The sequence below is a fragment of the Klebsiella sp. TF21-TM genome (genome assembly GCF_019753495.1).
Taxonomy (GTDB): domain Bacteria; phylum Pseudomonadota; class Gammaproteobacteria; order Enterobacterales; family Enterobacteriaceae; genus Klebsiella; species Klebsiella quasipneumoniae.
This window is the reverse complement of record NZ_JAIJYL010000009.1, coordinates 55140-112398: the sequence shown is the minus strand read 5'-3', so window position 1 is coordinate 112398 and position 57259 is coordinate 55140. Positions and strand designations below refer to the sequence as shown.

50 protein-coding genes and 3 tRNA genes (2 of these 53 only partly in view) are annotated in these 57259 nt (G+C 59.0%); 34 read left to right on the top strand and 19 right to left on the bottom strand.

Annotated features, from left to right (window positions below; translation table 11 throughout):
• On the top strand, positions 1-169 hold the 3' portion of the coding sequence (cobT, locus tag K5R89_RS11005) for a nicotinate-nucleotide--dimethylbenzimidazole phosphoribosyltransferase (protein ID WP_064155018.1). Its footprint begins 887 nt before the window's first position; the window shows 169 of its 1056 coding nt (coding positions 888-1056); the start codon falls outside the window, past its left edge; it ends in the stop codon at positions 167-169.
• Positions 170-265: 96 nt separating this feature from the next.
• Here the strand turns inward: cobT and K5R89_RS11000 are convergent.
• The 3 genes from K5R89_RS11000 to K5R89_RS10990 form a co-directional block, all read right to left on the bottom strand.
• A tRNA-Met gene (locus tag K5R89_RS11000) sits at positions 266-342 on the bottom strand.
• A 32-nt stretch (positions 343-374) separates the two neighbouring features.
• Positions 375-451 (bottom strand) — tRNA-Met (locus tag K5R89_RS10995).
• A gap of 33 nt (positions 452-484) precedes the next feature.
• Positions 485-561 (bottom strand) — tRNA-Met (locus K5R89_RS10990).
• Positions 562-771: 210 nt separating this feature from the next.
• On the opposite strand from K5R89_RS10990, the gene mltA reads away from it, so the two are divergent.
• Both mltA and tcdA read left to right on the top strand, forming a co-directional pair.
• Entirely contained in the window at positions 772-1869 is a 1098-nt protein-coding gene (gene mltA / locus K5R89_RS10985; protein ID WP_008806279.1) for a murein transglycosylase A, read from the top strand.
• Between the two features lie 105 nt (positions 1870-1974).
• Positions 1975-2784 carry a tRNA cyclic N6-threonylcarbamoyladenosine(37) synthase TcdA gene (tcdA, locus tag K5R89_RS10980; RefSeq protein WP_049013567.1) on the top strand — a complete coding sequence of 270 codons (810 nt, stop codon included), beginning with the start codon at positions 1975-1977 and terminating at the stop codon, positions 2782-2784.
• Positions 2785-2915: 131 nt separating this feature from the next.
• Here tcdA and csdE read toward each other — a convergent pair whose 3' ends face one another.
• Positions 2916-3353, bottom strand: a complete 438-nt coding sequence (gene csdE, locus K5R89_RS10975) for a cysteine desulfurase sulfur acceptor subunit CsdE (protein ID WP_060591985.1) — start codon at positions 3351-3353, stop codon at positions 2916-2918.
• Entirely contained in the window at positions 3353-4558 is a 1206-nt protein-coding gene (csdA, locus tag K5R89_RS10970; RefSeq protein WP_060591983.1) for a cysteine desulfurase CsdA, read from the bottom strand. The genes csdE and csdA overlap by 1 nt, the downstream gene beginning before the upstream one ends.
• A 197-nt stretch (positions 4559-4755) precedes the next feature.
• Here csdA and K5R89_RS10965 point away from each other — a divergent pair, with 197 nt between their 5' ends.
• The 4 genes from K5R89_RS10965 (at position 4756) to rlmM (ending at position 7757) form a co-directional block, all read left to right on the top strand.
• Entirely contained in the window at positions 4756-4980 is a 225-nt protein-coding gene (locus K5R89_RS10965; RefSeq protein WP_002915549.1) for a YgdI/YgdR family lipoprotein, read from the top strand.
• Between the two features lie 351 nt (positions 4981-5331).
• The gene (gene gcvA, locus K5R89_RS10960) at positions 5332-6249 is read left to right on the top strand and encodes a glycine cleavage system transcriptional regulator GcvA (protein ID WP_002915545.1); all 918 of its coding nucleotides are present in this window, start codon (positions 5332-5334) and stop codon (positions 6247-6249) included.
• Positions 6250-6268: 19 nt separating this feature from the next.
• On the top strand, positions 6269-6664 hold the full coding sequence (locus K5R89_RS10955; RefSeq protein WP_002915543.1) for a DUF423 domain-containing protein: 396 nt from the start codon (positions 6269-6271) through the stop codon (positions 6662-6664).
• Complete coding sequence (gene rlmM, locus K5R89_RS10950) at positions 6657-7757, top strand: 23S rRNA (cytidine(2498)-2'-O)-methyltransferase RlmM (RefSeq protein WP_023290861.1); 1101 nt, start codon at positions 6657-6659, stop codon at positions 7755-7757. Before K5R89_RS10955 ends, rlmM begins: the two co-directional genes overlap by 8 nt.
• 54 nt (positions 7758-7811) lie before the next feature.
• Here the strand turns inward: rlmM and fucR are convergent, their stop codons facing one another.
• The 5 genes from fucR to fucP all read right to left on the bottom strand — a co-directional run bounded on the left by fucR (position 7812) and on the right by fucP (position 13648).
• A complete protein-coding gene (fucR, locus tag K5R89_RS10945) occupies positions 7812-8522 on the bottom strand; it encodes an L-fucose operon activator (RefSeq protein WP_023290860.1) in 711 nt (236 codons plus the stop codon).
• A 58-nt stretch (positions 8523-8580) separates the two neighbouring features.
• A complete protein-coding gene (gene fucU / locus K5R89_RS10940; protein WP_023290859.1) occupies positions 8581-9003 on the bottom strand; it encodes an L-fucose mutarotase in 423 nt (140 codons plus the stop codon).
• A gap of 1 nt (position 9004) precedes the next feature.
• On the bottom strand, positions 9005-10423 hold the full coding sequence (gene fucK / locus K5R89_RS10935; RefSeq protein WP_072413507.1) for an L-fuculokinase: 1419 nt from the start codon (positions 10421-10423) through the stop codon (positions 9005-9007).
• Positions 10424-10529: 106 nt separating this feature from the next.
• Entirely contained in the window at positions 10530-12305 is a 1776-nt protein-coding gene (gene fucI / locus K5R89_RS10930; RefSeq protein ID WP_217259451.1) for an L-fucose isomerase, read from the bottom strand.
• Between the two features lie 32 nt (positions 12306-12337).
• Positions 12338-13648, bottom strand: a complete 1311-nt coding sequence (gene fucP / locus K5R89_RS10925) for an L-fucose:H+ symporter permease (protein ID WP_023290856.1) — start codon at positions 13646-13648, stop codon at positions 12338-12340.
• 566 nt (positions 13649-14214) lie between these two features.
• Between fucP and fucA the strand changes: the two genes are divergently transcribed.
• Both fucA and fucO read left to right on the top strand, forming a co-directional pair.
• Positions 14215-14862, top strand: a complete 648-nt coding sequence (gene fucA / locus K5R89_RS10920; protein WP_023290855.1) for an L-fuculose-phosphate aldolase — start codon at positions 14215-14217, stop codon at positions 14860-14862.
• Positions 14863-14889: 27 nt separating this feature from the next.
• Positions 14890-16038, top strand: a complete 1149-nt coding sequence (fucO, locus tag K5R89_RS10915; RefSeq protein WP_152842260.1) for a lactaldehyde reductase — start codon at positions 14890-14892, stop codon at positions 16036-16038.
• A 46-nt stretch (positions 16039-16084) separates the two neighbouring features.
• On the opposite strand, the gene xni is transcribed toward fucO, so the two are convergent.
• The 5 genes from xni to queF all read right to left on the bottom strand — a co-directional run bounded on the left by xni (position 16085) and on the right by queF (position 22538).
• Positions 16085-16840 (bottom strand): flap endonuclease Xni, encoded by a 756-nt coding sequence (gene xni / locus K5R89_RS10910; protein ID WP_023290853.1) that lies wholly within the window; start codon positions 16838-16840, stop codon positions 16085-16087.
• A 150-nt stretch (positions 16841-16990) separates the two neighbouring features.
• Positions 16991-18358, bottom strand: a complete 1368-nt coding sequence (locus tag K5R89_RS10905; protein ID WP_044524543.1) for an L-serine ammonia-lyase — start codon at positions 18356-18358, stop codon at positions 16991-16993.
• 65 nt (positions 18359-18423) lie between these two features.
• Complete coding sequence (locus K5R89_RS10900) at positions 18424-19713, bottom strand: HAAAP family serine/threonine permease (RefSeq protein WP_023290841.1); 1290 nt, start codon at positions 19711-19713, stop codon at positions 18424-18426.
• A 500-nt stretch (positions 19714-20213) separates the two neighbouring features.
• The gene (ppnN, locus tag K5R89_RS10895) at positions 20214-21581 is read right to left on the bottom strand and encodes a nucleotide 5'-monophosphate nucleosidase PpnN (RefSeq protein WP_023290840.1); all 1368 of its coding nucleotides are present in this window, start codon (positions 21579-21581) and stop codon (positions 20214-20216) included.
• 111 nt (positions 21582-21692) lie between these two features.
• Positions 21693-22538, bottom strand: coding sequence for an NADPH-dependent 7-cyano-7-deazaguanine reductase QueF (queF, locus tag K5R89_RS10890; RefSeq protein WP_023290839.1), 846 nt, complete (start codon positions 22536-22538; stop codon positions 21693-21695).
• Between the two features lie 68 nt (positions 22539-22606).
• Between queF and syd the strand changes: the two genes are divergently transcribed.
• The 8 genes from syd (at position 22607) to K5R89_RS10850 (ending at position 31093) form a co-directional block, all read left to right on the top strand.
• A complete protein-coding gene (gene syd / locus K5R89_RS10885) occupies positions 22607-23152 on the top strand; it encodes a SecY-interacting protein (protein WP_112201270.1) in 546 nt (181 codons plus the stop codon).
• A 632-nt stretch (positions 23153-23784) separates the two neighbouring features.
• Entirely contained in the window at positions 23785-24114 is a 330-nt protein-coding gene (locus K5R89_RS10880) for a YqcC family protein (RefSeq protein WP_023290837.1), read from the top strand.
• Positions 24114-24908: a tRNA pseudouridine(65) synthase TruC gene (truC, locus tag K5R89_RS10875; protein WP_065882020.1), complete on the top strand. Its 795-nt coding sequence runs from the start codon at positions 24114-24116 to the stop codon at positions 24906-24908. Before K5R89_RS10880 ends, truC begins: the two co-directional genes overlap by 1 nt.
• Before the next feature lie 4 nt (positions 24909-24912).
• A complete protein-coding gene (locus K5R89_RS10870) occupies positions 24913-25356 on the top strand; it encodes a flavodoxin (RefSeq protein WP_004205560.1) in 444 nt (147 codons plus the stop codon).
• 470 nt (positions 25357-25826) lie between these two features.
• Positions 25827-27179, top strand: coding sequence for an MFS transporter (locus K5R89_RS10865; RefSeq protein ID WP_044524535.1), 1353 nt, complete (start codon positions 25827-25829; stop codon positions 27177-27179).
• 2 nt (positions 27180-27181) lie between these two features.
• Positions 27182-28522 carry an enolase C-terminal domain-like protein gene (locus K5R89_RS10860; protein ID WP_023290834.1) on the top strand — a complete coding sequence of 447 codons (1341 nt, stop codon included), beginning with the start codon at positions 27182-27184 and terminating at the stop codon, positions 28520-28522.
• Between the two features lie 18 nt (positions 28523-28540).
• A complete protein-coding gene (gudD, locus tag K5R89_RS10855; RefSeq protein ID WP_060591965.1) occupies positions 28541-29881 on the top strand; it encodes a glucarate dehydratase in 1341 nt (446 codons plus the stop codon).
• 72 nt (positions 29882-29953) lie between these two features.
• Complete coding sequence (locus K5R89_RS10850; RefSeq protein WP_217259450.1) at positions 29954-31093, top strand: glycerate kinase; 1140 nt, start codon at positions 29954-29956, stop codon at positions 31091-31093.
• A gap of 330 nt (positions 31094-31423) precedes the next feature.
• Here K5R89_RS10850 and barA read toward each other — a convergent pair whose 3' ends face one another.
• Positions 31424-34174: a two-component sensor histidine kinase BarA gene (barA, locus tag K5R89_RS10845; RefSeq protein ID WP_217259449.1), complete on the bottom strand. Its 2751-nt coding sequence runs from the start codon at positions 34172-34174 to the stop codon at positions 31424-31426.
• A 112-nt stretch (positions 34175-34286) separates the two neighbouring features.
• Here barA and rlmD point away from each other — a divergent pair, with 112 nt between their 5' ends.
• The 5 genes from rlmD to eno all read left to right on the top strand — a co-directional run bounded on the left by rlmD (position 34287) and on the right by eno (position 42151).
• On the top strand, positions 34287-35591 hold the full coding sequence (rlmD, locus tag K5R89_RS10840; RefSeq protein ID WP_048335138.1) for a 23S rRNA (uracil(1939)-C(5))-methyltransferase RlmD: 1305 nt from the start codon (positions 34287-34289) through the stop codon (positions 35589-35591).
• Positions 35592-35712: 121 nt separating this feature from the next.
• Positions 35713-37950, top strand: coding sequence for a GTP diphosphokinase (gene relA / locus K5R89_RS10835; RefSeq protein WP_023290829.1), 2238 nt, complete (start codon positions 35713-35715; stop codon positions 37948-37950).
• Positions 37951-38061: 111 nt separating this feature from the next.
• Positions 38062-38853: a nucleoside triphosphate pyrophosphohydrolase gene (gene mazG / locus K5R89_RS10830; protein ID WP_023290828.1), complete on the top strand. Its 792-nt coding sequence runs from the start codon at positions 38062-38064 to the stop codon at positions 38851-38853.
• 280 nt (positions 38854-39133) lie between these two features.
• Positions 39134-40771: a glutamine hydrolyzing CTP synthase gene (gene pyrG, locus K5R89_RS10825; RefSeq protein ID WP_023290827.1), complete on the top strand. Its 1638-nt coding sequence runs from the start codon at positions 39134-39136 to the stop codon at positions 40769-40771.
• Positions 40772-40852: 81 nt separating this feature from the next.
• Positions 40853-42151, top strand: coding sequence for a phosphopyruvate hydratase (gene eno, locus K5R89_RS10820; RefSeq protein ID WP_002915213.1), 1299 nt, complete (start codon positions 40853-40855; stop codon positions 42149-42151).
• Positions 42152-42214: 63 nt separating this feature from the next.
• Here the strand turns inward: eno and K5R89_RS10815 are convergent, their stop codons facing one another.
• Positions 42215-43324, bottom strand: coding sequence for an SDR family oxidoreductase (locus K5R89_RS10815; RefSeq protein ID WP_023290826.1), 1110 nt, complete (start codon positions 43322-43324; stop codon positions 42215-42217).
• 478 nt (positions 43325-43802) lie between these two features.
• Here K5R89_RS10815 and queE point away from each other — a divergent pair, with 478 nt between their 5' ends.
• Positions 43803-44474, top strand: a complete 672-nt coding sequence (gene queE, locus K5R89_RS10810; protein ID WP_023290825.1) for a 7-carboxy-7-deazaguanine synthase QueE — start codon at positions 43803-43805, stop codon at positions 44472-44474.
• A 40-nt stretch (positions 44475-44514) separates the two neighbouring features.
• On the opposite strand, the gene queD is transcribed toward queE, so the two are convergent.
• A complete protein-coding gene (gene queD, locus K5R89_RS10805) occupies positions 44515-44880 on the bottom strand; it encodes a 6-carboxytetrahydropterin synthase QueD (RefSeq protein ID WP_004174641.1) in 366 nt (121 codons plus the stop codon).
• 316 nt (positions 44881-45196) lie between these two features.
• Between queD and cysJ the strand changes: the two genes are divergently transcribed.
• The 3 genes from cysJ to cysH all read left to right on the top strand — a co-directional run bounded on the left by cysJ (position 45197) and on the right by cysH (position 49541).
• Positions 45197-46996, top strand: coding sequence for an NADPH-dependent assimilatory sulfite reductase flavoprotein subunit (gene cysJ / locus K5R89_RS10800; protein WP_023290824.1), 1800 nt, complete (start codon positions 45197-45199; stop codon positions 46994-46996).
• A complete protein-coding gene (cysI, locus tag K5R89_RS10795; protein WP_217259448.1) occupies positions 46996-48708 on the top strand; it encodes an assimilatory sulfite reductase (NADPH) hemoprotein subunit in 1713 nt (570 codons plus the stop codon). The genes cysJ and cysI overlap by 1 nt, the downstream gene beginning before the upstream one ends.
• Positions 48709-48806: 98 nt before the next feature.
• Complete coding sequence (gene cysH / locus K5R89_RS10790) at positions 48807-49541, top strand: phosphoadenosine phosphosulfate reductase (protein WP_050533561.1); 735 nt, start codon at positions 48807-48809, stop codon at positions 49539-49541.
• A 68-nt stretch (positions 49542-49609) separates the two neighbouring features.
• Here the strand turns inward: cysH and K5R89_RS10785 are convergent, their stop codons facing one another.
• Positions 49610-50656, bottom strand: coding sequence for an aminopeptidase (locus K5R89_RS10785; protein ID WP_117145586.1), 1047 nt, complete (start codon positions 50654-50656; stop codon positions 49610-49612).
• Between the two features lie 246 nt (positions 50657-50902).
• Between K5R89_RS10785 and cysG the strand changes: the two genes are divergently transcribed.
• From cysG to ispF, 8 genes are all read left to right on the top strand, one after another.
• Positions 50903-52309, top strand: coding sequence for a siroheme synthase CysG (cysG, locus tag K5R89_RS10780; RefSeq protein WP_072096587.1), 1407 nt, complete (start codon positions 50903-50905; stop codon positions 52307-52309).
• A gap of 9 nt (positions 52310-52318) precedes the next feature.
• Entirely contained in the window at positions 52319-53227 is a 909-nt protein-coding gene (cysD, locus tag K5R89_RS10775) for a sulfate adenylyltransferase subunit CysD (protein ID WP_002915160.1), read from the top strand.
• A 9-nt stretch (positions 53228-53236) separates the two neighbouring features.
• Positions 53237-54664 carry a sulfate adenylyltransferase subunit CysN gene (cysN, locus tag K5R89_RS10770; RefSeq protein ID WP_023290822.1) on the top strand — a complete coding sequence of 476 codons (1428 nt, stop codon included), beginning with the start codon at positions 53237-53239 and terminating at the stop codon, positions 54662-54664.
• Positions 54664-55269, top strand: a complete 606-nt coding sequence (cysC, locus tag K5R89_RS10765; RefSeq protein WP_002915158.1) for an adenylyl-sulfate kinase — start codon at positions 54664-54666, stop codon at positions 55267-55269. The genes cysN and cysC overlap by 1 nt, the downstream gene beginning before the upstream one ends.
• A gap of 50 nt (positions 55270-55319) precedes the next feature.
• The gene (locus K5R89_RS10760) at positions 55320-55646 is read left to right on the top strand and encodes a DUF3561 family protein (RefSeq protein ID WP_004205590.1); all 327 of its coding nucleotides are present in this window, start codon (positions 55320-55322) and stop codon (positions 55644-55646) included.
• A 140-nt stretch (positions 55647-55786) separates the two neighbouring features.
• Positions 55787-56104: a cell division protein FtsB gene (ftsB, locus tag K5R89_RS10755; protein ID WP_002915156.1), complete on the top strand. Its 318-nt coding sequence runs from the start codon at positions 55787-55789 to the stop codon at positions 56102-56104.
• Positions 56105-56123: 19 nt separating this feature from the next.
• Positions 56124-56834: a 2-C-methyl-D-erythritol 4-phosphate cytidylyltransferase gene (gene ispD, locus K5R89_RS10750; protein WP_017899180.1), complete on the top strand. Its 711-nt coding sequence runs from the start codon at positions 56124-56126 to the stop codon at positions 56832-56834.
• On the top strand, positions 56834-57259 hold the 5' portion of the coding sequence (gene ispF, locus K5R89_RS10745; protein WP_004181093.1) for a 2-C-methyl-D-erythritol 2,4-cyclodiphosphate synthase. Its footprint extends 54 nt past the window's final position; the window shows 426 of its 480 coding nt (coding positions 1-426); it begins with the start codon at positions 56834-56836; the stop codon falls past the right edge of the window. Before ispD ends, ispF begins: the two co-directional genes overlap by 1 nt.

The window sequence follows — 57259 nt, the reverse complement described above, 5'->3', positions numbered from 1 at the left end:
GCGTATCGCGCTGGCGCACCTGGAGCTGGAGCCGTATCTCAACATGGGGATGCGTCTGGGCGAAGGCAGCGGCGCGGCGCTGGCGATGCCGATCGTGGAAGCGGCCTGCGCGATGTATCACGAAATGGGGATGCTGGCGGCGAGCAATATTGTGTTGCCGAAGGGCTGAGAAGGTGGGGGAGCGGCGCTGCGCCGTTCCCGGAATTCTGTAGCGGATTCGCGGAGCGCAGAAACAAAAAAACACCCTGGAGGGTGTTTGTAATGTTGGTTGCGGGGGCCGGATTTGAACCGACGACCTTCGGGTTATGAGCCCGACGAGCTACCAGGCTGCTCCACCCCGCGTCACCGTACTGCTTCACATTGTCAAATTTGATTGGTTGCGGGGGCCGGATTTGAACCGACGACCTTCGGGTTATGAGCCCGACGAGCTACCAGGCTGCTCCACCCCGCGTCACCGTACTGCTTTACTTCATCAAATTTTAATTGGTTGCGGGGGCCAGATTTGAACTGACGACCTTCGGGTTATGAGCCCGACGAGCTACCAGGCTGCTCCACCCCGCGTCCGTGGAAGCGCACTATACTCCGCTAGCGAGATGATGCAACCTTTTTTCGACCAAATCGACATTTTTGTAAGAATTGGCTTATAAAACGCCATGTTGTGGTGTTTTTTTACACAAAACTGTGCCATCGATGAGATCGCGCATTTCAATAGCCCCGGCGCTTTGTTATCTTCAACACGCACTAAGGCTTCGCAGCAAAAGATGAGACACCATGAAAGGACGTTGGGCAAAATATGTAGCGACGGGGGCAATGCTGGCCATGCTCGCCGCCTGTTCCTCAAAACCGACCGACCGCGGTCAGCAATATAGCGATGGCAAGTTCACCCAGCCGTTTTCACTGGTAAACCAGCCGGATGCCGTCGGGGCGCCGATCAATGCCGGCGACTTCTCCGAGCAGGTTAATCAAATTCGTAACGCTTCGCCGCGCCTCTATAACAGCCAAAGCAACGTCTATAACGCGCTGCAGGAGTGGCTGCGCGCCGGCGGCGACACCCGTACGCTGCGCCAGTTTGGCATCGACGCCTGGCAGATGCAGGGCACCGACAACTATGGCAACGTCCAGTTTACCGGCTACTACACGCCGGTGGTGCAGGCGCGCCACACCCGCCAGGGCGAATTCCAGTACCCCATTTACCGGATGCCGCCAAAGCGCGGCAAGCTGCCGTCCCGCGCCAGCATTTATGCCGGCGCGCTGAGCGATAACTATGTGCTGGCGTACAGCAACTCGCTGATGGATAACTTCATCATGGACGTGCAGGGCAGCGGTTATATCGACTTTGGCGATGGTTCGCCGCTCAACTTCTTTAGCTATGCCGGGAAAAACGGCTGGCCCTATCGCAGCATCGGCAAAGTGCTGATCGACCGCGGGGAAGTGAAGAAAGAAGATATGTCGATGCAGGCGATCCGCGAGTGGGGTGAAAAGCACAGCGAAGCGGAAGTGCGTGAGCTGCTGGAGCAGAACCCGTCGTTCGTGTTCTTTAAACCGCAGTCTTTCGCGCCGGTGAAAGGGGCCAGCGCCGTGCCGCTGATTGGCCGCGCCTCGGTGGCCTCCGACCGGTCGATTATTCCGCCGGGAACCACCTTGCTGGCCGAGGTGCCTCTGCTGGATAATAACGGCAAGTTTAACGGCCAATACGAACTGCGACTGATGGTCGCCCTCGATGTCGGCGGGGCCATCAAAGGCCAGCATTTCGATATTTACCAGGGCATTGGCCCGGATGCCGGGCATCGTGCCGGCTGGTATAACCACTATGGCCGCGTATGGGTGCTGAAAAACGCCCCGGGCGCGGGCAACGTCTTTAGCGGCTAGTACTCACGTTCTTTTCCCCGGTCGCGCTGCGCTTACCGGGGCTACGGTAGCCCGGGTAAGGCGCTTGCGCCGCGACCCGGGAATGTCCACTAATTCTGAGGTTATATGTCTGTTGTAATCAGCGATGCCTGGCGCCAGCGTTTTGGCGGTACGGCACGTTTATATGGTGAAAAAGCGCTGCAATGTTTTGCCGACGCTCACGTCTGCGTGGTCGGGATCGGCGGGGTCGGCTCGTGGGCGGCGGAAGCGCTGGCGCGAACCGGCATCGGGGCGATCACCCTTATCGATATGGACGATGTCTGCGTGACCAACACCAACCGCCAGATCCACGCCCTCAGCGGCAACGTCGGGCTGGCGAAAGCCGAAGTGATGGCGGAGCGTATTCGCCTGATCAACCCGGAGTGTCGGGTGACGGTAGTGGATGATTTCGTGACCCCGGAAAACGTGGCGGAATACCTGGGCGCCGGCTTCAGCTACGTCATCGACGCCATCGATAGCGTCCGGCCGAAAGCGGCGTTAATCGCTTACTGTCGTCGCCATAAGGTGCCGCTGGTCACCACCGGCGGCGCGGGCGGACAAATCGATCCGACGCAAATCCAGGTCGCCGATCTGGCGAAAACCATCCAGGATCCGCTGGCGGCCAAACTGCGCGAGCGGCTGAAAAGCCAGTTTGGGGTGGTGAAAAACAGCAAAGGCAAGCTCGGCGTGGACTGCGTCTTCTCTACCGAAGCGCTGGTCTACCCGCAGGCGGACGGCAGCGTCTGCGCGATGAAGAGCACGGCGGAAGGGCCGAAGCGGATGGACTGCGCATCCGGGTTTGGCGCGGCGACGATGGTGACCGCGACCTTCGGGTTCGTCGCGGTATCCCATGCGCTGAAGAAAATGCTGGCGAAGGCGGAGCGGCAGACGGCGTAAATTCCCGGGTCGCGGCGCAGGCGCCTTACCCGGGCTACAAGACAATTCCCCGGAGGCACCTGTCCGGGCGACAAAACCGCACGAACCCGTAGCCCGGGCAAGGCGCGTCAAGCGCCGCCCCCGGGATGAGCTTAAACCTCAACCTCGCGGGCGGCGGCGAGCACCGCTTCGCTCAGGGCGCTGAGCCCCTGGCTGCGCGAGGCGCTCAGCTGGCCGCGCAGCCCCAGCGCATCAAATAGCGCCAGCGGATCCTGCGCCAGCAGATCAGCGGCGCTTTTGCCTTCAATGGCGGTCAACAGCACCGCCAGCATGCCGCGCACAATCCGTCCTTCGCTGTCGCCAAAGAAGTGCAGCCTGCCTTCGGTATCCTCCTCATAGCCCAGCCAGACGCGGTTTTCACACCCGGCAATCTCCCGGGCCTGCGCTTTGAGCTCATCGGTCAGCGTCGGCAGCTTTTTGCCCAATAAAATCAGCTGCCGATATTTATCCTCCCACTGGTTCAGCGGGGCAAAGGTCTGGCGCAGCGTGGCGTCGGTAATGGTCGTGCCGAAGGGATGCAGAGTTGTCATTAATCCACCAGAATTTCCAGAGCGCGATCCACCGCGTGGACCAGCGCCGCAACATCGTCTTGGGTATTGTAGGGGGCGAAAGAGGCCCGCAGCGTGCCGCTGACCCCTAAGGCCGCCAGCAGCGGCTGGGCGCAGTGTTGCCCGGCGCGCAGGGCAATGCCGGACTCCGCCAGCAGCGTCACCAGATCGCTGTGATGAATACCGTCGAACTCAAAGGCGAGCAGGCTTGACTGCTGGCAGCGGAAAGAGCGGAAGCCTGGCCGTTTCGCCAGCGCCTCTTCCGCCAGGCTCGCCAGACTGCGGCTCCAGTTTTCCGCCTGGCCGATATCGCTCTGCGCCAGCCACTCCAGCGCGGCGCTCAGGCCAATCACCCCGGCGACATTGGGCGTACCGGCCTCAAGGCCATAGGGCGCCGGCTGCGGCGTAAAGCCGTCAAAGCTGACCTCGGCGATCATCTTCCCGCCGCCGAGCCAGGGCGACATCGCCGCCAGCAGTTCGCTTTTACCGTACAGGGCGCCGATCCCGGTCGGGCCATACAGCTTATGGCCGGAAAAGGCGTAAAAATCGATATCCAGCGCCTGCACGTCCGCGGGGAAATGCACCGCCCCCTGGGCGCCATCGACCATCACCACCATTCCGGCGGCGTGAGCAAGGCGGATGGCCTGCGCCAGGTCCGGGCAGCCGCCGGTGACGTTGGACATCTGCCCGATGGCCAGCACCCGGCTGCGCGGGGTGATGAGCGCGCCGAGGCTGGCGATATCCGGCAGCCGGTCGGCGCCAAGCGGCAGCTTGACCACTCTGGCGCCGGTCTGCCCGGCCACCATCAGCCAGGGCACGAGGTTGGCATGATGCTCGGCTTCGCTGACGATAATTTCATCGCCAGGCTGCAGGCGCGGCCGGACGTAGCTCTGCGCCACCATATTGATGGCCTCCGTGGTCCCCCGCGTCCAGACGATATCTTTGCCGGAGGGGGCGTTCAGCCACGCCGCCACGCGCTCGCGGGACGCCTCATAGCGCTCGGTCAGCCGCTGGGCGGCGGCGAATTGACTGCGGTGGACGTTGCCGGCGCTCAGGCGATAAAACTGGTCGCTGGCGTCGATCACCGCCAGCGGTTTGAGCGCCGTCGCCGCGCTGTCGAGATAGACGCCGGCGTCGGCCAGAGCCGGAAACTGCGCGCGAAAGTGCGCAGGGTTGAATGCGTTCATGGAATTCCTCGTATCAATACCGCGATCGTCGCGCAATTTGCCGGGCGTGACAAGGCCTCTGCGTCCTGTGGAATTGTCCGAATGTGACTCCACATGGGGCAAAGAGGGTTATGCTGAAAAGTGTTGGGTTTGTGTTTTAACCTATTACTTAACGAGTCACGAATAGTATAAATAGCCGTAAGGAGAGAAAAATGAAAATGACTAAGGCCGCTGCGATTATCTCTGCCTGTATGCTGACTCTGGGCCTGAGCGCCTGTTCCTCTAACTATGTGATGCATACCAATGATGGGCGGACCATCGTCACCGACGGGAAACCGCAAACCGATAATGATACTGGCATGATCTCGTATAAGGACGCGTGGGGCAACAAACAGCAGATCAATCGCTCTGACGTGAAACAGCTGGGTGAGCTGGACGAGTAAGGCAGTAAAAAGGCAAAAAAAAGCACCGCGCGTTGCGGTGCTACATTAAATCACTATGGACAGACAGGGTAAATGTACAGGAAGTGAAAAGGGGTAGCCTTGCTACCAGGGTCTGCAAAGACAGACCAATTGCAAACACAACAACACAACATCACAACCGTAAGCCAAAAGCTTGATGGAACACGCATTCCAAAAAAAGCTTCTCGTTCCGGCTCAGGAAGTGCCGCCACTATAGGTATTTGCTGGTAGAACCTCAACGGACAATTTATAATGGCTCAGATAAAAAAAACTAATAGGTTAACCGTTGTTTCCTATTTGTTAAATTGAGTTAACATCTAAGCCAGAATAACCATGTCGAAGCGATTACCTCCTCTGAATGCATTACGTGTTTTTGATGCAGCCGCACGCCATCTCAGCTTCACTCGGGCAGCCGATGAGCTTTTTGTGACGCAGGCCGCAGTCAGCCACCAAATCAAGTCTCTCGAGGATTTTCTGGGCCTTAAGCTGTTCCGTCGGCGCAATCGTTCGCTGCTGTTAACGGAAGAAGGGCAAAGCTATTTTCAGGATATTAAAGAGATTTTTTCGCAACTGACGGAAGCGACGCGTAAACTGCAGGCGCGAAGCGCCAAAGGGGCCTTAACGGTCAGTTTATTGCCAAGTTTCGCCATCCAGTGGCTGGTGCCGAGACTCACAAGCTTTAACTCAGCTTATCCGGGAATCGACGTCAGGATCCAGGCGGTGGACCGTCAGGAGGATAAGCTGGCGGACGATGTCGACGTGGCGATTTTTTACGGTCGCGGCAACTGGCCGGGCCTGCGTGTGGAAAAACTGTACGCCGAGTATCTGCTGCCGGTCTGTTCCCCGCTGCTGCTCACCGGCGACAAGGCATTGAAAACGCCTGCCGATCTGGCGCAACATACGCTGCTTCACGATGCGTCCCGCCGCGACTGGCAAACTTATACCCGCCAGCTGGGTCTAAGCCATATTAATGTGCAGCAGGGACCGATTTTCAGCCATAGCGCGATGGTGCTGCAGGCGGCCATTCATGGGCAGGGCGTGGCGCTGGCCAACAACGTCATGGCGCAGTCCGAAATTGAAGCCGGTCGCCTGGTGTGTCCGTTTAATGATGTTCTGGTCAGTAAGAATGCGTTTTACCTTGTTTGCCATGACAGTCAGGCAGAACTGGGTAAAATAGCCGCTTTCCGGCAGTGGATTCTGGCGAAAGCGGCAAGTGAACAAGAAAAATTCCGCTTTCGTTATGAACAATAATTACTTGTAGGGTAACAACATGACCAGCCGTTTTATGCTGATATTCGCCGCGATTAGCGGCTTTATCTTTGTGGCTCTGGGTGCCTTCGGCGCGCATGTCTTAAGTCAATCGCTCGGCGCGGCGGAGATGGCCTGGATCCATACCGGCCTGGAGTATCAGGCCTTCCATACCCTGGCGATTTTTGGTCTGGCGGTGGCGATGCAGCGTCGGATCAGTATCTGGTTCTACTGGAGCAGCGTGTTTCTGGCGTTAGGGACCGTGCTGTTCAGCGGCAGCCTCTACTGCCTGGCGCTCTCTCATTTACGCCTGTGGGCGTTCGTGACCCCGGTGGGCGGCGTGAGCTTCCTCGCCGGCTGGGTTTTAATGTTAATTGGTGCAATTCGTCTGAAACGTAAGGGCGTTGTTCATGAATAAGGTTGTCCTCTATTGTCGCCCTGGGTTTGAGAAAGAGTGCGCAGCAGAAATTACCGATAAGGCAGCCCGCCTTGAGGTGTTTGGTTTTGCCCGGGTCAAAGAAGACTCTGGTTATGTGATTTTTGAAGGCTATCAGCAGGATGATGGCGAGAAGCTGGTGCGCGATCTGCCGTTCAGCTCGTTGATCTTCGCCCGCCAGATGTTTGTGGTCGGCGAACTGCTGCGCGACCTGCCGCCGGAGGATCGCATCACGCCGATCGTCGGCATGCTTCAGGGCGTGGTGGAGAAGGGCGGCGATCTGCGCGTCGAGGTGGCGGACACTAACGAAAGCAAAGAGCTGATGAAGTTCTGCCGCAAGTTTACCGTGCCGCTGCGCGCGGCGCTGCGCGAAGCGGGCGTCCTGACCCGCTATGAAACGCCGAAGCGTCCGGTGGTGCATGTGTTCTTTATCGCCCCGGGCTGCTGCTATACCGGCTACTCGTACAGCAACAACAACTCGCCGTTCTATATGGGCATTCCGCGGCTGAAGTTTCCGTCCGACGCCCCGAGCCGCTCCACCCTCAAGCTGGAAGAGGCGTTCCACGTCTTTATTCCGGCGGACGAGTGGGACGAGCGCCTGGCGAACGGCATGTATGCCGTCGACCTTGGCGCCTGCCCGGGCGGCTGGACCTATCAGCTGGTGAAGCGCAACATGTGGGTCTCTTCGGTCGATAACGGTCCGATGGCCCAGAGCCTGATGGATACCGGCCAGGTGACCTGGCTGCGCGAAGACGGTTTCCGCTATCGTCCGAACCGCAACAACATCTCGTGGATGGTCTGCGATATGGTGGAGAAGCCGGCGAAAGTGGCGGCGCTGATGGCGCAGTGGCTGGTCAACGGCTGGTGCCGGGAGACCATCTTCAACCTCAAGCTGCCGATGAAAAAGCGCTACGAAGAGGTGTCGCAGAACCTGGCCTATATTCAGGCCCAGCTGGACGAGCACGGGATTAACGCCCAGATCCAGGCGCGTCAGCTGTACCACGATCGTGAAGAGGTGACCGTTCACGTGCGTCGCCTGTGGGCCGCCGTCGGCGGACGCCGCGACGAGCGTTAATCTCTCACCCTCAGGCCGGAGACGCGTGCTTGTCCTCCGGCCTTCGCCGCATGCTTAAGGCTGCGGCGCATCCGACACAATATGCGTCACGTCATCCAGATGACCAATTCTCGCCTCGCCGGAACGGTTGAACTTACTTTTATCGATCAGCAGCAGCGACTGCGCCGCCCGCTTAAGTAGGATCGATTTGAAGTCGGCATTGAACGCATTGGAGTCCCACAGCGCGCCCTGCGGGTCGATGCCTTCGCAGGAAAAAATAAACAGATCGATCTCCAGCGATTTCAGCTGGGAAATCAGCGCCGGGTTAACGTAGCAGCCATATTTCCGCTGCAGGGTGCCGCCGGAGCAGGTGAGGGCGATCTGGTCGCGTTTGGCCAGCTCCTGGCAGATGGGCTGGCTGTTGGTAAAAACGTGCAGCGGGCGGTCCGGCAGCTGGCGGGCGAGGTACCAGCAGGTGGAGCTGGCATCGAGGGCGATGACCATGCCTTCGTCAATCCAGGCCAGCGCTTCGCGGGCGATGTCGGCTTTATGCGCGTAATGGCTTTTCAGGCGCATGTGGAAAGGGTCGCCGCTGTCCTGGCTGCGCTGGTGGATCACTTTGGCCCGGCCGTGGTTGCGCAGCACTTTGCCCTGCGCCTGCAGCTCGCTGAGATCGCGGCGAATGGTTTCCCTGCTGACGTTGAGCTGTTTTGACAACGTTTCGGTGGTCAGGCTGCTGTGGTTGATCAGGAGATCGACGATCGCCTGCTGGCGGGCCGCTTTCATTTATTCTCACCCCATCATTGATTGAGCGTCTGCATCAGGCAGACGCTCCGGCATGAGATTACGGCGTGACTCCTTTTTTTAAAAGGATATTTCCGTACTTAGCGCACTCTCCTGTGATAACGATCGCAAAGGCTTTTTGCGCCCGCTCGTAGAAGGCGAAGCGGTCAATCCGCACGATGTCCGGGCAGGGGGCCTGCGCCGAGAGCGCCTGCCGATAGCGCTGTTCCACCGTCGGGTCGAGGGCATCGCCTTCGACGGCAGCCATCATCACCAGCGGCGGCGCGTAGCTGTCTAACTCGAACAGCGGGATAATCGCCTGCAGCAGGTCGCTGACCCGCAGGCCGTCGGCGCGGATCACCTGCGGACCCATGCTGTGCGCCGGGAAGTGGGCATCGGAAAAAATAATTTCATCCCCATGGCCCATTTCGGCCAGCACTTTCAGCAGTTCCGGCGATATCAGCGGGGAAATGGTTTTGAGCATCTCAGGCTTCCTCTGTGAATTCAGGTTCAGTTTGCGGCCAAAAATAGCGGTAGCGGTACGCGACCTGCGCTCTGGCCTGCTCCGGCGAAGAGAACTCGCCCACGCCATACCAGCCAAACATCGCCGCGCCGGCCACCGTGGTTTCGGCATCGTCGAGCACTTTGATCGGTATTCCCAGCCGGTCGGCCTTGATCTGGTTCCACAGCGCGTTGCGGCTGCCGCCGCCGACCAGCAGCAGCTCTTTCGCCCGGAAGCGGCCGATGTTTTCCAGGGTTTGCAGATGCTGCGCCAGCTGGTCGCTTAACCCCTCCAGCGCGGCACGGTAAAAATGGCCGCGGGTGGTGTTGAGCGTGACGCCCTGCCAGCCGGCGTGCTGGCTGGCGAGCAGGTCGCACTGCATCCTGACGCCCTCGGCGCCGGGCGGGATCGCCTGGGCTTCGTCAATCAGAGTTTGCCACGGCGTGTCGGCGCTCCACAGCAGCTTACGCACCCATTCGAGCACGCCGGAGGCCAGCCACTGCATCCCCGGGTTATAGCGCCCCGGCTGGCTGTCCAGTTCGCAGGTGGAGCCGCTGTAGTCGCCGAGCAGCGAGGTGTCGACCTGCGCGCTGCGCACCATCAGGATCTCCCAGGTCCCGGAGGAGAGCACCGGCTCATCCTGCCCGGCGCCGGCGCCAAACAGGGCGAACTGGGTGTCGTGCCCGGCCGAGATAACCGGGATCCCGACGGGAAGGCCCAACAGCGCAGCGGCCTCCGGCAGCAGGCCGCCGATCGGCTGGCCCGCTTCTACCAGCCGTGGGAACAGGCGGCGCGGCAGGCCGGTCGCCTGCAGGATCGGCGCGCTGAAATCGCGCTGCCGGAGATCGAGCATCTGGCTGGTGCCCGCCATGGTGAGGTCGGTGGTGAACTCCCCGGTCAGCCGATGGTTGATCAGCGACGAAATGAACAGCCAGGCATGGGCCTGCGCCAGCAGCTGCGGGTGGTTCTCTTTCAGCCAGATCAGCTTATACAGGGTGTTGAACGCAAAGGCGCCGACGCCGGCGATTTGCTGCAGCTGGCGCGCGGGCATATACCGGCTGATGGTGTCCATCACCGCCGCGGTGCGCGGGCATTTCCAGCTGATGATCGGATACAGCAGCGCACCCTGCTCATCCACCAGCGCGCCATCGACGCCAAAGGTCGTGACGGCGATGCCGCGTACCGTGCAGGAGGCCAGCGGGTCGTGGATCTGCCGACAGCAATCGGCAAAGCGCTGCATAATGGCCTCCAGCGACCACTGGTGCCAGTCGCTGCGCTCAGCGGCGATGTCGCTGGCGTTTGCCGTGGCGGCGCGGGCGACAATGTTCCCCTGTCGGTCAACGGCCATCGCCCGCACGTTCGTGGCGCCGCAGTCGAGGACCAGGATAACGTCTTGCTTCATAGTGACTCCCGAAACAACATTGCCGAATGGCGCGGCGCTTATCCGGCCTACAAACAGCGCGCGTCTGTAGGCCCGGTAAGCCTGCGCCACCGGCTAAACCCACCAGTTAACGCTTATACAGCGGCCCGTAGTTCTGGCAGGCGCGATAGTCCTGGCCTTCGATGTCCATGCCGTGCGCGGCCCAGGCGGAGGGGCGGTAGATTTTCGCCGCTTCCACGTTGTGCATGCAGACCGGAATGCGCAGCATGGCGGCGAGGGTAATGAAATCCGCGCCGACATGGCCGATGGTCAGCACGCCGTGGTTGGCGCCCCAGTTGGCCATGACCGAGTACACATCGCTGAACGGGCCCTTGCCGGTGAGGCGCGGGGCAAACCAGGTGGTGGGCCAGGTGGAGTTGGTGCGGGCGTCGAGCTGGTCGTGCATCGCTTTGGGCAGCGCCACGCTCCAGCCTTCGGCAATTTGCAGCACCGGTCCCAGACCTTTGATGATGTTCACCCGGGTCATGGTGAACGGCACGCCGCCTTCGGTCAGGAAGCGGGAAGAGAAGCCGCCGCCGCGGAAGTATTCATGGATCGCCGGGCACCATTCGGTGGCCGCGAGGCAGGCATCCGCCTCGTTCTGTTCAATCTCCCAGTGAGGTTTCATCGTCGGGTTGCCCTGCGCGTCGCACTGCTGGCAGGAGCCGTCCAGCGCCGCGGAGCCGGAGTTAATCAGGTGAATAATGCCGTGCTCCGCCCGGCCGGTGAGCGGCTGCCCGGTGACGCGCTCAACGGCGTCCGGCGACCAGTAGGTGCGCACGTCGGCAAACACCTGGGCGGTGCCGGTGAGCTGGTGGCCCATCAGCATGGCCACGCCGTTGAGGCTGTCGTTTTCGGTGGCGACGACGAACGGCTCGCGCACGCCGTTCCAGTCAAAAGAGCTGTTGAGCAGCGCTTCGGCGGTATCGCCATTGGGGTATTGATCGGTCCAGTGGCGCTGGCCCTGGAAACCGGCGGCGATGGCGTTGTAGCCCAGCGACTCCTCCACCAGCCCTTTTTCCGCGAGCTTCGCGTTGCCCTGCATCATATCGCGGATGCACATCGCCATCAGCAGGCTCTCTTTCAGCACCGCGCGGCTCTGCGTTTCATTGCGCTTATACTGCTCGGCGTTCTGATCTTCGCCGTAGCGGAAATGTTTATCCGCCCACGCCAGCGCCATCTCCAGCTCGGTTTCATCATAGATTTTCTGATCGATTCGCCGGCGCAGCTCCGTCATGTCGACTGCCTGAACCTTCATCCCGAGCCAGGATTCAAAGAAGTTGTGGTCGACGATGGAGCCGGCGATGCCCATTGAGACGCCGCCCAGCGACAGATAGCTTTTCCCCTTCATACTGGCGACGGCCAGGCCGGCGCGAGCGAAGCGCAACAGTTTTTCTTCGACGTCCGCCGGGATGGAGGTGTCATCGGCATCCTGCACGTCATGCCCGTAGATGGAGAACGCCGGGATCCCTTTCTGGCTGTGGGCCGCCAGCGCGGCGGCCAGATAGACCGCCCCCGGACGTTCGGTGCCGTTAAAGCCCCAGATGGCCTTCGGGCGCAGCGGATCCATGTCGATGGTTTCACTGCCGTAGCACCAGCAGGGGGTGACGGTGATGGTGACGCCAACGTTCTGGCTGCTGAATTTCTCTTCACAGGCGGCCGACTCGGCCATGCCGGCGATGCAGGTATCGGCGATCACGCACTCCACCCGGGCGCCGCAGGCATGGCGCAGCTTCTCGCTGATAAGCGCGGCGGTGGCTTTCGCCATGTTCATGGTTTGCGCTTCCAGCGATTCGCGGACCCCCATGCGACGACCATCGATTACCGGGCGGATACCGATCTTCGGTAAGCTGATTTTTTTCATTACAGATCCCTCAGGTTATGCGGATAACAGGTTTAGTTCGTCGCCGCTTGCGAGCGGAAACGGGCAAAAATAAAGATGATGGCGAAGCACAGCGCCGGGACCAGCTCAGCGGTCGGGATATTGCCGGCGGCATCGCTGACAAAGCCCATCACCGGGGTGACGATCCCGCCGCCGATGATGGTCATGACGATAAAGGACGAGCCATATTTGGTGTCCTGGCCCAGCTGCTTAATCCCCAACGAGAAGATGGTCGGGTACTGAATGGACATAAAGGCGCTGCACAGGGTAAGGGCCAGCAGGCCGACGTGGCCGCCGCTGAAGGCGGAGAGCAAACAGAGCAGCATGGCGATAAGCGCATAGACAGCCAGTACGTTATGCGGCGCGAAGCGGCGGATAAGCCAGGTGCCGGTGAAACGGCCAATGAAGAAACAGACCATGGTGCCGGTGAGGTAGTTGGCGGCGAAACCGGCCGTCATGCCCGGGATCTCTTCGACAGCGTAGCGAATCAGATAGCTCCAGCAGGCGGTCTGCGCGCCGACATAGCAGAACTGGGCCAGAACCGCCCAGCGCCAGTGGCGGATGCGCATCAGGCGCGACAGCGAGGCGAGAAAAGTGCTCTGCGCGCTGTCGCTGTGGTCATCGCTTTGCAGCGACGGGAAGCGGGTGCAGACGATCAGCAGGGCGACCAGCAGCACGATGGCCACGATAATCATATAGGGGGTTTGTACCGACAGAACCAGGCTGTGCTTCCAGGCGCCGAGCTGTTCTGGGGTCATGCTATCCAGCACCTCCTGCGGCTGATGCGGGACGTTGGACAAAATAAGGCTCTGGCCAAATACCACGGCGATAATGGCGCCAAATGAGTTAAAGGTCTGGGCCAGATTAAGACGGAAGTGACCGCCGCTTTCCGGACCGAGAACGGTGACAAACGGGTTGGCCGCGGTTTCCAGACAGCCAAGCCCGGCGGCGATAATAAATAATCCAATCAGAAATAGGGTGTAATTCATCACTTCGGCGGCAGGCCAGAACAGCGCGGCGCCGCAGGCATATAAAAACAGACCAGTAAGAATGCCTGCTTTATAGCTGAATTTTTTCATCAGCATCCCGGCGGGGATGGGAATAACAAAATAGCCAAAATAAAAAGCCGACTGGATTAATCCGGCCTGAAAGTTAGTCAACGTAAAGGCCTGTTGAAATTGCGGCAATAAAATATCATTAAGATTATTGGCCACGGCCCACAGAAAAAAGAGGGAGCATAGCAGAGCAAAAGGAATAATATAGCTCTTACTCTGCCCGCTCTCCATGGCGCGGTAACTTTGCGTTGGTATCGTTGTGTTTCCCATAGCGTCCTCATCAGTTCAGAAGCAGTTACAACAGCATTCAGGGCGCAGTCTGGTGCTGCAGCAGACCGCAAAATTAAGTGAGCTCAGGTGACGCGCCGGTGAGTGAAATGAAAGTCACGGCGGAACTCATGGCTTCATTTTCAAATAAAAACCGCCTGTTAATATGATGAGGGTCACACTTAACGCTCTGCGGACCATTTTATGTGATAATTGTCACTTTAATTTTTCAAAATCGCTGACCGTTTGAGAAAATAAATTCACAAAACCACAACGCCAATGACCGATTGAATATATATCGTGGAAAACGGGCAAATGTTACAGGAAAATAAAATGCCCGCTTGATGGAATATTTTTAAGAACGGGCATTTTAAATGGTCGATTAACCAGTCTGATCCCTTTTTTTAGGGCGAAATAATTGACGTGGTTCACAAAATATGGCGATGAAAATTCCCCTGTGATTATTCAGGCTGAAGATGGAGATCATTATTCAACCTATCCCACGGTAGCCGACAATAATTGCGTTGCCCTGCCGTTGACGGATGATGAGTCGCCAAAAGAGGAAAGCAATGGAAAGAAACAGACTGGCCCGGCAGATTATCGATACCTGCCTGGAAATGACCCGCCTGGGGTTAAATCAGGGGACCGCCGGCAATGTCAGCGTGCGCTATCAGGGGGGGATGCTGATCACGCCCACCGGCATCCCATATGAAAAACTGACGGAAGAGAAGATCGTCTTTATTGATGCCGACGGCCAGCATGAGCAGGGAAAACTGCCCTCCAGCGAATGGCGTTTCCATCAGGCGGCCTACCAGACGCGGCCCGATGCCCAGGCGGTGGTCCACAATCACGCTGTGCATTGTACGGCGGTGTCGATCCTCAACCGGCCCATTCCGGCCATCCACTATATGATCGCCGCGGCGGGCGGGAATTCGATCCCCTGCGCGCCCTATGCCACTTTCGGCACCCGCGAACTGTCTGAGCATGTCGCGGTGGCGCTGAAGCACCGCAAAGCCACGCTGCTGCAGCATCATGGCCTGATCGCCTGCGAGGCCAGCCTGGAGAAAGCGCTCTGGCTGGCGCATGAAGTGGAAGTCCTGGCCCAGCTCTATCTCAGCACGCTGGCGATTACCGACCCGGTACCGGTGCTGGATGACGAGGCGATCGCCATCGTGCTGGAGAAGTTCAAAACCTACGGATTACGCATTGAAGAGTGATGCCGCAACGCTAACAGGAGAGACGCGATGGCAAACCGAATGATCCTCAACGAAACGGCGTGGTTTGGCCGGGGGGCGATAAACGCATTAACCGATGAAGTGCTGCGGCGCGGTTATCGCAAGGCATTGATCGTGACCGACAGCACCCTCGCGCAGTGCGGCGTGGCGGCAAAAGTCACTGACAAACTGGACGCCGCCGGGCTGGCATGGGACATGTTCAGCGACGTGATCCCCAATCCCACCATCGCCGTGGTCCAGCAGGGGCTGCAGGCCTTTCAGCGCAGCGGGGCGGATTACTTGATCGCCATCGGCGGCGGTTCGCCGCAGGATACCTGTAAGGCAATCGGTATTATTCAGCGTAACCCGGCGTTCGCCGATGTCCGCAGCCTGGAGGGGCTGTCGCCCACCCGTCAGCCCAGCGTGCCGATCTTCGCGGTGCCGACCACCGCGGGTACCGCGGCGGAGGTGACGATTAACTATGTCATCACCGATGAAGAACAACGGCGTAAGTTTGTCTGCGTCGACCCGCACGATATTCCGCAGGTGGCCTTTATCGATGCCGATATGATGGACGCCATGCCGCCGGCGCTGAAGGCGGCGACCGGCGTCGACGCCCTGACGCACGCTATCGAAGGGTACCTCACCCGCGGCGCCTGGGCTTTGACCGATGCGCTGCACCTCAAAGCCATCGAGATCATCGCCGGCGCGCTGCGCGGCTCGGTTGCCGGAGACGCCGGAGCGGGGGAAGCCATGGCGCTCGGCCAGTATGTGGCGGGGATGGGATTTTCCAACGTCGGGCTTGGCCTGGTGCACGGCATGGCGCATCCGCTCGGCGCTTTTTACAACACGCCGCACGGTGTGGCGAATGCCATCCTGCTGCCGCACGTGATGCGCTTTAATGCTGAGGCGACCGGGGAAAAATATCGCGATATCGCCAGGGCGATGGGCGTCAAAGTGGAAGCGTTAAGCCTGAGCGCCGCGCGCCTGGCGGCGGTGGAGGCGGTCTGCCAGCTCAACCGCGATGTCGGTATTCCCGGCCATCTGCGCGAGGTGGGCGTCAGGAAAGAGGATATTCCGGCGCTGGCCCAGGCGGCGCTGGCGGATGTGTGTACCGGCGGCAACCCGCGCGAGGCGAGCCTGGCCGATATCGTCGGGTTATATCAGGCGGCCTGGTGAGGGGCCGCACCGGCCGAAGCAGGCAGTGCCGCCGCGCCGGGTAGGGTCAGCGCGTCAGCCGCAGCTGCTGCAGATTGCCGTCCAGCTGCAGGTCGGTCTGCAGGCGGGCGACTTCCCGGCAGGTGAAGGCCATTTCCTGATGCGTTGCCAGCTTTTTGCGCCACTTTTCCGGGACCTCGGCCAGGCGGGCATACAGCCCCTCCAGGTCCTGGAACTCGTTCAGCAGCTGGGCGGCGCTTTTGGGGCCAATGCCCGCTACGCCCGGCACCTTCGAGCTGCTGATCCCCGCCAGCCCCCAGTAATCCGCCAGCTGCTCCGGGGTGACGCCGAACTCGCTGGCGATGAAGGGGGCGTCCAGCCAGCGCTTCTGAAAGTAGTCGCGGATGCGGATGGTGGGCGACAGCAGCTGGCAGTAGCCTTTGTCGGTGGAGACAATGGTGGCCTGATGGCCCGCCTGGGCCACCTTCACCGCCAGGGTGGCGGCGAGGTCATCCGCTTCGCTGCCCGGCGAGGCCCAGCAGCGGATCCCCCGCTGCTCGAAGGCGGCCCGCAGCGCCGGCATCTCGGCGACCAGGGTCTCCGGCATCGGCGCGCGGCCGGCTTTGTACTCCGGCAGGCGCTGGTGGCGCCAGCCGTGGGCGCGATCCTCATCATCAAACACCGCCACCGCGTGGGTGGGCTGACTATGGACGATCAGCTGCTCCAGCGCATGCAGGCAGGTATCGACGCAGGGCGAGCCCTGTACCGCGTGGATGCGGCGGATCAGATTTAACGCGTCGACGATTAACAGATGAACAGCCACAGATACCCCCTTATTCTCAGCGCCTTTAGGGTAACATCGGTGGTGATTCGAGGCCATTGGTAGAGCGAGGATCGGGAATCACACTCGCAAATCAGGCAGGATTCCGGTCAAAAGCTGGCCCGCCGCGGCGACGCCCGGCGGGCCAGCAGGTTAATCGCAGGCGACAATTTTCATCGCCAGCCCCCCGCGAGAGGTTTCCCGGTACTTGGCGTTCATGTCTTTGCCGGTTTCGTACATGGTCTCAATGACTTTATCGAGGCAGACGCGCGGCTCGCTGGTCCGGCGCAGCGCCATTCGCGCGGCGTTGACCGCTTTCACGGCGGCGATAGCGTTGCGTTCGATGCACGGCACCTGCACCTGGCCGGCGACAGGGTCGCAGGTCAGACCGAGGTTATGCTCCATGGCGATCTCTGCCGCGATGCACACCTGGCCCGGGCTGCCGCCCAGCAGTTCAGCCAGACCGGCCGCCGCCATCGAGCAGGCGACGCCCACTTCACCCTGGCAGCCCACTTCGGCGCCGGAGATCGAGGCGTTCATCTTATAGAGCGAACCAATCGCGCTGGCCACCAGCATATAGCGCGCCAGGGAGTTGCTGTTCACCTTGCGGATAAACTTGTCGTAATAGGCCAGCACTGCCGGCACGATACCGCAGGCGCCGTTGGTCGGCGCCGTCACCACCCGGCCGCCGGCGGCGTTCTCTTCGTTCACCGCGAGGGCGAACATATTGATCCAGTCGACCACCGCCATCGGGTCGCTGTTGGTGGTGTCCTGGCTCACCAGCATGCGGCGCAGCGCGGCAGCCCGGCGCGGAACGCGCAGTTTGCCCGGCAGGACGCCTTCGGTGGTGATGCCGCGCTCAATACCGGCGCTCATCACTTCCCACACCGCGGCGAAGTGTTGCTCCAGCGCCTCTTTACTGTGCAGCGCCAGTTCGTTCTGCATCATCAGGCCGGAGAGCGACAGCCCGGTTTCGCGGCAGTGACGCTGCAGGTCGGCGGCGTTTTTATAAGGATAAGGGACGGCCACCGGCGCGTCGGTGGTCTGGCCGAAGTGCGCTTCATCGACGATAAAGCCGCCGCCGATGGAGTAGTACGTCTGGCTGTAGAGCGCCTGGTCGCCGGCCAGGGCGGTGATGCGCATGCCGTTCTCATGCAGCGACAGGTTGTCGGCATGGAAATTCATGCACTGATCGACCGGGAAGTCCACTTCGTGCTGGCCGTTGGCCAGCATCAGGCGACCATGGGTGTTAACGTCCTGAATAAAGCCAGGGATAGCGTCGATGTCGACGGTGTCCGGCAGGTTGCCGGCGAGCCCCATGATAATCGCGATATCGGTATGGTGGCCTTTACCGGTCAGGGAGAGGGAGCCGTAGACGTCGACGACCACTTTGGTCACCTCGGCCAGCAGGCCGCGCGCGATCAGGTCGTCAGTGAATTGTTTGCCCGCTTTCATCGGTCCAACGGTATGGGAGCTGGAAGGGCCAATGCCGATTTTAAAGATATCGAATACGCTGATCATATGTATTCCCGTGCTGTCGGAAAGCGCGCCGCCGTTCAGCGGCGCGGGGGGAGGTGTTGACTGAATTAGCTGAACAGCGAGTAGAAGATCGCGGAGATGGCAATCAGACCCATAATCACCACGAAGACGTTGCTGACGTGGCCGCTGTATTTACGCATCGCCGGCACTTTCTGAATCGCGTACATCGGCATCAGGAACAGGATCATCGCGATAATCGGGCCGCCAAGGGTCTCGATCATGCCGAGGATGCTCGGGTTCAGCGTCGCGACAATCCAGGTGGTCACCAGCATGAACAGCGCGGTCAGCTTGTTCAGTTTGTTGATTTCGATAGATTTTCCTTTACCGCGCAGGGACTTAATCACCATGCCGTTAAAGCCTTCGCGGGCGCCCAGGTAGTGGCCGAGGAAGGATTTGGTGATGGCGATCATCGCGATGATCGGCGCCATCCAGGCAATGATTGGCGCGTTAAAGTGGTTCGCCAGGTAAGACAGAATCGAGATGTTCTGCTCTTTCGCCGCCGCCAGGTCTGCCGGAGAGAGGCTCAGGACGCAGCTGAAGACGAAGAACATCACGGTCAGCACCATCATGATATGAGCGCGAGCCAGGATGCTGGAGCATTTTTTCTCGGCGCCTTCGCCGTACTCTTCACGCTTGGCAACCGCGAAGGAGGAGATGATCGGCGAGTGGTTGAAAGAGAAGACCATGACCGGGATCGCCAGCCACAGGGTCATCAGCAGGCCGTTGCCGGTGACGGAGGCGCCGCTCAGGGAGAGGGTCTCCAGCGCCGCGCCGTTCCACTGCGGGATCAGGTACAGCGCCAGAATCATCAGGGCGATTACGAACGGAAACACCAGAATGCTCATCGCTTTCACGATCATCTGCTCGCCGAAACGCACGATGGTCATCATGCCGACGATCAGGATCAGCGACAGAATCGCGCGCGGCGGCGGCGTCATGTGCAGCTGGTGCGCCATGAAGCTTTCGACGGTATTGGTGATCGCCACGCTGTAGACCAACAGGATTGGGTAGATAGCGAAGAAGTAGAGCAGGGTAATCAGCTTCCCTGCGCCTACGCCGAAGTGTTCTTCAACCACTTCAGTGATGTCTTCGCCCGGGTTTTTGCCGGAGAGCACGAAGCGCGTCATACCGCGGTGGGCGAAGAAGGTCATCGGGAAGGCCAGAATCGCCATGATAATCAGGGGGATCATGCCGCCGACGCCGGCGTTGATCGGCAGGAACAAGACGCCCGCGCCGATCGCTGTACCGTACAGGCCCAGCATCCACATGGTGTCGGTTTTACGCCATCCGCTGCGGGTTTCGCCCGAAACGATGGTGCTGGTTTGAGTGGTTTCCATCTGTATCTCCTGGAGGAATCAACAAAATCTAATGAACAAATACAATTGCGTAACACGAAATTCGTTTAATTACGGTTTTTTTAGAAATTTTCTCCGTAATAATTGGGCCGGAAAGATACATTTATATGGTTTATGCATCAGTGATCGCGATCTCAAATGCAATAATCCACTTTCAATGTGCGTATTTTTAGTCCAACAGCCTGTTTCTGGTGATCAGCCAGCGATTTGTGGCGCGCAGGCTACCATTTGCAGCATATGAGATAAAAGCTGGGTGGCGTAATAACGAGGGATTTACTGTAAAAAAGAGAAGTGGTCGACGTTTTTGCGCTTAAAACCATTTTTTGCAGTGATAATTGTCGCAGTTTTTACCAACGCAAACGATTGGCTATGTAAAAATAATTTAGCTGTTTGATGAGTAACAGAAAGTTTTTTAGCGCGTTTTGGAAGTCAGAGAAAGCGTGCCCGCCGGGGCAACAGGCGCTGCCCCGGCGGGACGGAAATCAGGCGATGATTTCGTAGCAGGGAATATAGGCGGTGCCGCCCGGGAGCTTCATGCGGTGCTGGGCGACGAAGCCCTGCAGCAGATCGTCCATGCGGCGCATCATCTCCGGGTCGCCGTGCAGCTTATAAGGACCGTACTGCTCGATGGCCTGGATGCCCACCTCTTTGACGTTACCCGCGACAATGCCGGAGAAGGCGCGGCGCAGGTCGGCGGCCAGCACTTCCACCGGCTGGTCCGGGGAGAGTTTGAGGTTGGCCATGTTTTCATGGGTCGGATCAAACGGCATCTGCAGGTCCGGCGAGATACGAATCGACCAGTTGAAGCTGTAGGCGTCGTCGGTCTCGCGACGGCTCTCTTTCACCAGCGGCATCGCTTTTTTCATCTGCCGCGCCACTTCCGCCGGGTCGTCGATGATGATCCGGTAGTGGCGACGGGCGGATTCGCCCAGAGTATGGGTGATAAATTCGTCCAGCACGCGGAAGTAGTCAGCGCTCTCTTTCGGTCCGGTGAGGATCAGCGGCAGCACCTGCGCTTTGTTATCCGGATGCATCAGAATACCCAGCAGGTAAAGCAGCTCTTCGGCGGTGCCGACGCCGCCCGGGAAGATGATGATCCCGTGGGCGATGCGCACGAAGGCCTCCAGACGCTTTTCGATGTCCGGCATGATGATCAGTTCATTGACCAGCGGGTTTGGCGGTTCCGCAGCGATAATGGACGGTTCGGTCATGCCGATAAAGCGGCTGTCTTTGTAGCGCTGCTGCGCGTGGCCGACGGCGGCGCCTTTCATCGGCGCTTCCATCGCGCCAGGCCCGCAGCCGGTGCAGATGTTGAGTTCCCGCAGTCCCAGCTGCGTACCGACGCGGCGGGCGTAGAGGTATTCGTTTTCGTTGATCGAGTGGCCGCCCCAACAGACGATCATGTTCGGCGCTTCGCCGACGTGCAGCGCGCGGGCGTTGCGCAGGATCGAGAACACCAGGTTGGTGATATGGACCGAACTTTCGAGATCGAGGTTCGGGAAGCGAACGGTATTGTGGATCTGGCCGTACACGAACAGGATATCGCGCAGCACGGCAAACAGGTTGGCCTGCAGGGAACGAATAATGCGCCCGTCAACGAAGGCCTCTTCCGGCGGGTTGATCAGTTCCAGCTTCACGCCGCGTTCGCGACGCAGCACGTTAATATCGAAATTTTCAAAACGGGACAGAAGCTCCTTGCTGTTATCGGTCAGGCTCCCCGAGTTGAGCACAGCAAGCGAGCAGTTGCGAAAGAGTTGATACAGATCGCTGCTGGCGGTGCGCTTAAGCATATCCACTTCCAGCTGCGACAGCATATCCATTGAACCAAGCGGGCTAACATGTGTAATCAAGTGAACTCCTTACAGGACGCTTATGGTCTTCCTGTGATTACAATAGCCCTGCGAGCGGCGTTTCCACAACCTTGCGCGCGTCTAAACGCACGCAAATTGTGAAAATGTTTATTATTGTCGGGCGAGGCGGCCGGTGGCAGGGGAAAAGTCGCCGTTGCTGCGCCAGGGGTTGATATCCAGACCACCGCGTCGCGTATAGCGGGCGTAAACGGAAAGCGATTCCGGCTGGCAGAAACGGAGAATATCGTTAAAGATGCGCTCGACGCATTGCTCATGGAATTCGTTATGGTGTCGGAACGAAACCAGATAGCGCAGGAGCTGCTCGCGGTCGATTTTCGCCCCACGATACTGGATCTGCACCGAGCCCCAGTCCGGCTGGTGGGTGATCAGGCAGTTGGACTTCAGCAGATGGCTGACCAGCGTTTCTTCCACGATTTTGCCGCTGGCGGCGCCCTGCAGGTAGTCGGCGCTGAACTGATAGTTATCGATCTCGATATCCTGATCGTCGATGCAGGCGCCGTGCAGGTGGGCAATCGGCTGGCCTTCCAGTTCATCCAGACGGTACAGCGACACCTTGACCTCGCCCTGGGCGCAGGCGCTCAGATCGCGGGTTAGCGTCTCTTCAACCTCCTGCCAGCTGGCGAAACGCGTCTGGTTAAAGCTGTTGAGATAAAGCTTAAAGCTTTTTGACTCCACCAGATTGACGCTGGTGTCGGGCAGTTCGACGTGGCCGACGGCCACCTGCGGCAGGCCTTTGCCGTTCAGCCAGGAGAGTTCGTACAGCGTCCAGATATCGGCGCCGTGAAACGGCAGGTTGTCGGCATGCAGGCCAAGCGGGTCGCGGTTAAGGCTGCGCGGAACGCCCTGCAGCAGCGAGGCGTCATAGGTATCGCGGTAATCGGTTGATTTACCGAGCGTCAGGCCGGCCAGCGCCTGATGATTATCGTAAGAAGACATGTTTCACCATAGTAAAGCGGGTACACTATGACCCCAGTGTATCCTGTCTAACGTGAAGAGAGAAACCGGTGGACCATCAGACCGCAGAAGCGCTGCATGCTTTTACCCAACGTTATTGCGCCGCCTGGCAGCAGCAGCGCCACAGCCTGCCGCGCAGTGAAGAGCTTTATGGCGTCCCGTCGCCTTGCGTCGTCGACACCCAGGGCGAGGCCGTGTTCTGGCAGCCGCAGCCGTTTTCGCTGGCGCAAAATATCAGCGCGGTTGAACGCGCCCTGGATATTGTGGTACAACAGCCGCTTCATTCTTATTATACCACTCAGTTTGCCGGCGATATGACCGGCCGGTTTGCCGGCGAAACGCTAACGCTGCTGCAGACCTGGAGTGAAGAGGATTTCCAGCGGGTGCAGGAAAACCTCATCGGGCATCTGGTGGTGCAGAAGCGGCTGAAGCTGGCGCCGACGCTGTTTATCGCCACCCTCGAGAGTGAACTGGATGTCATTTCCGTCTGTAATCTCAGCGGTGAAGTCGTCAAAGAGACCCTCGGCACCGCCAAACGCATCGCCCTTTCCCCCTCGCTTGCGGGTTTCCTCAACCAGCTTGAGCCGGTTCTGTAATCCAGTCTGCCTGGTCATTTGTGAGAGATCTCTTACAAAACCTGTAAGAGATCATCATCATTTAAGGCAAATTTAATCCAATCTTTTTTTGTTAACTTATTGGTATTAAATTGGATTTTTATTTTTTCGTCCTTTTGAGTGGGGACTAATCTTAAGAGATTGTCTCAAGAAGGGTTGTAAGAAGAGGCAGAATCAGTGATCCTATGTCTGTCGACAGGAAGTCGCGAAATGAAGCGAACATCAGGATGATGGCGCTTCTGCAGGACCCGCCAGGATGGCGTTGCAAGGACAGGCTTCAGGATGAAGCAAGGATAACGCAGGATCGCGTAATGGACACCTCCAGGATGGAGAATGAGAGCCGCTCAGGATGAACGGTGGATCTGGAAGATCGGGACAAACTTAAGGATAAGTCATTTCGCATCGGGGTGGTGTGAAAGCAGGATGCACGAGTTTATGGATGAACATGGTCAGGAGACCTCAGGAAAAGTTTTCAAGGACGAGCAGGGAGCACCAATGTAGCGGGAATGCTGCAAAACGAACCGGGAGCACTGTATATACAGTGCTCCCTTTTTTTATTTCTCCTGCGGATTTGCTATCCTGCGCCCGGTTTTTAACTCATCGAGGTTTCCCCCATGACTCTTGACGATAGCGTGCGCGATCGCCTGCGCGCCATTGAAGCCCTGCTGCGCGAAACAGAGCACTGGCAGGAGACGGCGCCGGACAGCAGCGCCTTCGCCAGCGATAAGCCGTTTTGCCTGGATACCCTGGAGCCGCTGGAGTGGCTGCAGTGGGTCCTGATCCCGCGTATGCATCAGCTGCTGGAGAGCGGCCAGCCGCTGCCGCAAAATTTCGCCGTTACGCCGTATTACGAAATGGCGCTGGATCAAGCCCACCCGGTTCGCGAATCCATGCTGGCGGAGCTGCTGCTGCTGGACGCGCTGTTTGCCGGTGAGCAGGCCTGATGCTGGAGATAATCTACCAGGACGACTGGCTGGTGGCGGTCAACAAACCGTCGGGCTGGCTGGTGCATCGCAGCTGGCTCGATCGCGATGAGAAAGTGGTGGTGATGCAGACCGTGCGCGACCAGATCGGCCAGCACGTTTTTACCGCCCATCGCCTTGATCGGCCCACCTCCGGCGTCCTGCTCATGGGGCTGTCAAGCGAGGCGGGGCGCCTGCTGGCGCAGCAGTTCGAGCAGCATCAGATCCAGAAGCGCTACCATGCGATCGTCCGCGGCTGGCTGATGGAAGAGGCGCTGCTCGATTATCCTCTGGTGGAAGAGCTGGATAAAATCGCCGATAAGTTCGCCCGCGAAGACAAAGGGCCGCAGCCGGCGGTGACCCATTACCGTGGTCTGGCGACGGTGGAGATGCCGGTGGCGACCGGGCGTTATCCCACCACCCGCTACGGGCTGGTGGAACTGGAGCCGAAAACCGGCCGCAAGCACCAGCTGCGCCGCCATCTGGCCCACCTGCGTCATCCGATCCTCGGCGACAGCAAGCACGGCGATCTGCGGCAAAACCGCAGCGCCGCGGAGCATTTCGGCTGTCACCGCCTGATGCTGCACGCCAGCGAACTGTCTTTAATCCATCCCTTTACCGGTGAGCCGCTGACCCTGCGCGCCGGTTTTGACGACGTCTGGATGCGTGCGCTGTCGCAGTTTGGCTGGCGCGGGCTTCTCCCGCTAAATGAAAGGGTTGAGTTTGCCGACGACTGCGGTCAGGATGAAGAGAATAAGGTCAATCCAGGGAGATAATAGCATGGCGGAAGTCGGAATTTTTGTCGGCACCATGTACGGCAACTCGCTGCTGGTCGCGGAAGAAGCGGAAGCGATCCTCAGCGGACTGGGACACAAGGCTACCGTGTATGAGGATCCGCAGGTCAACGACTGGGAGTCCTACACGGGTAAGTATGTGCTGGTGGTCACCTCCACCACCGGGCAGGGCGATCTGCCGGACAGCATCGTCCCGCTGTATGAGGGCATTAAAGATATGTATCAGCCTCACCTGCGCTACGGCATTATCGCGCTGGGCGACAGCACCTACGCCAACTTTTGCGGCGGAGGCCTGAAGTTCGATCAACTGCTGCAGGAGCAGGGCGCGAAGCGCATCGGCGAGATGCTGAAGATTGACGCCAGCGAAGATCCGGAGCCGGAGAGCGTCTCTAATCCATGGGTTGAGCAGTGGGCTACCCTGCTGGAATAAAAGCGCTGCCCTCTCCCTACGCAGAGGGCGCCCTTTCAAGATGTCGCGGCCAGATACGCGGACAGCAAAAGTGTATCCCTTTCCGGGCGGCACGCCTTCAGGCAAATGCACAATATCCTTAGCAATATCATGGGTTAAGCCAGCCGGTTTCACCGGGTCAAGAGAGGTATTTCACACTCCGGCTCTTATTGCTGCGCTTTTGACCACCCGCGGCGCTGGTTTTTCATTTCCGTGAACTTCCCCCCACTCTTTCAGGCATATGCCATAAACCACCTGCAATAGCGGCGTAAAAGCTGTGTAGATGCACGGTGAGCCGCGGTGTGCCTCTTCATATACTGCTCCAGCCAGTGATAAATGCAGTGCCAGATATAACGACAACTATCAAAACACGACCACGTCATTCTGATTACCCTACAGGTTGTGCTGTTCAGAATGAACGTAGCTAAACGCTATGATTCAGGAGTACAACAATGAGTTCATTAAGTCAGGCGGCGACGGCGGCTGAAAAGCGCACCAACGCCCGCTACTGGATAGTGGTGATGCTGTTTATCGTCACCTCTTTTAACTATGGCGACCGGGCGACGCTGTCGATCGCCGGTTCGGAAATGGCCAAAGATATCGGCCTGGATCCGGTGGGAATGGGGTATGTCTTCTCTGCGTTCTCATGGGCTTATGTCATCGGCCAGATCCCGGGCGGCTGGCTGCTCGACCGCTTCGGTTCGAAGCGCGTCTATTTCTGGTCGATCTTCATCTGGTCGATGTTTACCCTGCTGCAGGGCTTCGTCGACATCTTCAGCGGCTTTGGCATTATCGTCGCGCTGTTTACCCTGCGCTTCCTCGTTGGCCTGGCCGAATCGCCGTCATTCCCGGGTAACAGCCGTATCGTGGCCGCCTGGTTCCCGGCGCAGGAGCGCGGCACGGCGGTGGCGATCTTTAACTCCGCCCAGTACTTTGCCACCGTTATCTTCGCGCCGATCATGGGCTGGCTGACGCATGAGGTGGGCTGGTCGCACGTCTTCTTCTTTATGGGCGGCCTGGGGATTGTGATTAGCTTTGTCTGGCTGAAAGTGATCCACGATCCGAACAACCATCCGGGGGTAAACAAGAAGGAACTGGAATATATCGCCGAAGGCGGCGCCCTGATCAACATGGATCAAAAGAGCAGCGCGCAGAAGGTGCCGTTCAGCGTCAAAATGGGGCAGATCAAGCAGCTGATCGGATCGCGGATGATGATCGGCATCTATATCGGTCAGTACTGCATTAACGCCCTGACCTACTTCTTTATCACCTGGTTCCCGGTTTACCTGGTGCAGGCGCGCGGCATGTCGATCCTTAAAGCGGGGTTTGTCGCCTCCATTCCGGCGGTGTGCGGCTTCGTCGGCGGGGTGCTGGGCGGGGTGATCTCTGACTGGTTAATGCGCCGCACCGGCTCGCTGAACATTGCCCGCAAAACGCCGATTGTGCTGGGGATGCTGCTCTCCATGACCATGCTGATGTGTAACTATGTCAACGTGGAGTGGATGGTGATTGGCTTTATGGCGATGGCCTTCTTCGGCAAAGGGATCGGCGCGCTTGGCTGGGCGGTGATGGCGGATACCGCGCCGAAAGAGATTAGCGGTCTTTCCGGCGGTCTGTTCAACATGTTTGGCAATATCTCCGGTATCGTCACCCCGATCGCTATCGGCTATATCGTCGGCACCACCGGCTCGTTCAACGGGGCGCTGGTTTACGTAGGTATCCATGCCCTGGTGGCGGTGCTGAGCTATCTGGTGCTGGTGGGCGACATCAAACGCATCGAACTGAAACCTGTGGTGGGGCGTTAATCATGACTACTCAATCCAGCCCGATTATTACAGAGATGAAGGTCATTCCGGTGGCCGGACACGACAGCATGCTGCTGAACATCGGCGGGGCGCATAACGCCTGGTTTACCCGCAATATCGTGGTATTGACCGATAACGCCGGCAACACCGGCGTGGGAGAAGCCCCTGGCGGAGAGGTCATCTACCAGACGCTGCTGGCGGCGATCCCGCAGGTGGTAGGTCAGGAGGTCGCCCGTCTCAATCGCGTGGTGCAGCAGGTGCACAAAGGCAATCAGGCGGCGGATTTCGACACCTTTGGCAAAGGGGCATGGACCTTCGAACTGAAAGTCAACGCGGTAGCGGCGCTGGAGGCCGCGCTGCTCGACCTGCTCGGCAAGGTGCTCAATGTGCCGGTCTGCGAGCTGCTGGGCCCGGGTAAGCAGCGTGATGCCGTCACCGTGCTGGGCTACCTGTTCTATATCGGCGATCGGCAGAAAACCGACCTGGGTTATCTGGACCATACGCCGGGCGATCACGAATGGTATCGCCTGCGCCACCAGCAGGCGCTGAGCAGCGAAGCGGTGGTGCGCCTCGCGGAAGCCGCTCAGGATCGCTACGGTTTCAAAGACTTTAAGCTGAAGGGCGGCGTGCTGCCCGGCGAGCAGGAAATTGACACCGCCCGGGCGCTGAAAAAGCGCTTTCCGGACGCGCGCATCACCGTCGATCCTAACGGCGCCTGGCTGCTGGATGAGGCGATCGCCCTGTGCAAAGGGCTGCAGGATGTTCTGACCTACGCCGAAGATCCGTGCGGCGCCGAGCAGGGCTTCTCCGGCCGGGAGGTGATGGCCGAGTTCCGCCGCGCCACCGGGCTGCCGGTCGCCACCAATATGATCGCCACCAACTGGCGCGAGATGGGTCATGCGGTGATGCTCAACGCCGTCGATATTCCGCTGGCGGACCCGCACTTCTGGACGCTCTCCGGCGCGGTACGAGTGGCGCAGCTGTGCGACGACTGGGGGCTTACCTGGGGCTGCCATTCCAACAACCATTTTGATATTTCCCTGGCGATGTTTACCCACGTCGGCGCCGCCGCGCCGGGCCATCCCACCGCCATCGACACCCACTGGATCTGGCAGGAAGGCGACGCGCGCCTGACCAAAAATCCGCTGCAGATTATTAACGGCAAGATTGCCGTGCCAGACGCGCCGGGACTCGGCGTGGAACTTGACTGGGAGCAGGTGCGCAGAGCCCATGAGGCCTATAAAGCGCTGCCGGGCGGCGCGCGCAACGACGCGGGCCCGATGCAGTACCTGATCCCCGGCTGGACATTCGACCGCAAACGTCCTGTTTTCGGCCGCCACTAATTACAAAAGGATGATGCTATGACGACTTTCTCTTCCACGCCCGTTGTCACCACCATGCAGGTGATCCCGGTTGCCGGCCATGACAGTATGCTGATGAATCTGAGCGGGGCCCACGCTCCGTACTTCACCCGCAATATCGTGATTATCAAAGATAACGCCGGCCATACAGGCGTCGGTGAAATTCCGGGGGGCGAAAAAATTCGCCAGACTCTGGAGGATGCCATTCCGCTGGTGGTGGGCAAAACGCTGGGCGAGTATAAAAACGTGCTCGGCGCGGTGCGCAATCAGTTCGCCGACCGTGACGCCGGCGGCCGCGGCCTGCAGACCTTTGACCTGCGAACCACCATCCACGTGGTGACCGGGATCGAAGCGGCGCTGCTGGACCTGCTGGGCCAGCACCTTGGGGTCAACGTCGCCTCGCTGCTCGGCGATGGGCAACAGCGCAGTGAAGTTGAAATGCTGGGCTACCTGTTCTTTATCGGTAACCGCCACGCCACGCCGCTGGCCTATCAGAGCCAGCCGGATGAACAGTGCGAGTGGTATCGCCTGCGCCATGAAGAGGCAATGACGCCGGATGCGGTGGTCCGCCTCGCGGAAGCGGCCTATGAAAAATATGGTTTCAACGACTTTAAGCTGAAGGGCGGCGTACTGGCCGGTTTTGAAGAAGCCGAAGCGATCAGCGCCCTGGCGAAGCGCTTCCCGGATGCCCGCGTGACCCTCGATCCGAACGGCGCCTGGCTGCTTGAAGAAGCCATTCAGATTGGCAAGCAGCTGAAGGGCGTGCTGGCCTATGCTGAGGATCCGTGCGGCGCTGAGCAGGGCTTCTCCGGCCGCGAAGTGATGGCGGAGTTCCGTCGCGCGACGGGCCTGCCGACCGCCACCAATATGATCGCCACCGACTGGCGGCAGATGGGCCATACGCTCTCCCTGCAGTCGGTGGATATCCCGCTGGCGGACCCGCACTTCTGGACCATGCAGGGGTCGGTTCGCGTGGCGCAGATGTGTCATGAGTTCGGCCTGACCTGGGGTTCGCACTCCAATAACCACTTCGACGTGTCGCTGGCGATGTTCACCCACGTCGCGGCTGCGGCGCCGGGCAAGATCACCGCTATCGATACCCACTGGATCTGGCAGGAGGGCAACCAGCGTCTGACCAAACAACCGTTTGAAATTAAAGGCGGAATGGTGCAGGTGCCGAGCACGCCGGGTCTGGGGGTTGAGCTGGATATGGACCGCGTCATGCAGGCAAATGAGCTATATAAGAAACATGGCCTTGGCGCCCGCGACGATGCGATGGCGATGCAGTACCTGATCCCGGGCTGGACCTTTGACAACAAGCGTCCATGCATGGTGCGCTAAAAGGCCGCTGGCCTCTGCGGGGGCCGGCATTGCGCGATAGCGACAGGGGTTAGCTCAAAGTAAGGACTGCAGATGAAAATAGTGATCGCACCGGATTCCTGGAAGGAGAGCCTGACCGCGCTGGAAGTAGCCAGTGCGATAGAGCAAGGCTTTCGCGAGATTTATCCTGACGCGGAATATGTCAGGCTGCCGGTTGCCGACGGTGGGGAAGGGACGGTGGAAGCCATGGTGGCGGCGACCGGCGGGCATCAGGTGCCGCTGACGGTGACCGGGCCGCTGGGGGAGCCGGTAGAGGCATTTTATGGGCTGTCCGGCGATCGCCAGTGCGCCTTTATCGAAATGGCGGCGGCCAGCGGGCTGGAAAGCGTTCCCCCGGCGCAGCGTAACCCGCTGCTGACCACCTCCTGGGGCACCGGGGAGCTGATTCGCCATGCGCTGGACGCTGGCGTGCGGCAGATCATTATTGGCATTGGCGGCAGCGCGACCAATGACGGCGGCGCCGGCATGGCGCAGGCGCTGGGAGCGAAATTGCTGACCGCCGACGGTCAGCAAATCGCGCCAGGGGGCGGTGCGCTGGAAACGCTGGCGCGCATCGATCTTGGCGAGCTTGATCCACGGCTGGCAGATTGTCGGATTGACGTGGCCTGCGATGTCACCAACCCGTTGACCGGCCCGCAGGGCGCCAGCGCGGTATTCGGCCCGCAAAAAGGGGCGACGGCGCAGATGATCGACCGGCTTGACAGCGGCCTGCGGCACTATGCCCGGATCATCGCCCGTGATTTAGATTGCGACGTGCTGAACCTGGAAGGCGGCGGCGCGGCGGGCGGGATGGGCGCGGCGCTGTATGCGTTTTGTGGCGCTCAACTGCGCCCGGGCATTGAGATTGTCACCGATGCGCTGCAGCTGGCGGAGCGGGTGGCGGATGCTGATTTAGTGATCACCGGCGAAGGACGTATCGACAGTCAGACTATCCACGGCAAGGTGCCGGTGGGAGTGGCCCGGGTGGCGAAGCGATTTAACGTACCGGTGATCGGGATTGCCGGCAGCCTTACCGCCGATGTCGGCGTCGTGCATCAGCACGGGCTGGATGCGGTATTCAGCGTGTTGTACACCATCTGCACGCTGGATGAAGCGCTGGCCAATGCCGCCGCCAACCTGCGGATGACGGCGCGAAACGTCGCCGCGGTTTTGGAGATGGGCGGTAAGCTGTAATCGAGGTATCCCGGCTGGCGCGGCCACCCGGGAATGTCTAAGCGATGTTGAGGCCGCCAGCACCGGCAGTTTTCGCAGCGCAAGCGGGTAAATTAACGGCAGGCTGCACGGACCGTAGGCCGGGCAAGGCGTCGTCGCCGCCCGGCATAAAAGCGGCTCCGTGTCCGCTCTCCTTGCCCGGCGGCGCGATGCCTGGCGAGCCGGGTGCAGGAACCGTAGGCCGGGCAAGGCGTCGCCGCCGCCCGGCATAAAAGCGGCTCCGTGTCCGCTCTTCTTGCCCGGCGGCGCGATGCCTGGCGAGCCGGGTGCAGGCCGGGAAGCCCTGTGGTTTTAGCCCCCCATCCGGCAGGCTTCGCGCGCCACGTTATCCATCTCATCCAACAGCTCAAGCAGCTCCGGCTCCAGATCCTCGGCGGCGGTGCCTGCGCGCAGCTGGCTCTCCAGAGTGTGGCAGAGCTTTTTCAGCCGCGGCACGCCGCTGTAGCTGCAGCTGCCGTGCAGTTTGTGGATCAGATCCACCAGCCCTTCCGGCTGCTCGCCGACCAGTTGCTCTTCCACTTTGTTACGCACCTCCGGCATAAAAGCGATCAGCATCTGCAGCATCTCCCTCGCCAGATCCGGCTTCATCGCCGCCTGACGCAGCGCCAGCTGCCAGTCGAGCGTCTGATTATGGTCGATGACCGGTTCTGCGGGCGGTGTCGCCGCCGGGGCGATGCTGTGTACTCCAGGCTGATAGCGCAGCAGCAGGGCGTGCAGTTTCTCTTCTTCGATCGGCTTCGCCAGATAGTCGTTCATGCCGGCGCTCAGTAGCTTCTCGCGCTGGCCCTCCAGGGCGTGCGCGGTGACGGCGATAACCGGCGTTTGCTGGTGATGCGGCAAATGATGGATAAGCTCACAGGCGCGGATGCCGTCCATATCCGGCATCTGAATATCCATCAGGATCAGATCCATCTGCAGTTGCTTGGCCTTGTCCACCGCCTGCTGCCCGCTGTCGCAGAGGATCACCTGCTGCACAAGGTCATCCAGCAGGGCGCCAATGAGCTTCAGGTTTGCCGGGTTGTCGTCGACGGCCATCACGGTCATCGGCTGCTTATGGCTGTCGGCCTGGGTCAACGGCGCGGAGGCCGTCGCATGATGGGTGGCCACCAGCGCCGGCAGCAGACGGGTGGTGGTGAGCGGTTTCAACAGGCAGGCGGCGATGCCATCGCGCTTCAGGGCTTCGGCGCTGACCTGGGCATGACATGGCAGAGCCAGCAGTACGTTGTCTGACATCGCGCAGGCTTTGGCTAATTTTTCCCGATGCGGCGACAAATCGCGCATTGAGACCGGAATACCGACCAGCAGAATGTCGTACTGGGCTTCCGCCAGCGCAGAGAAGGTGGGGCTGTAAATCACCTCCAGCGGCGTGGCGGCCAGCATCTCCAGCGTGCACTGCGCCGCCGTCGCGTTGGCTTCCACATAGGCCAGACGCTTGCCCGCCAGCCCGTCGGTATTCAGCGTATCCGGAATGGCGTTCGGGTTGAGATCGAGGCTGATATGGAACCAGAAGGTAGAGCCGCGGTTTGGCTGACTGTGGAACGAGATATCGCCGCCCATCTCCTTAACCAGACGCTGGGTGATCACCAGCCCGAGCCCGGTGCCGCCGTGGCGGCGTGAAATACTGGCATCGGCCTGACGGAAGGCCTGGAACAGCCGGGACTGGTCGCGCTCGGGGATGCCGATGCCGGTATCGTGGATCTGAATTTCGATCTGCACCCGCGAATTACTGATGGCCCGCTGCTCCACCAGCACATCGATATTACCGTGCTCGGTAAATTTGATGGCGTTGCCTACGAGGTTGGTCACAATCTGCTGCAGACGCAGCGGGTCGCCGATGACGTTATCCGGCACGTTGTTCTTAATGTTCAGCGTCAGCTCCAGCCCTTTATCGTGCGCGGAATGCGCCAGCAGGGTGACCACCTCATCAAGCGAGGTGCGCAGCAGGAACGGAATGCTCTCCAGGATCAGCTTCCCGGCTTCCAGCTTGGAAAAGTCGAGCACGTCGTTGATGATCGCCAACAGATTATTGGCCGAGCGTTCGATGGTGGTCAGGTGGTCGCGCTGCGTGGCGTTGAGATCGGTTTTCAACGTCAGACGAGTAAAGCCGATCACCCCATTGAGCGGGGTGCGCAGTTCGTGGGACATATTGGCCAGGAATTCAGACTTAATGCGCGCCGCCTCCTGGGCGCGCTTTTTCGCCAGGTCCAGTTCGACGTTCTGAATCTCCATCTGCTCAAGGGTTTCCCGCAGATCGGAGGTCGCCTGGTCGACGTTGTGCTGCATCTCCTCATGGTACGCCGCCAGCGACATGGCCATCGAGTTAATGCCGTTTTTCAGCATATCCAGTTCGCCGAGCATAAAGCCCTCGACGCGGCTGTCCAGCTGTCCGCGGCGGATGCGGTCGACGGTGTTGACCATATTGCGGATAGGGCCGGTGACGTCGCGCATCAGGCGCCAGCCGAAGATCAGCGCGATACCGATGCAGAACAGCATCATCACGCTGGAGATGAAAATCTCTTTGTACTGCTGGAGGCGCACCGATTTCAGATCCAGCTCCAGCGCGACGTAGCCCAGCATATTGCCCGGCATTTTGGCATCGGATTCGGGGGATTCATCCGGGGAATAACTTTCCGAGACGATCGGCGTGCGCAGGATCATCATGTCGCCGTCGCGGATGACGCTCAGACGACGGGGAAACGCTTCGCCTTTCGGGATCTGCAGGTCGCTGGGGTTGAGCTGGTAATTGGAGGTGACAAACAAGCGGTTATGCGAATCGTACACCGAGATGGCCCGCACGATCTCCGAGTGGCGACGATGCAGAACGCTGATCAACTGGCCGATAGATTCGCGGTTTTGCAGATTCATGCCATATTCGCTGGAGACCGCCAGCGGCTCAATAATGCTGGTGCCGGCGTCCTCCAACTGACGTTGCAGGTCGTTATAACGGTGAGCGACAAAGAAAACACTGAGCAACAGCCCTATCAGGACGGTTGGCGCCAGAATCAGAATCATCATGCGAGCACGCAGGCTGTAGTTGGTCATGCGGTTCCATTATGGGAGAATATAGACATCATCGTTCGGTGTGCGTCGGTGCGCCTCGCGGCGCTGCCGCTCTGAACGAGCTCGTTTTATTTGATTGAGACAACTCTCTACGATGGCGCAATTCTACTCTGCAAAACGGCGTGTGACGACGCGCCAGATCATAACCGTTACAGTCAACGACCTCGATCCCTTTGGCCAGGGCGTGGCCCGCCACCAGGGGAAAGCGCTATTCATCGGCGGCGTGCTGCCGCAGGAGCAGGCTGAGGTGGTGCTGGTGGAAGACAAAAAGCAGTACGCCCGCGCCCAGGTGAAACGCCGTCTGACCGACAGCCCGCAGCGCCAGGCGCCGCGCTGCCCCCATTTTGGCGTTTGCGGCGGCTGCCAACAGCAGCATGCCAGCATCACGCTTCAGCAGCAAAGTAAACGCGCCGCGCTGGCGCGCCTGATGAAGCGCGAGGTGGATGAGATCATCGCCGGCGAGCCGTGGGGCTATCGCCGGCGCGCGCGCTTAAGCTTGAATTATCAGCCAAAGACCCAACAATTGCAGATGGGTTTTCGTCAGGCCAGCGATAAAGCGATCGTCGATGTGGTGCAGTGCCCTGTTTTGGTGCCCCAACTTGAGGCGCTGCTGCCCGCCGTGCGCGAGTGCTTAAGCGCGCTGAGCGCATTACGCCATCTTGGCCACGTCGAGCTGGTGCTGGCGGACAACGGCCCACTGATGGTGCTGCGCCATACCGCTGCGCTGCCGGCGGCTGACAGGGAAAAACTGGAACGTTTTTCGCAAACTCACGGTCTTTCCCTGTACCTCGCGCCGCAAAGCGAGATACTGGAACATATTCACGGCGAAGCGCCATGGTATACCTCAGACGGACTACGCTTAGTGTTCAGTCCGCGGGATTTTATCCAGGTCAACGACGGCGTGAATCAGCAGATGGTGCGTACCGCGCTGGCGTGGCTGGATCTGCAGCCGGAGGACCGGGTGCTGGATCTGTTCTGCGGGATGGGCAATTTTACCCTGCCGCTGGCGACTCGCGCCGCCCACGTGGTTGGGGTGGAAGGGGTGCCGGCGCTGGTGGAGAAGGGGCGGGAAAACGCCGCCCTCAATGGTTTATCAAATGTCACCTTCTTCCATGAAAATCTGGAAGAGGATGTCACCCGCCAGGCCTGGGCGAAGCATGGCTTTGATAAAGTGCTGCTGGACCCGGCCCGCGCCGGCGCGCCGGGCGTGATGCCGCATATTATAAAACTGGCGCCGCGGCGGGTGGTGTATGTTTCCTGCAACCCGGCGACGCTGGCGCGAGACAGCGAAACCCTGTTGCAGGCTGGATATCAGATTCAACGCCTGGCGATGCTGGATATGTTCCCGCATACCGGTCATCTGGAATCAATGGTGTTGTTTGAGCGCAGGCTTACATAAGGTCATTCACAACGTCGCAGAAGAGCCGCCCCGGCCATCAATGCTGACGCGACCTGCAGGATGACATGTAGAAAGTTGAGGCTTGCCGACTTCGGCAGGCCGGTCCCTTAAGGAGAGGACAATGGTTGCGGTAAGAAGTGCACATCTTAATAAAGCTGGTGAATTTGACCCGAAGAAATGGATCGCGAGTCTGGGGATTTCCAGCCAGCAGTCGTGTGAGCGCTTAGCCGAAACCTGGGATTATTGTCGCGAAAAAACGCAAGGACACCCGCTGGCGGACCTGCTGCTGTGGCGGGGCGTCGAAATGGTGGAGATCCTCTCCACCCTGAGTATGGATATCGATACCCTGCGCGCGGCGCTGTTGTTCCCGCTGGCCGACGGCGAAGTCGTCAGCGAAGAGGTCATGCAGGAGAGCGTGGGTAAATCGGTCGTGACCCTGATTCACGGGGTACGGGACATGGCCGCCATCCGTCAGCTGAAAGCCACTCATACCGACTCGGTATCTTCCGAGCAGGTGGATAACATTCGCCGCATGCTGCTGGCGATGGTTGACGATTTCCGCTGCGTGGTTATCAAGCTTGCCGAACGTATCGCGCATCTGCGCGAGGTCAAGGACGCGCCGGAAGATGAGCGGGTGCTGGCGGCGAAAGAGTGCACCAATATCTATGCTCCCCTGGCTAACCGCTTAGGTATCGGCCAGCTGAAGTGGGAGCTGGAAGATTACTGCTTCCGCTACCTGCACCCGGCAGAGTACAAGCGCATTGCCAAACTGCTCCACGAACGCCGTATCGACCGCGAGCATTATATCGACGAGTTCGTCGGTCACCTGCGGGCAGAAATGAAAGCCGAAGGGGTCAAGGCCGAGGTCTATGGTCGGCCGAAGCATATCTACAGCATCTGGCGCAAAATGCAGAAAAAACACCTCGCCTTTGACGAGCTGTTTGACGTACGCGCGGTGCGCATCGTGGCCGAGCGGTTGCAGGATTGTTATGCCGCGCTGGGGATCGTTCATACCCACTACCGTCACCTGCCGGATGAGTTCGATGACTATGTGGCCAACCCGAAACCCAACGGCTACCAGTCTATCCATACCGTGGTGCTGGGGCCGAGCGGCAAGACCGTGGAGATTCAAATCCGCACCCGGCAGATGCATGAAGACGCCGAGCTGGGCGTAGCCGCGCACTGGAAGTACAAAGAGGGCGCGGGAGCGGGGACCAGCGGCGGCCGCGGCTATGAGGACCGTATTGCCTGGCTGCGCAAGCTGATTGCCTGGCAGGAAGAGATGGCCGACTCCGGCGAAATGCTCGACGAAGTGCGCAGCCAGGTCTTTGACGACCGGGTGTATGTCTTTACGCCGAAAGGCGACGTGGTGGACCTGCCGGCGGGGTCGACGCCGCTCGATTTTGCCTACCATATCCACAGCGACGTCGGTCATCGCTGTATCGGCGCCAAAATTGGCGGCCGCATCGTGCCGTTCACCTATCAGCTGCAGATGGGCGATCAGATCGAAATCATTACCCAGAAGCAGCCGAACCCGAGCCGCGACTGGCTCAACCCTAACCTCGGCTATGTCACCACCAGCCGCGGACGCTCCAAAATTCACGCCTGGTTCCGTAAGCAGGACCGCGACAAGAACATTCTTGCCGGCCGACAGATCCTTGACGACGAGCTGGAGCATCTGGGCATCAGCCTGAAGGATGCGGAAAAGCACCTGCTGCCGCGCTACAACTTCAACGAGCTCGATGAACTGCTGGCGGCCATCGGCGGCGGCGATATCCGTCTCAACCAGATGGTCAACTTCCTGCAGGCGCAGTTCAATAAACCGAGCGCCGCCGAGCAGGATGCGGCAGCGCTGAAGCAGTTGCAGCAGAAAACCTATGCTCCGCAGAACCGCACCAAGGACAATGGCCGGGTGGTGGTGGAAGGGGTTGGCAATCTGATGCACCATATTGCCCGCTGCTGCCAGCCGATCCCGGGCGATGAGATCGTCGGCTTTATCACCCAGGGGCGCGGGATTTCCGTGCATCGCGCCGACTGCGATCAGCTCGCTGAACTGCAGTCGCATGCCCCGGAGCGCATCGTCGATGCGGTATGGGGCGAAAGCTACTCGGCCGGATATTCGCTGGTGGTCAGGGTGGAGGCGAACGATCGCAGCGGGTTACTGCGCGATATCACCACCATCCTCGCCAATGAGAAGGTAAACGTGCTGGGCGTTGCCAGCCGCAGCGATACCCGTCAGCAGCTGGCCACCATCGATATGACCATCGAGATTTACAACCTGCAGGTGCTGGGCCGGGTGCTCGGTAAACTGAACCAGGTGCCTGATGTCATTGACGCGCGCCGTCTGCACGGCGGTTAATTCGTCTCCAGGCCGGATAAGGCGAAGCCGCCATCCGGCAATTTCGCCACGTCGGATAAGGTCGAAACGCCTTATCCGGCCGACTATTTTTTACATTTCCAGGATTGTCACATGACCCAAATCGACCGCTTGCTCGGCATCATGCGCCGCCTGCGCGACCCGGAAAACGGCTGCCCGTGGGATAAAGAGCAGACCTTTGCCTCCATCGCTCCCTATACCCTCGAAGAAACCTATGAAGTGCTGGACGCCATTTCGCGAGAGGATTTTGACGACCTGCGCGGTGAGCTGGGCGATCTGCTGTTCCAGGTGGTGTTCTATGCGCAGATGGCGCAGGAAGAGGGACGTTTTAACTTTGACGATATCTGCGCCGCCATCAGCGACAAGCTGGAGCGCCGCCATCCCCATATCTTCGCTGATGCCACCGCGGGAAACAGCAGCGAAGTCCTGGCCCGCTGGGAGCAGATCAAAAGCGCGGAGCGGGCGGAAAAAGCCCAGCACTCGGCGCTGGACGACATTCCGCATAGCCTGCCGGCGCTGATGCGCGCGCATAAAATCCAGCGTCGCTGCTCGGCGGTCGGTTTTGACTGGACCTCGCTGGGCCCGGTGCTCGACAAGGTGCATGAAGAAATTGATGAAGTGATGCATGAAGCGCAGCAGGCGGTGGTGGATGAAGCGAAACTGGAAGAGGAAGTGGGCGATCTGCTGTTCGCCACGGTGAATTTATCCCGCCATTTAGGGGTCAAAGCCGAGGTGGCGCTGCAGAAGGCGAACCTCAAATTCGAGCGCCGCTTCCGCGAAGTCGAGCGCATTGTCGCTGCCCGCGGCCTGGAAATGACCGGCGTCGACCTTGATACCATGGAAGAAGTATGGCAACAGGTAAAACGCCAGGAAACTGATCTCTAACGAGTTTTCGTGATCAAGCGCGATTTGTGTGATTTTATAAATAACAAGCGCTTGATTTACGTCAAAAACATTTCGCCAAAAGCGTCTATTTTCTCTTTCCGTTATGTCGTTGAAACACCATGTAGCCTGCCTCTTCGAGTTGTTCGGGTCGCAACACAGGTGCAACTTGAAGAACGAAGGGGAGGGGAAGAATGAAAGTTTGTGGCGTCACGCATGTTCGGGTATACTACTTTCCCGTCCTGGTTATTCCATCGTTTTACCCTAACTTCTCAGGTTCAGCATGACAACGAACTATATTTTTGTGACCGGCGGGGTCGTATCCTCTCTGGGTAAAGGCATTGCCGCAGCCTCCCTGGCAGCCATTCTTGAAGCCCGTGGTCTCAACGTGACCATCATGAAACTGGATCCGTATATCAACGTCGATCCGGGCACCATGAGCCCAATCCAGCATGGGGAAGTGTTCGTTACTGAAGACGGCGCAGAAACCGATCTGGACCTGGGCCACTACGAGCGTTTCATCCGTACCAAGATGACTCGCCGCAACAACTTCACCACCGGCCGTATTTACTCTGACGTGCTGCGCAAAGAGCGCCGTGGCGACTACCTGGGCGCGACCGTTCAGGTTATTCCGCACATCACCAACGCTATCAAAGAGCGTGTGCTGGCGGGCGGCGAAGGCCATGACGTGGTGCTGGTGGAGATCGGCGGTACCGTCGGCGATATCGAATCCCTGCCGTTCCTCGAAGCCATTCGTCAGATGGCGGTAGAGATTGGCCGCGAGCATACCCTGTTTATGCACCTGACTCTGGTGCCGTACATGGCCGCCGCGGGCGAAGTCAAAACCAAACCGACTCAGCACTCCGTGAAAGAGCTGCTCTCCATCGGTATCCAGCCTGACATCCTGATCTGCCGCTCCGATCGCGCTGTTCCGGCCAACGAACGGGCGAAAATTGCTTTGTTCTGTAACGTTCCGGAAAAGGCTGTTATTTCTCTGAAAGACGTCGATTCCATTTATAAAATTCCAGGCCTGTTGAAATCTCAGGGGCTGGACGATTATATTTGTAAACGATTCAGCTTAACTTGTCCGGAAGCAAACCTGGCCGAATGGGAACAGGTAATCTATGAAGAAGCCAATCCGGCAGGCGAAGTCACCATCGGTATGGTCGGTAAGTACATTGAACTGCCGGACGCCTACAAGTCGGTGATTGAAGCGCTGAAACACGGTGGTCTGAAAAACCGCGTCACCGTCAACATCAAGCTGATCGATTCGCAGGATGTGGAAACGCGCGGCGTCGAAATCCTCAAGGATTTAGATGCTATCCTTATCCCGGGCGGCTTCGGCTACCGCGGTGTGGAAGGTAAGATCGCCACCGCGCGCTATGCGCGTGAGAACAATATTCCTTATCTGGGCATTTGCCTGGGTATGCAGGTTGCGCTGATTGAGTTCGCGCGCAACGTAGCGGGTATGGAAAACGCCAACTCGACGGAATTTGTGCCAGACTGTAAATACCCGGTTGTGGCCCTGATTACCGAATGGCGTGACGAAGATGGCAACGTCGAAGTCCGCTCCGAGAAGAGCGATCTGGGCGGCACCATGCGCCTGGGCGCGCAGCAGTGCCAGCTGGATGATGATTCTCTGGTACGCCAGCTGTACGGCGAGCCGACCATCACCGAGCGCCATCGTCACCGCTACGAAGTCAACAACATGTTGTTGAAACCGATTGAAGCTGCCGGTCTGCGCGTTGCGGGCCGTTCCGGGGATGATCAGTTGGTCGAGATCATCGAAGTGCCGAACCATCCGTGGTTTGTGGCCTGCCAGTTCCACCCGGAGTTTACTTCGACGCCGCGTGATGGACACCCGCTGTTTGCCGGCTTTGTGAAAGCCGCCAGCGAGTACCAGAAACGCCAGGCGAAGTAAAAAGAGTTAGAACGGCAATGCACCCATCCGGGTGCATTGTTTGTCTGGAGTTTTAGTTTAACTTGTACTGAGGAAAACCTAATGTCCAAAATCGTTAAAGTCATCGGTCGTGAAATCATCGACTCCCGTGGTAACCCGACTGTTGAAGCCGAAGTACACCTGGAAGGTGGTTTCGTCGGTATGGCAGCTGCTCCGTCAGGTGCTTCTACTGGTTCCCGCGAAGCGCTGGAACTGCGCGATGGCGACAAATCCCGTTTCCTGGGTAAAGGCGTAACCAAAGCTGTTGCTGCGGTAAACGGCCCGATCGCTCAGGCAATCCTGGGCAAAGATGCCAAAGATCAGGCTGGCATCGACAAGATCATGATCGACCTGGACGGTACTGAAAACAAATCTAACTTCGGTGCGAACGCAATCCTGGCCGTTTCTCTGGCGAACGCCAAAGCAGCAGCTGCCTCCAAAGGCCTGCCGCTGTACGCGCACATCGCTGAACTGAACGGCACTCCGGGCAAATACTCCATGCCGGTTCCGATGATGAACATCATCAACGGCGGTGAGCACGCTGACAACAACGTCGACATCCAGGAATTCATGATTCAGCCGGTTGGCGCGCCGACCCTGAAAGAAGCAGTACGCATGGGTTCTGAAGTGTTCCATCACCTGGCGAAAGTGCTGAAGTCCAAAGGCATGAACACTGCCGTTGGTGACGAAGGCGGCTACGCGCCGAACCTGGGTTCCAACGCCGAAGCGCTGGCTGTTATCGCTGAAGCGGTTAAAGCTGCAGGCTACGAGCTGGGCAAAGACATCACCCTGGCGATGGACTGCGCAGCGTCTGAATTCTACAAAGACGGTAAATACGTTCTGGCCGGCGAAGGCAACAAAGCGTTCACCTCTGAAGAGTTCACTCACTTCCTGGAAGAGCTGACCAAACAGTACCCGATCGTCTCCATCGAAGATGGCCTGGACGAATCTGACTGGGAAGGTTTCGCTTACCAGACCAAAGTACTGGGCGACAAAATCCAGCTGGTTGGTGACGACCTGTTCGTAACCAACACCAAGATCCTGAAAGAAGGCATCGAAAAAGGCATCGCTAACTCCATCCTGATCAAATTCAACCAGATTGGTTCTCTGACCGAAACTCTGGCGGCTATCAAGATGGCGAAAGACGCTGGCTACACCGCTGTCATCTCTCACCGTTCTGGCGAAACTGAAGACGCGACCATTGCCGACCTGGCTGTGGGTACCGCAGCAGGCCAGATCAAAACTGGTTCTATGAGCCGTTCTGACCGCGTTGCTAAATACAACCAGCTGATTCGTATCGAAGAAGCGCTGGGTGAGCAAGCGCCGTTCAACGGTCGTAAAGAGATCAAAGGCCAGGCTTAATCCTGTCTTTGTGAAATAAGCATGCCAGCCTTCGGGCTGGCATTTTTTTTATGCCTGCGGCCATTATTTAAAGTCGACAGCCATTTGCTGAGGGATCGACAGCCCGCGAGTGGTTTCCACGCAGCGGTCGATGTAATCGGTAAAGCGCGGCGGTTTTGGCATCCCCATGCTCAGCAGCTTATCGTTGCTAAAGCGCACGTTCAGCGTGGCGAACGCGCCATATAAGCGCATCGCTTTCAGCATCAGTCGCTCATTGCACGGCCCAAAAATTCCTTTCAGTTCGCGACGCATTTTGACCAGCGTTTCATAGCTCACCTGGGCGTACTTGTCTCCCACCGGCGCCTGCTCCAGCGCCAGGGCCATCGCCCGGTCGATTTCGGCAAACTTCACGCTGTTCTCCTCGCCGGCAGAGATATGCACCACCTCGCCGCGGGCCAGCGGCTGGTTAAGCAGCATCAGCAGGGCATCGGCGCAGTAGTCCACCGGAATAACATCGATCCGATCCTCCATCGCGCACATAAATTTCTGCAGCATCAGCCCCATGCTGAACACCCAGAAAATACTGCTGGAAGGCCGGCAGCCATGATGGGTATGGCCCACCACAATAGAAGGGCGGGCAATGACCAGCGGTAGCGTAGGGCAGTGCTGCTGCATCAGTTGCTCGATGGCCGATTTCGAGTGGGTATATTCCACCAGATGCTCGGCGCGCTGCCGAAACTCCGCGCTCTCGGCGACCAGCGAATCCGGCTCCGGTGAGCAGGACATTGCGGTGCCGACGTGAAGAAAACGCTGCAGACCCGCCACCTGCGCCATCCGTTGCGCCAGACGCAGCGTACCCGCAACGTTAACCTTCCAGATGAGCGGGTTGCTGCCAAATGAGGCGACAGCGGCGCAGTTGAGGACATGGGTAACTTGCTCAAGCCGCGGGTCGTTAAGAAAATGCTCCGGAGAGGCGAGATCGCCCAGCAGGATCTGCTGCGGGCGCAGCATCGCCAGTTTCTCCTCGGCGATGTTGAACTTACGCATGTTCTCCTTGACCCGCTCCAGGCCTGCGTCGGGACTGTCGGCACGCACCAGCAGCAGCAGATCTAACTGGCTATCCTGATGGAGTATTTTCTCTAACGCCGCGCCGCCCAGAAAACCGGTGACGCCGGTAATGAATAATGTGGTCATAAACGCTATCTCATTATGGTTGGTCTGCGGGATTCTAGGAGGGACAAAGTAAACGACGATTAAATAAAAAATGGCGGGCAACAGGACTTTATTAAGAGGGGCTTAAGCTTATTTTCGGCGGTGGATTGGATTCGACTCTCAGACCAGATAAATAATTCACTCTTTCATGTATCAGTTTGTACACTGCTGTATTTAAAGATATTTTTGTGTTTATACTGACATTTAATATATTCTGGTTTATAACGCGAAAAACATCTTCTGTTACATCTTTCTTTACGGTGGCATGGCGCGCCGTTTATTTTAATCCTTACCACACTAATGAAATAAACGAAAACAGAGGCATGCTTTTAATTAACAATGAATAACCTCCGGGGAGAGAAAGCGACGCCGTGAGGGAAAAAACGATCGCAGCGCAGGACAAGACCTGGACAGTGAAATCTGCGATAATAAATGTTTATCACCCTAAACAGAGATGACTATGCAGTACCCGATTAACGAGATGTTCCAGACCCTGCAAGGCGAGGGTTACTTCACCGGCGTGCCTGCCATTTTTATTCGTCTGCAGGGATGCCCGGTAGGATGCGCGTGGTGTGACACCAAGCATACCTGGGACAAACTGGCCGATCGGGAAGTGTCGTTGTTCAGTATCCTGGCGAAAACCAAAGAGAGCGATAAGTGGGGGCCGGCAAGCAGTGAAGATCTGCTGGCGATTATCGGTCGTCAGGGGTGGACTGCCCGCCACGTGGTCATTACCGGCGGTGAGCCCTGCATTCATGATTTAACGCCGTTAACCTCACTGCTGGAGCAAAACGGCTTTAGCTGCCAGATTGAAACCAGCGGCACTCACGAAGTTCGCTGTACGCCTCATACCTGGGTGACGGTATCGCCGAAGGTGAATATGCGCGGCGGGTATGACGTGCTGTCTCAGGCCCTGCAGCGGGCGGATGAGATCAAACATCCGGTAGGGCGCGTCCGCGACATCGAAGCGCTGGACGAGCTGCTGGAAACGCTGAGCGATGACAAACCGCGGATCATCGCCCTGCAGCCAATCAGCCAGAAAGAAGACGCGACGCGCCTGTGTATCGACACCTGCATCGCCCGTAACTGGCGCCTGTCCATGCAGACGCATAAATATCTGAATATCGCCTGATAAAAAAGCCCGGCAGCGTACTGACCGGGCTTTTTTTCGCTTACTCGCCGCGATAGACGCAGCCGGCGGTGCAGGTCTCTTTCACCATCACCGCGCTCAGCAGCGGTACCCGCGGTTTCATCTCATCCCAGATCCATTTGGCCAGCACTTCGCTGGTAGGGTTTTCCAGACCGGGGATATCGTTCAGATAATAGTGGTCCAGGCGATCGTAGGTCGGCTTGAAGGCGGCCTTCAGCTCGGCAAAATCCATGATCCACCCGGTATGGGGATCGACTTCACCGGTTATCTCCAGACGCACCATAAAGGAGTGGCCATGCAGGCGACCGCATTTGTGTCCTTCCGGGACGTGCGGCAGGTGGTGGGCGGCTTCGAAGGTGAAATCTTTAAACAGCGTGGTGGACATCATTGACTCTCAACAGGACGAAAAAAACCGCCGTAGGGTACCGGAAAGTACATTTTTTCGCATTAACTAAAACGGCCCTGAACAGAAAATCGACACATTTATCTGGGTTAAGTGAATTAAGTTGTGATATTTCAAATAGTTATTTAATCGATTTTGTTGTTAATAACTACAACTAAAACAGGTTAGTCCATTTGGTTATTTATTATTTCCATCCCTTCTTTAATTGTTACTATGCCCGCCGTTAACCTTCTATTCTCTTCTGTTTTTGTCGCGCTGACAGGGTGCGAATAACAGCTTTGCTTACTGGAACAAACGACGCATGACGACACAGGCCCCACCTTCCAACTTGCTGCCGCTCAACCCGGAGCAACTGGCGCGCCTTCAGGCGGCCACCACTGACTTCACGCCCACTCAGCTCGCCTGGGTGTCTGGCTATTTCTGGGGCGTGCTGAATCAGCAGTCCGGCGCGGCAGCCGCCGTTCCCGCCCCGGCCGCCGAGGTCCCGACGATCACGCTGATTTCCGCTTCGCAAACCGGCAACGCTCGCCGCGTCGCCGAAGCGCTGCGCGACGATCTGCTGGCGGCGAAGCTGAACGTGAAGCTGGTGAATGCAGGCGATTATAAATTCAAACAAATTGCTGCTGAAAAACTGCTGGTGGTCGTGACCTCCACCCAGGGGGAAGGTGAGCCGCCGGAAGAAGCGGTCGCATTGCATAAGTTCCTGTTCTCGAAGAAAGCGCCGAAGCTGGACGGGACCGCATTCGCCGTCTTTGGCCTCGGCGATACCTCTTATGAATTCTTCTGCCAGTCCGGCAAAGATTTCGACAGCAAGCTGGCCGAACTTGGCGCGGAACGCCTGCTCGATCGCGTCGACGCCGACGTTGAATATCAGGCCGCGGCCGCTGAATGGCGCGCGCGCGTCGTTGAGGTGCTTAAGGCCCGTGCGCCGGTCGCCGCGCCCGCTCAGCTGTCAGCCAGCGGCGCAGTGAACGACATTCACACCAGTCCCTACACCAAAGAGGCTCCGCTGACGGCGACCCTGTCGGTCAACCAGAAAATCACCGGCCGCGATTCAGAAAAAGATGTACGCCATATCGAAATTGACCTCGGTGATTCCGGTCTGCGCTATCAGCCGGGCGACGCCCTGGGCGTCTGGTATCAAAACGATCCTCAGCTGGTGAAAGAGCTGGTGGAGCTGCTGTGGCTGAAAGGCGACGAGCCGGTGACCGTCGAGGGCAAAACCCTGCCGCTGGCGGAAGCCCTGCAGTGGCATTTTGAGCTGACGGTTAACACCGCGACTATCGTCGAAAACTACGCCACCCTGACCCGCAGCGAATCGCTGCTGCCGCTGGTGGGCGATAAAGCTCAACTGCAGCAGTATGCCGCCGCGACGCCGATCGTCGATATGGTCCGTTTCTCCCCAGCGCAGCTGGACGCCGAGGCGTTAATCGGTCTGCTGCGCCCGCTGACGCCGCGTCTGTACTCTATTGCCTCCTCGCAGGCGGAAGTGGAGAGCGAAGTGCATGTCACCGTGGGCGTGGTGCGCTATGACATCGAAGGCCGCGCCCGGGCTGGCGGCGCCTCCAGCTTCCTCGCCGACCGCGTGGAAGAGGATGGCGAAGTCCGCGTCTTTATCGAGCACAACGACAACTTCCGTCTGCCGGCTAACCCGGAGACGCCGGTGATCATGATTGGCCCGGGCACCGGTATTGCGCCGTTCCGCGCCTTCATGCAGCAGCGCGCAGCGGACGGGGCGCCAGGTAAGAACTGGCTGTTCTTCGGCAACCCGCACTTCACCGAAGATTTCCTCTATCAGGTGGAGTGGCAGAGCTATGTGAAAGAGGGTCTGCTGACCCGTATCGATCTGGCCTGGTCCCGCGATCAACAACAAAAAATCTATGTGCAGGACAAACTGCGTGAGCAGGGGGCCGAGCTGTGGCGCTGGATCAATGATGGCGCCCACATTTATGTCTGCGGCGACGCCAATCGTATGGCGAAAGACGTGGAACAGACTTTACTGGAAGTGATAGCCGAATACGGCGCGATGGACGCCGAAGCGGCGGACGAATTTTTAAGTGAGCTGCGCGTTGAGCGCCGTTATCAGCGAGATGTCTACTAATGAGCGAAAAACATCCGGGGCCTTTAGTGGTCGAAGGTAAACTGACCGATGCCGAGCGTATGAAGCTCGAGAGCAACTACCTGCGCGGCACCATTGCGGAAGATTTAAACGACGGTCTGACCGGCGGTTTTAAAGGCGATAACTTCCTGCTGATCCGTTTCCACGGTATGTACCAGCAGGACGATCGCGATATCCGCGCGGAGCGCGCCGCTCAGAAGCTGGAGCCGCGTCATGCGATGCTCCTGCGCTGCCGTCTGCCGGGCGGGGTGATCACCACCACCCAGTGGAAGGCGATCGATAAGTTTGCCGCCGAGAACACCATTTACGGCAGTATTCGCCTGACCAACCGGCAGACTTTCCAGTTTCACGGCATTCTGAAAAAGAACGTCAAGCCGGTGCATCAGATGCTGCACTCGGTGGGGCTGGACGCGCTGGCCACCGCCAACGATATGAACCGTAACGTGCTGTGCACCTCCAACCCGTACGAATCGCAGCTCCACGCTGAGGCCTACGAGTGGGCGAAAAAGATCTCCGAGCATTTGCTGCCGCGCACCCGCGCCTATGCCGAGATCTGGCTGGATCAGAAAAAGGTCGCCACCACTGACGAAGAGCCGATCCTCGGTCAGACCTATCTGCCGCGTAAGTTTAAAACCACGGTGGTGATCCCGCCGCAGAACGATATCGATCTGCACGCCAACGACATGAACTTCGTGGCGATCGCCGAAAACGGCAAGCTGGTGGGCTTTAACCTGCTGGTGGGCGGCGGTCTTTCTATCGAACACGGTAACAAAAAAACCTACGCCCGCACGGCGAGCGAATTCGGTTATCTGCCACTGGAGCATACTCTGGCGGTGGCGGAAGCGGTCGTGACTACCCAGCGCGACTGGGGGAACCGTACCGACCGTAAGAATGCGAAAACCAAGTACACCCTTGAGCGCGTTGGCGTTAAAACCTTTAAGGCGGAAGTGGAGCGCCGGGCAGGCATTAAGTTTGAGCCGATCCGCCCGTACGAATTCACTGGCCGCGGCGACCGCATCGGCTGGGTGAAGGGGATTGATGATAAATGGCACCTGACGCTGTTTATTGAAAACGGCCGCATTCTGGATTATCCGGGGCGCCCGCTGAAAACCGGTCTGCTGGAGATTGCTAAGATCCATCAGGGCGAATTCCGCATCACCGCCAATCAGAACCTGATCGTCGCCAGCGTACCGGAAGATCAGAAGGCGCGGATCGAGAAGCTGGCGCGGGATCATGGTCTGATGAATGCCGTCACCCCGCAGCGCGAAAACTCAATGGCCTGCGTCTCCTTCCCGACCTGCCCGCTGGCGATGGCGGAAGCCGAGCGTTTCCTGCCGTCGTTTATCGACAAGGTGGAAGGGGTGATGAGCAAGCATGGCGTGAGCGATGAGCATATCGTCACCCGCGTCACCGGCTGTCCGAACGGCTGCGGCCGCGCGATGCTGGCGGAAGTGGGGCTGGTGGGGAAAGCGCCAGGCCGCTATAACCTGCACATCGGCGGTAACCGCAGCGGCACCCGCATCCCGCGGATGTACCGGGAGAACATTACCGAGTCGGAAATTCTCGACTCGCTAGACCAACTGGTTGGGCGCTGGGCGAAAGAGCGCGAAGCGGGTGAAGGCTTCGGCGACTTTACGGTGCGTGCGGGCATCATTCGCCCGGTGCTCGATCCAGCCCGCGATTTCTGGGAGTAACATCCTGGTGCCCGGTGGCGCGTAGCGATCCGGGCCTGTAAAACCCGTAGGCCGGGCAAACGCAGTGCCGCCCGGCAAAACAGGCAAACGAGGTTCTTATGTCCGTACTCGATCTACACGCGCTTAATGCATTGCCGAAAGTGGAACGCATTCTGGCACTCGCGGAAACCAACGCCCAGCTGGAAAAGCTCGACGCCGAAGGGCGTGTGGCCTGGGCGCTGGAAAACCTGCCGGGAGACTATGTGCTGTCGTCAAGCTTTGGCATTCAGGCGGCGGTGAGTTTGCACCTGGTGAACCAGATCCGCCCGGACATTCCGGTGATCCTTACCGATACCGGTTACCTGTTCCCGGAAACCTACCAGTTTATTGACGAGCTGACGGACAAGCTCAAGCTGAACCTGAAGGTCTACCGCGCGGCCGAAAGCGCGGCCTGGCAGGAGGCGCGCTACGGCAAGCTGTGGGAGCAGGGCGTTGAGGGCATTGAGAAATACAATGAGATCAACAAGGTTGAACCGATGAACCGGGCGCTGAAAGAGCTAAACGCGCAGACGTGGTTTGCCGGTCTGCGCCGCGAGCAGTCGGGCAGTCGGGCGACGCTTCCGGTGCTGGCGGTCCAGCGCGGGGTGTTCAAGGTGTTGCCGATTATCGACTGGGATAACCGGACGGTGTATCAGTATCTGCAAAAGCATGGGCTGAAATACCATCCGCTGTGGGATCAGGGGTATCTGTCGGTAGGCGATACCCACACCACCCGCAAATGGGAGCCGGGCATGGCAGAAGAAGAGACCCGGTTCTTCGGGCTTAAACGCGAGTGCGGATTGCACGAGGGTTGATTAGCGCTTCCTCAGGGAATAGTGTGAAAGAGAACACGCGGGTGATGCCGCGTGTTCATTTACATCCGTCAGCTTTTCTTCTCCACCTTCGCCAGCTCTTTCACCAGCGGCAGCATCACTTTCACGACATCGCGCCCGCGATGCTCGATCCGTCCCGGCAGCGCGTTGTCGATATATTGCTGATTATCCAGCTGAACGTCATGCCAGCTGATTCCCTGCGGGAAGCTGCGCGATTTGCTCCGCTGCTGATAGCCATCTTTCTTGCCTAATGACCAGTTGGTCGCTTCGACCGACAGCACCGGGATCCCCGCGTTGTCGAAGACGCTGGCGTCATTACAGCAGCTGGTGCCTTTCGGGTAAGCCGGATTGAGTCCCGGATTAGTGTAGGCGGCGATGCCTTTGCTGCGGGCGATAGCCAGCGCGCGATCGCGGGTCAGCTTGCGCACCGAGGCCGGCGTGCGGCGGCCGCTGTTAAAGTAAAGCTTATCGCCCACCACCAGGTTATCGAGATTGATCACCAGCAGGGTATTTTTCTTTTCCGCCTCGCTCATCCGCTGCAGCAGGTTTTGCGCGCCGAGACGACCTTCCTCTTCGCCGCTGGTGGCGATAAAGCGAATGCCATAGCGGGTGGGGACGTTCTGTAAATGCTCCGCCAGCTCCAGCATCACCCCGAGCCCCATCGCGTTGTCGTCAATTCCCTGCAGCGTCAGGCCGCCGAGGTTGTTTTCGACGTCTTTATCGCTCTGCGGCGCGTAGGTATCGAGGTGCGCCATGATGATGATTTGCTGGCGAGACTGGCCTTCATGGGCGGCGATCACCGTACTGCCGGTGACGTTATGCCAGTTTTTACGCTGGTTGCTGTCGGTATAGATGTAGCGGGTATTGAAGCTCCGCACGTCGCTTTGATAGCCCATCCGGGCGAACTGCTGGCGCAGATAGTCAGCTGAGAGCATTTCCGGGGGCGTTCCGGTCATTCGTCCCGGGAAGACGGTGGCGATATGGCGAGCCTGACTACTGGCGGTGTCGCCCAGCGCGCTGAATGCGGGGGCGGCGGCGAAAACAAAACCGGTGCCGAGCGCCAGCGGAAGCAGACGGCGGCACAACGCGGAAAACATAAGGGGTCCTTACACGAACGAGACAATTTGACGCGTACAGTATGAAACTGTGACCGCGGTTAAACAATTTCAATTGCTCTTAAATAGCGGAAAAATAGCGTGTTAAGCACTTTTTGATATTTAGATTTCCACCGCGTTATTCCTTTGTGTCACAACTCATTCCATTTCGTAATTTCATTTGCTCTAAGGCGCACCCTATAGTCGCAGTATCGCTGATTGTAAGAGAGTTGTTACCCCGTGGATTACTTGCCCCTTTTTGCCGAACTGAAACAAAGGCCCGTGCTGGTGATCGGCGGCGGAGAGATTGCCGAACGCAAGATCAAGTTTCTGCTGCGCGCCCAGGCGCAGGTGCAGGTGGTCGCCGGGACGCTGTCTCCGGCGCTGGCCGATCTGGCGGCGCGCCAGGCGCTTAGCTGGCGGGCGACGGAATTTAGCGACGCTCTGGTGGATGATGTCTTTCTGGTGATTGCCGCCACGGAGGACGAGGCGCTTAACCAGCGGGTGTTTGCGGCGGCTAACGCGCGCTACCGGCTGGTCAACGTAGTGGATAACCAGGCGCTCTGCTCGTTTGTCTTCCCTTCTATCGTCGACCGTTCGCCGCTGCTGGTGGCGATCTCCTCCAGCGGGAAAGCGCCGGTGCTGTCGCGTATTCTGCGCGAAAAAATCGAAGCGCTGCTGCCGACGAACCTCGGGCGTCTGGCGGAATCGGCGAGCTACTGGCGCAATCATCTGAAAACCCGTCTGACGACCACCGAAGCGCGTCGCCGCTTTTGGGAGCGGGTCTTTACCGGCCGCTTCGCCAGCCTGATGGTGGCGGGCAACGCTGCGGAGGCGGAAAAAGCGCTGCAGGATGAGCTGGATAAGCCTGAACGCGAAACAGGTGAAATTATTCTGGTGGGGGCCGGACCGGGCGATGCCGGGCTGCTGACGCTGCGTGGTTTGCAGGCGATCCAGCAGGCGGACGTGGTTTTCCACGACCATCTGGTGACCCAGCCGGTTCTCGAGCTGGTGCGCCGCGATGCCGAGCTGGTTTGCGTCGGTAAGCGCGCCGGCGAGCACTCGGTGCCGCAGCATGAAACCAATCAGCTGCTGGTGGAGGCGGCGAAGGCGGGGAAAACCGTCGTGCGTCTGAAGGGCGGGGATCCGTTTATTTTTGGCCGCGGCGCAGAAGAGCTGCAGGCTGCCGCCGCCGCGGGCATCCCGTTCCAGGTGGTGCCTGGCGTCACTGCCGCCGCCGGCGCGACGGCCTACGCCGGTATTCCACTGACCCATCGCGATTATGCGCAAAGCGCCGTCTTTGTCACCGGGCACTATAAGCCGGACAGCGCTCCCTTCGACTGGGCGCTGCTGGCGAAGAGCCAACAGACGTTGGCCATTTACATGGGCACCATGAAGGCGGCGGAAATCAGCGCCCAGCTGATCGCCCACGGTCGCGACAGCAATACGCCGGTAGCGGTGATTTCCCGCGGTACCCGTGACGATCAGCAGACGATAACCGGCACATTGCAACAACTCGAACACCTGGCGAAAGACGCCCCGATGCCCGCCCTGCTGGTGGTCGGCGAAGTGGTGCAGCTGCATCAGCAGCTCGCCTGGTTTCAACATACATCATCCGCCGAGGGGTTTAACTCTTCGGTGGTCAATCTGGCTTAAGGAACGGTTATGGACCAAAAACGACTCACTCACCTGCGGCAACTGGAGGCGGAAAGCATCCATATTATTCGTGAGGTGGCCGCCGAATTTTCTAACCCGGTGATGATGTACTCCATCGGGAAAGATTCCAGCGTAATGCTGCATCTGGCGCGCAAAGCGTTTTATCCGGGAACCCTGCCGTTCCCGCTGCTGCACGTCGATACCGGCTGGAAATTCCGTGAGATGTATGAGTTCCGCGACCGTACCGCCAAAGCCTATGGCTGCGAGCTGCTGGTGCATAAAAACCCGGAAGGGGTGGCGATGGGCATCAACCCGTTCGTCCACGGCAGCGCCAAGCATACCGATATCATGAAAACCGAAGGGCTGAAGCAGGCGCTGAACAAATACGGCTTTGACGCCGCATTCGGCGGCGCGCGGCGTGATGAGGAGAAATCCCGCGCTAAAGAGCGCATCTACTCCTTCCGCGACCGCTTCCACCGCTGGGACCCGAAAAACCAGCGTCCGGAACTGTGGCACAACTACAACGGCCAGATTAACAAAGGCGAAAGCATCCGCGTCTTCCCGCTCTCCAACTGGACCGAGCTGGATATCTGGCAGTACATCTATCTGGAAAACATCGAAATCGTGCCGCTGTATCTGGCCGCTGAGCGCCCGGTGCTGGAGCGCGACGGCATGCTGATGATGATCGACGACGACCGTATCGATCTGCAGCCGGGCGAAGTGATTGAAAAACGGATGGTGCGTTTCCGTACCCTCGGCTGCTGGCCGCTGACCGGCGCGGTGGAGTCTGAAGCGCAGACGCTGCCGGAAATTATTGAAGAGATGCTGGTATCCACCACCAGCGAACGTCAGGGGCGCGTCATCGATCGCGACCAGGCCGGCTCGATGGAGCTGAAGAAACGTCAGGGTTATTTCTAAGGAGCCGCCATGAACACGACCATTGCCCAACAAATTGCCAATGAAGGCGGCGTAGAAGCTTATCTGCACGCGCAACAGCACAAGAGCCTGCTGCGTTTTCTGACCTGCGGCAGCGTCGATGACGGTAAAAGCACCCTGATTGGCCGTCTGCTGCACGATACCCGCCAGATCTATGAAGATCAGCTCTCTTCGCTGCACAACGACAGCAAGCGTCACGGCACCCAGGGTGAAAAACTGGACCTGGCGCTGCTGGTGGATGGCCTGCAGGCCGAGCGCGAGCAGGGCATCACCATCGACGTGGCCTATCGCTACTTCTCGACGGAAAAACGCAAATTTATCATCGCCGACACCCCGGGGCACGAGCAGTACACCCGCAATATGGCTACCGGCGCGTCCACTTGCGATCTGGCGATCCTGCTGATCGACGCGCGTAAAGGCGTGCTCGACCAGACCCGCCGTCACAGCTTTATCTCCACCCTGCTGGGCATTAAACACCTGGTGGTGGCGGTCAACAAAATGGATCTCGTCGAGTTTAGCGAAGCGCGTTTCAACGAGATCCGTGAAGCTTACCTGACTTTTGCCGAGCAGCTGCCGGGCAACCTCGATATTCGCTTTGTGCCGCTGTCGGCGCTGGAGGGCGATAATGTCGCCAGCCAGAGCGCGAACATGCCGTGGTACAGCGGCCCGACTCTGCTGGAAGTCCTCGAAACGGTGGAGATCCAACGGGTAGTGGAGAGCCAACCGCTGCGCTTCCCGGTGCAGTATGTTAACCGTCCGAACCTCGATTTCCGCGGCTTCTCCGGTACGGTCGCCTCCGGCACCGTGCAGGTCGGCCAGCGTCTGAAGGTGCTGCCGTCGGGCGTCGAGTCGAGCGTGGCGCGTATCGTCACCTTCGACGGCGATCTGCAGGAAGCCGCCGCCGGGGAAGCCATTACCATTGTGCTGAAAGATGAAATCGACATCAGCCGCGGCGACCTGCTGGTTGACGCGCAAGCCACGCTGCCGGCGGTGCAAAGCGCCAGCATCGACGTGGTGTGGATGGCCGAGCAGGCGTTGACCCCGGGGCAGAGCTACGACATCAAAATCGCCGGTAAGAAGACCCGCGCCCGCGTGGATGCTATCCGTTACCAGGTGGATATTAACAACCTGACCCAGCGTGAAGTCGAGTCTCTGCCGCTGAACGGCATCGGGCTGGTGGAGCTGACCTTTGACGAACCTTTAGTGCTGGATCCCTATCAGCAAAACCCAGTGACCGGCGGGCTTATCTTTATCGATCGTCTGACCAACGTCACCGTCGGCGCCGGGATGGTCAACGAGCCGCACCTGCAGGCGCCGACGTCGGCATCGCAGTACAGCGCTTTCGAGCTGGAACTGAACCAGCTGATCCGCAAACACTTCCCGCACTGGGACGCCCGCGACCTGCTGGGAGGCAAATAATGGCCCAGCATGACGAAAACGTCGTCTGGCATGCCCATCCTGTGACCCAGCAGCAGCGGGAACAGCATCACGGCCATCGCGGCGTGGTGCTGTGGTTTACCGGCCTTTCGGGGTCGGGTAAATCCACTGTCGCCGGGGCGCTGGAAGAGGCCTTGCATGAGCGCGGCGTCAGCACCTATCTGCTGGACGGCGATAACGTACGTCATGGCTTGTGCAGCGACCTGGGATTCAGTGATGAGGATCGCAAAGAGAACATTCGCCGCGTCGGTGAAGTGGCCAGGCTGATGGTCGATGCCGGGCTGGTTGTATTGACGGCATTTATATCTCCGCACCGCGCGGAGCGACAGATGGTGCGCGAGCGCCTGGGGGAGGGACGCTTTATCGAAGTGTTCGTCGATACCCCGCTGGCCATCTGCGAGGCGCGGGATCCGAAAGGATTGTATAAGAAGGCGCGGGCAGGGGAATTACGCAATTTCACCGGTATAGACTCGGTCTATGAGGCACCGGAAAAGGCGGAAATTCATCTGGATGGTGAACAATTGGTAACAAATTTGGTGCACCAACTATTAGACCTGCTGCAACAGAGCGATATTATCAGATCCTGAAACGGCAGCGGCATCGAGGGGTGCCGGTTGCCCGGTCTACAGGATTCGATATGCGCAATACCCAGAACCTCAGTATTATTCGTTCAGAACCGCCTCCGGCGACCGGCGACGAGACCACCTGGTCTTTGTCGGGCGCTGCCGTGGGCTTTATTTCATGGCTGCTGGCGCTGGGTATTCCCTTCCTTCTCTATGGCAGTAATACACTTTTCTTCCTCCTCTACACCTGGCCATTCTTCCTTGCGTTGATGCCGGTGGCGGTGGTGGTCGGTATTGCGCTGCACTCTCTGCTCAATGGCAAACTGCTCTATAGCGCCAGCGCGACCATCCTGACCGTCGGGCTGATGTTTGCGCTCCTCTTCCTCTGGCTGTTGGGATAACCCGTTTCTGGTATGAATCAAGCATGGGTATCAGCAGCAAAAATATGGTACAGTCCCCGCGTTACGCGGCATCGTCCGCGCGCCCCGGTAGCGTACCCGGGCGAGTTTTGGGATGATGATGCCGTTTTTCAGGGGGCAGGATGGGTAAACTAACGCTGCTATTATTAGCTTTGCTGGTCTGGCTACAGTATTCGCTGTGGTTCGGTAAAAACGGCCTGCATGACTACACGCGGGTTAACGACGACGTCACCGCCCAGCAGGCGACTAACGCCAAATTAAAAGCACGCAACGATCAGCTGTTTGCCGAAATTGACGACCTCAACGGCGGTCAGGAAGCGATCGAGGAGCGTGCGCGCAATGAACTCAGCATGACCCGCCCGGGCGAAACCTTCTATCGTCTGGTACCGGATGCGTCTAAACGCAACCAGGCATCGGGGCAACAGCAGAACAATCGATAACCAGGCCCAGGATTACAACATGGCAGCCACTTTTCCGGGCATTTGCGCCGTGGTGCCGGCAGCCGGTTTCGGCCGCCGCATGCAAACGGAATGCCCGAAACAATATCTCTCAATCGGTAACAAAACGATTCTCGAACATGCGGTCGCCGCGCTGCTGGCGGATCCGCGCGTCCAGCGCGTGGTGATTGCCGTCAGCCCCGGCGATCGGCGCTTCAGCCAGCTGCCGCTGGCCCAGCACCCGCAAATTACCGTCGTGGATGGCGGCGCCGAGCGCGCCGATTCGGTGCTCGCCGGCCTGCAGGCGTTGCCGGAGGCGCAGTGGGTGCTGGTGCATGACGCCGCGCGCCCCTGCCTGCATCAGGATGACCTCAGCCGCCTGCTGGCACTCTGTGAAACCAGCCGCGTCGGCGGGATCCTCGCAGCGCCGGTGCGCGACACCATGAAGCGCGCCGAGCCGGGCAAAACCGCCGTCGCCCATACCGTCGATCGTAATGACCTGTGGCACGCGCTCACCCCGCAATTTTTCCCTCGCGAGCTGCTGGTGGATTGCCTCACCCGGGCGCTGAACGAGGGGGCCACCATCACCGATGAAGCCTCGGCGCTGGAGTACTGCGGCTTCCATCCGCAGCTGGTCGCCGGACGCGCTGATAATATTAAAGTGACGCGTCCGGAAGATCTGGCGCTGGCGGAATTTTACCTCACCCGTTCCCGACACCAGGAGAAAGCTTAATGCGAATTGGACATGGTTTTGACGTACACGCTTTTGGCGGTGAAGGCCCAATCATCATTGGCGGGGTACGCATTCCTTATGAAAAAGGGCTGCTGGCCCACTCCGACGGCGACGTCGCGCTGCATGCGCTGACCGATGCGCTGCTGGGCGCCGCGGCGCTCGGCGATATTGGCAAGCTGTTCCCGGATACCGATCCGGCGTTTAAAGGCGCCGACAGCCGCGAACTGCTGCGCGAAGCGTGGCGCCGCATTCAGGCCAAAGGCTATACGCTCGGCAACGTCGACGTCACCATTATCGCCCAGGCGCCGAAAATGCTGCCGCATATCCCGCAGATGCGCGTTTTTATCGCTGAAGATCTCGGCTGCCATATGGACGACGTCAACGTGAAAGCGACCACCACCGAGAAGCTGGGCTTCACCGGCCGC

What these genes read in the sequence shown, in the direction of transcription:
- mltA (WP_008806279.1), top strand. Translation starts at nt 772, where the DNA reads ATGAAAGGACGTTGGGCAAAATATGTAGCGACGGGGGCAATGCTGGCC.
- tcdA (WP_049013567.1), top strand. Translation starts at nt 1,975, where the DNA reads ATGTCTGTTGTAATCAGCGATGCCTGGCGCCAGCGTTTTGGCGGTACG.
- csdE (WP_060591985.1), bottom strand. Translation starts at nt 3,353, where the DNA reads ATGACAACTCTGCATCCCTTCGGCACGACCATTACCGACGCCACGCTG.
- csdA (WP_060591983.1), bottom strand. Translation starts at nt 4,558, where the DNA reads ATGAACGCATTCAACCCTGCGCACTTTCGCGCGCAGTTTCCGGCTCTG.
- K5R89_RS10965 (WP_002915549.1), top strand. Translation starts at nt 4,756, where the DNA reads ATGACTAAGGCCGCTGCGATTATCTCTGCCTGTATGCTGACTCTGGGC.
- gcvA (WP_002915545.1), top strand. Translation starts at nt 5,332, where the DNA reads ATGTCGAAGCGATTACCTCCTCTGAATGCATTACGTGTTTTTGATGCA.
- K5R89_RS10955 (WP_002915543.1), top strand. Translation starts at nt 6,269, where the DNA reads ATGACCAGCCGTTTTATGCTGATATTCGCCGCGATTAGCGGCTTTATC.
- rlmM (WP_023290861.1), top strand. Translation starts at nt 6,657, where the DNA reads ATGAATAAGGTTGTCCTCTATTGTCGCCCTGGGTTTGAGAAAGAGTGC.
- fucR (WP_023290860.1), bottom strand. Translation starts at nt 8,522, where the DNA reads ATGAAAGCGGCCCGCCAGCAGGCGATCGTCGATCTCCTGATCAACCAC.
- fucU (WP_023290859.1), bottom strand. Translation starts at nt 9,003, where the DNA reads ATGCTCAAAACCATTTCCCCGCTGATATCGCCGGAACTGCTGAAAGTG.
- fucK (WP_072413507.1), bottom strand. Translation starts at nt 10,423, where the DNA reads ATGAAGCAAGACGTTATCCTGGTCCTCGACTGCGGCGCCACGAACGTG.
- fucI (WP_217259451.1), bottom strand. Translation starts at nt 12,305, where the DNA reads ATGAAAAAAATCAGCTTACCGAAGATCGGTATCCGCCCGGTAATCGAT.
- fucP (WP_023290856.1), bottom strand. Translation starts at nt 13,648, where the DNA reads ATGGGAAACACAACGATACCAACGCAAAGTTACCGCGCCATGGAGAGC.
- fucA (WP_023290855.1), top strand. Translation starts at nt 14,215, where the DNA reads ATGGAAAGAAACAGACTGGCCCGGCAGATTATCGATACCTGCCTGGAA.
- fucO (WP_152842260.1), top strand. Translation starts at nt 14,890, where the DNA reads ATGGCAAACCGAATGATCCTCAACGAAACGGCGTGGTTTGGCCGGGGG.
- K5R89_RS10905 (WP_044524543.1), bottom strand. Translation starts at nt 18,358, where the DNA reads ATGATCAGCGTATTCGATATCTTTAAAATCGGCATTGGCCCTTCCAGC.
- K5R89_RS10900 (WP_023290841.1), bottom strand. Translation starts at nt 19,713, where the DNA reads ATGGAAACCACTCAAACCAGCACCATCGTTTCGGGCGAAACCCGCAGC.
- queF (WP_023290839.1), bottom strand. Translation starts at nt 22,538, where the DNA reads ATGTCTTCTTACGATAATCATCAGGCGCTGGCCGGCCTGACGCTCGGT.
- K5R89_RS10880 (WP_023290837.1), top strand. Translation starts at nt 23,785, where the DNA reads ATGACTCTTGACGATAGCGTGCGCGATCGCCTGCGCGCCATTGAAGCC.
- truC (WP_065882020.1), top strand. Translation starts at nt 24,114, where the DNA reads ATGCTGGAGATAATCTACCAGGACGACTGGCTGGTGGCGGTCAACAAA.
- K5R89_RS10870 (WP_004205560.1), top strand. Translation starts at nt 24,913, where the DNA reads ATGGCGGAAGTCGGAATTTTTGTCGGCACCATGTACGGCAACTCGCTG.
- K5R89_RS10865 (WP_044524535.1), top strand. Translation starts at nt 25,827, where the DNA reads ATGAGTTCATTAAGTCAGGCGGCGACGGCGGCTGAAAAGCGCACCAAC.
- K5R89_RS10860 (WP_023290834.1), top strand. Translation starts at nt 27,182, where the DNA reads ATGACTACTCAATCCAGCCCGATTATTACAGAGATGAAGGTCATTCCG.
- gudD (WP_060591965.1), top strand. Translation starts at nt 28,541, where the DNA reads ATGACGACTTTCTCTTCCACGCCCGTTGTCACCACCATGCAGGTGATC.
- K5R89_RS10850 (WP_217259450.1), top strand. Translation starts at nt 29,954, where the DNA reads ATGAAAATAGTGATCGCACCGGATTCCTGGAAGGAGAGCCTGACCGCG.
- barA (WP_217259449.1), bottom strand. Translation starts at nt 34,174, where the DNA reads ATGACCAACTACAGCCTGCGTGCTCGCATGATGATTCTGATTCTGGCG.
- rlmD (WP_048335138.1), top strand. Translation starts at nt 34,287, where the DNA reads ATGGCGCAATTCTACTCTGCAAAACGGCGTGTGACGACGCGCCAGATC.
- relA (WP_023290829.1), top strand. Translation starts at nt 35,713, where the DNA reads ATGGTTGCGGTAAGAAGTGCACATCTTAATAAAGCTGGTGAATTTGAC.
- mazG (WP_023290828.1), top strand. Translation starts at nt 38,062, where the DNA reads ATGACCCAAATCGACCGCTTGCTCGGCATCATGCGCCGCCTGCGCGAC.
- pyrG (WP_023290827.1), top strand. Translation starts at nt 39,134, where the DNA reads ATGACAACGAACTATATTTTTGTGACCGGCGGGGTCGTATCCTCTCTG.
- eno (WP_002915213.1), top strand. Translation starts at nt 40,853, where the DNA reads ATGTCCAAAATCGTTAAAGTCATCGGTCGTGAAATCATCGACTCCCGT.
- K5R89_RS10815 (WP_023290826.1), bottom strand. Translation starts at nt 43,324, where the DNA reads ATGACCACATTATTCATTACCGGCGTCACCGGTTTTCTGGGCGGCGCG.
- queE (WP_023290825.1), top strand. Translation starts at nt 43,803, where the DNA reads ATGCAGTACCCGATTAACGAGATGTTCCAGACCCTGCAAGGCGAGGGT.
- queD (WP_004174641.1), bottom strand. Translation starts at nt 44,880, where the DNA reads ATGATGTCCACCACGCTGTTTAAAGATTTCACCTTCGAAGCCGCCCAC.
- cysJ (WP_023290824.1), top strand. Translation starts at nt 45,197, where the DNA reads ATGACGACACAGGCCCCACCTTCCAACTTGCTGCCGCTCAACCCGGAG.
- cysI (WP_217259448.1), top strand. Translation starts at nt 46,996, where the DNA reads ATGAGCGAAAAACATCCGGGGCCTTTAGTGGTCGAAGGTAAACTGACC.
- cysH (WP_050533561.1), top strand. Translation starts at nt 48,807, where the DNA reads ATGTCCGTACTCGATCTACACGCGCTTAATGCATTGCCGAAAGTGGAA.
- K5R89_RS10785 (WP_117145586.1), bottom strand. Translation starts at nt 50,656, where the DNA reads ATGTTTTCCGCGTTGTGCCGCCGTCTGCTTCCGCTGGCGCTCGGCACC.
- cysD (WP_002915160.1), top strand. Translation starts at nt 52,319, where the DNA reads ATGGACCAAAAACGACTCACTCACCTGCGGCAACTGGAGGCGGAAAGC.
- cysN (WP_023290822.1), top strand. Translation starts at nt 53,237, where the DNA reads ATGAACACGACCATTGCCCAACAAATTGCCAATGAAGGCGGCGTAGAA.
- cysC (WP_002915158.1), top strand. Translation starts at nt 54,664, where the DNA reads ATGGCCCAGCATGACGAAAACGTCGTCTGGCATGCCCATCCTGTGACC.
- K5R89_RS10760 (WP_004205590.1), top strand. Translation starts at nt 55,320, where the DNA reads ATGCGCAATACCCAGAACCTCAGTATTATTCGTTCAGAACCGCCTCCG.
- ftsB (WP_002915156.1), top strand. Translation starts at nt 55,787, where the DNA reads ATGGGTAAACTAACGCTGCTATTATTAGCTTTGCTGGTCTGGCTACAG.
- ispD (WP_017899180.1), top strand. Translation starts at nt 56,124, where the DNA reads ATGGCAGCCACTTTTCCGGGCATTTGCGCCGTGGTGCCGGCAGCCGGT.